Source organism: Hydrogenovibrio sp. 3SP14C1 (assembly GCF_029625905.1).
Lineage (GTDB): Bacteria > Pseudomonadota > Gammaproteobacteria > Thiomicrospirales > Thiomicrospiraceae > Hydrogenovibrio.
The window spans coordinates 1-57,671 of sequence record NZ_JARTLM010000014.1; the positions used below are offsets into that span (position 1 = coordinate 1).

General features: G+C 42.3%; 51 protein-coding genes (1 of these 51 running past the window's edge). 28 read left to right on the forward strand and 23 right to left on the reverse strand.

Annotated elements, in window-relative coordinates; translation table 11 throughout:
• Positions 1–1,211 (reverse strand): retention module-containing protein (locus tag P8629_RS10935; protein ID WP_278166171.1); only part of this gene is annotated, 1,211 nt, incomplete at its 3' end.
• Positions 1,212–1,439: 228 nt separating this feature from the next.
• On the opposite strand from P8629_RS10935, the gene P8629_RS10940 reads away from it, so the two are divergent.
• The 4 genes from P8629_RS10940 (at position 1,440) to P8629_RS10955 (ending at position 3,333) form a co-directional block, all read left to right on the forward strand.
• Complete coding sequence (locus P8629_RS10940; protein ID WP_278166172.1) at positions 1,440–1,775, forward strand: hypothetical protein; 336 nt, start codon at positions 1,440–1,442, stop codon at positions 1,773–1,775.
• 310 nt (positions 1,776–2,085) lie between these two features.
• On the forward strand, positions 2,086–2,541 hold the full coding sequence (locus tag P8629_RS10945) for a hypothetical protein (RefSeq protein ID WP_278166173.1): 456 nt from the start codon (positions 2,086–2,088) through the stop codon (positions 2,539–2,541).
• A 79-nt stretch (positions 2,542–2,620) separates the two neighbouring features.
• A complete protein-coding gene (gene trxC / locus P8629_RS10950; protein WP_278166174.1) occupies positions 2,621–3,043 on the forward strand; it encodes a thioredoxin TrxC in 423 nt (140 codons plus the stop codon).
• 44 nt (positions 3,044–3,087) lie between these two features.
• Entirely contained in the window at positions 3,088–3,333 is a 246-nt protein-coding gene (locus P8629_RS10955; RefSeq protein ID WP_278166175.1) for a hypothetical protein, read from the forward strand.
• Between the two features lie 4 nt (positions 3,334–3,337).
• Here P8629_RS10955 and P8629_RS10960 read toward each other — a convergent pair whose 3' ends face one another.
• The 7 genes from P8629_RS10960 to P8629_RS10990 form a co-directional block, all read right to left on the reverse strand.
• On the reverse strand, positions 3,338–4,825 hold the full coding sequence (locus P8629_RS10960) for a hypothetical protein (protein ID WP_278166176.1): 1,488 nt from the start codon (positions 4,823–4,825) through the stop codon (positions 3,338–3,340).
• A complete protein-coding gene (locus P8629_RS10965) occupies positions 4,819–6,768 on the reverse strand; it encodes a VWA domain-containing protein (protein WP_278166177.1) in 1,950 nt (649 codons plus the stop codon). Before P8629_RS10965 ends, P8629_RS10960 begins: the two co-directional genes overlap by 7 nt.
• Entirely contained in the window at positions 6,765–7,859 is a 1,095-nt protein-coding gene (locus P8629_RS10970; RefSeq protein ID WP_278166178.1) for a vWA domain-containing protein, read from the reverse strand. Before P8629_RS10970 ends, P8629_RS10965 begins: the two co-directional genes overlap by 4 nt.
• Positions 7,856–8,389 (reverse strand): hypothetical protein, encoded by a 534-nt coding sequence (locus tag P8629_RS10975; protein ID WP_278166179.1) that lies wholly within the window; start codon positions 8,387–8,389, stop codon positions 7,856–7,858. The genes P8629_RS10970 and P8629_RS10975 overlap by 4 nt, the downstream gene beginning before the upstream one ends.
• The gene (locus P8629_RS10980; RefSeq protein WP_278166180.1) at positions 8,373–9,353 is read right to left on the reverse strand and encodes a DUF58 domain-containing protein; all 981 of its coding nucleotides are present in this window, start codon (positions 9,351–9,353) and stop codon (positions 8,373–8,375) included. The genes P8629_RS10975 and P8629_RS10980 overlap by 17 nt, the downstream gene beginning before the upstream one ends.
• 39 nt (positions 9,354–9,392) lie before the next feature.
• Entirely contained in the window at positions 9,393–10,382 is a 990-nt protein-coding gene (locus tag P8629_RS10985) for an AAA family ATPase (RefSeq protein ID WP_278166181.1), read from the reverse strand.
• 155 nt (positions 10,383–10,537) lie between these two features.
• Entirely contained in the window at positions 10,538–11,797 is a 1,260-nt protein-coding gene (locus P8629_RS10990; protein WP_278166182.1) for an MFS transporter, read from the reverse strand.
• A 102-nt stretch (positions 11,798–11,899) separates the two neighbouring features.
• On the opposite strand from P8629_RS10990, the gene P8629_RS10995 reads away from it, so the two are divergent.
• From P8629_RS10995 to P8629_RS11005, 3 genes are read left to right on the forward strand one after another with little or no spacing between them, the layout of a single operon-like run.
• On the forward strand, positions 11,900–12,634 hold the full coding sequence (locus tag P8629_RS10995; RefSeq protein ID WP_278166183.1) for an MBL fold metallo-hydrolase: 735 nt from the start codon (positions 11,900–11,902) through the stop codon (positions 12,632–12,634).
• 58 nt (positions 12,635–12,692) lie between these two features.
• The gene (locus P8629_RS11000; RefSeq protein ID WP_278166184.1) at positions 12,693–13,358 is read left to right on the forward strand and encodes an ArsR/SmtB family transcription factor; all 666 of its coding nucleotides are present in this window, start codon (positions 12,693–12,695) and stop codon (positions 13,356–13,358) included.
• 37 nt (positions 13,359–13,395) lie between these two features.
• Positions 13,396–14,307, forward strand: a complete 912-nt coding sequence (locus tag P8629_RS11005; RefSeq protein WP_278166185.1) for an alpha/beta hydrolase — start codon at positions 13,396–13,398, stop codon at positions 14,305–14,307.
• Positions 14,308–14,354: 47 nt separating this feature from the next.
• On the opposite strand, the gene P8629_RS11010 is transcribed toward P8629_RS11005, so the two are convergent.
• Positions 14,355–15,599: a sensor domain-containing diguanylate cyclase gene (locus P8629_RS11010; protein WP_278166222.1), complete on the reverse strand. Its 1,245-nt coding sequence runs from the start codon at positions 15,597–15,599 to the stop codon at positions 14,355–14,357.
• A gap of 212 nt (positions 15,600–15,811) precedes the next feature.
• Here P8629_RS11010 and P8629_RS11015 point away from each other — a divergent pair, with 212 nt between their 5' ends.
• The 12 genes from P8629_RS11015 to P8629_RS11070 all read left to right on the forward strand — a co-directional run bounded on the left by P8629_RS11015 (position 15,812) and on the right by P8629_RS11070 (position 30,839).
• The gene (locus P8629_RS11015; RefSeq protein WP_278166186.1) at positions 15,812–16,639 is read left to right on the forward strand and encodes a methyltransferase domain-containing protein; all 828 of its coding nucleotides are present in this window, start codon (positions 15,812–15,814) and stop codon (positions 16,637–16,639) included.
• 25 nt (positions 16,640–16,664) lie between these two features.
• Positions 16,665–17,561: a DNA/RNA non-specific endonuclease gene (locus P8629_RS11020; protein WP_278166187.1), complete on the forward strand. Its 897-nt coding sequence runs from the start codon at positions 16,665–16,667 to the stop codon at positions 17,559–17,561.
• 9 nt (positions 17,562–17,570) lie between these two features.
• Positions 17,571–18,704 (forward strand): murein transglycosylase domain-containing protein, encoded by a 1,134-nt coding sequence (locus tag P8629_RS11025; protein WP_278166188.1) that lies wholly within the window; start codon positions 17,571–17,573, stop codon positions 18,702–18,704.
• Positions 18,705–18,853: 149 nt separating this feature from the next.
• The gene (gene cmoA / locus P8629_RS11030; RefSeq protein ID WP_278166189.1) at positions 18,854–19,576 is read left to right on the forward strand and encodes a carboxy-S-adenosyl-L-methionine synthase CmoA; all 723 of its coding nucleotides are present in this window, start codon (positions 18,854–18,856) and stop codon (positions 19,574–19,576) included.
• A gap of 24 nt (positions 19,577–19,600) precedes the next feature.
• Positions 19,601–20,599, forward strand: coding sequence for a tRNA 5-methoxyuridine(34)/uridine 5-oxyacetic acid(34) synthase CmoB (gene cmoB / locus P8629_RS11035; RefSeq protein ID WP_278166190.1), 999 nt, complete (start codon positions 19,601–19,603; stop codon positions 20,597–20,599).
• A gap of 85 nt (positions 20,600–20,684) precedes the next feature.
• Positions 20,685–23,510, forward strand: a complete 2,826-nt coding sequence (locus P8629_RS11040) for a methyl-accepting chemotaxis protein (protein WP_278166191.1) — start codon at positions 20,685–20,687, stop codon at positions 23,508–23,510.
• A 170-nt stretch (positions 23,511–23,680) separates the two neighbouring features.
• The gene (locus P8629_RS11045) at positions 23,681–24,652 is read left to right on the forward strand and encodes an AAA family ATPase (protein ID WP_278166192.1); all 972 of its coding nucleotides are present in this window, start codon (positions 23,681–23,683) and stop codon (positions 24,650–24,652) included.
• Positions 24,653–24,672: 20 nt separating this feature from the next.
• Positions 24,673–25,587: a DUF58 domain-containing protein gene (locus tag P8629_RS11050; protein ID WP_278166193.1), complete on the forward strand. Its 915-nt coding sequence runs from the start codon at positions 24,673–24,675 to the stop codon at positions 25,585–25,587.
• Entirely contained in the window at positions 25,587–26,066 is a 480-nt protein-coding gene (locus P8629_RS11055; RefSeq protein ID WP_278166194.1) for a DUF4381 domain-containing protein, read from the forward strand. The genes P8629_RS11050 and P8629_RS11055 overlap by 1 nt, the downstream gene beginning before the upstream one ends.
• Positions 26,063–27,112, forward strand: coding sequence for a VWA domain-containing protein (locus tag P8629_RS11060; RefSeq protein ID WP_278166195.1), 1,050 nt, complete (start codon positions 26,063–26,065; stop codon positions 27,110–27,112). Before P8629_RS11055 ends, P8629_RS11060 begins: the two co-directional genes overlap by 4 nt.
• The gene (locus P8629_RS11065) at positions 27,112–29,106 is read left to right on the forward strand and encodes a VWA domain-containing protein (RefSeq protein ID WP_278166196.1); all 1,995 of its coding nucleotides are present in this window, start codon (positions 27,112–27,114) and stop codon (positions 29,104–29,106) included. The genes P8629_RS11060 and P8629_RS11065 overlap by 1 nt, the downstream gene beginning before the upstream one ends.
• 47 nt (positions 29,107–29,153) lie before the next feature.
• Positions 29,154–30,839 (forward strand): BatD family protein, encoded by a 1,686-nt coding sequence (locus tag P8629_RS11070; protein WP_278166197.1) that lies wholly within the window; start codon positions 29,154–29,156, stop codon positions 30,837–30,839.
• Between the two features lie 32 nt (positions 30,840–30,871).
• On the opposite strand, the gene P8629_RS11075 is transcribed toward P8629_RS11070, so the two are convergent.
• The 5 genes from P8629_RS11075 to P8629_RS11095 all read right to left on the reverse strand — a co-directional run bounded on the left by P8629_RS11075 (position 30,872) and on the right by P8629_RS11095 (position 40,112).
• A complete protein-coding gene (locus tag P8629_RS11075; protein ID WP_278166198.1) occupies positions 30,872–33,025 on the reverse strand; it encodes an AMP-binding protein in 2,154 nt (717 codons plus the stop codon).
• Between the two features lie 51 nt (positions 33,026–33,076).
• Positions 33,077–34,366, reverse strand: a complete 1,290-nt coding sequence (locus tag P8629_RS11080) for an MFS transporter (protein WP_278166199.1) — start codon at positions 34,364–34,366, stop codon at positions 33,077–33,079.
• A gap of 21 nt (positions 34,367–34,387) precedes the next feature.
• A complete protein-coding gene (locus P8629_RS11085) occupies positions 34,388–35,641 on the reverse strand; it encodes an OmpP1/FadL family transporter (protein ID WP_278166200.1) in 1,254 nt (417 codons plus the stop codon).
• Between the two features lie 141 nt (positions 35,642–35,782).
• A complete protein-coding gene (locus P8629_RS11090; RefSeq protein ID WP_278166201.1) occupies positions 35,783–37,834 on the reverse strand; it encodes a M3 family metallopeptidase in 2,052 nt (683 codons plus the stop codon).
• Positions 37,835–37,949: 115 nt separating this feature from the next.
• On the reverse strand, positions 37,950–40,112 hold the full coding sequence (locus P8629_RS11095; RefSeq protein WP_278166202.1) for a response regulator: 2,163 nt from the start codon (positions 40,110–40,112) through the stop codon (positions 37,950–37,952).
• Positions 40,113–40,314: 202 nt separating this feature from the next.
• Here P8629_RS11095 and P8629_RS11100 point away from each other — a divergent pair, with 202 nt between their 5' ends.
• Together P8629_RS11100 and P8629_RS11105 are read left to right on the forward strand one after the other, a co-directional pair.
• Entirely contained in the window at positions 40,315–40,734 is a 420-nt protein-coding gene (locus tag P8629_RS11100) for a secondary thiamine-phosphate synthase enzyme YjbQ (protein ID WP_278166203.1), read from the forward strand.
• Between the two features lie 4 nt (positions 40,735–40,738).
• Positions 40,739–40,966 carry a hypothetical protein gene (locus P8629_RS11105; protein ID WP_278166204.1) on the forward strand — a complete coding sequence of 76 codons (228 nt, stop codon included), beginning with the start codon at positions 40,739–40,741 and terminating at the stop codon, positions 40,964–40,966.
• Positions 40,967–40,977: 11 nt separating this feature from the next.
• Here the strand turns inward: P8629_RS11105 and P8629_RS11110 are convergent, their stop codons facing one another.
• On the reverse strand, positions 40,978–41,229 hold the full coding sequence (locus P8629_RS11110; protein WP_278166205.1) for a hypothetical protein: 252 nt from the start codon (positions 41,227–41,229) through the stop codon (positions 40,978–40,980).
• Positions 41,230–41,231: 2 nt separating this feature from the next.
• Positions 41,232–42,989, reverse strand: coding sequence for a Na/Pi cotransporter family protein (locus P8629_RS11115; RefSeq protein ID WP_278166206.1), 1,758 nt, complete (start codon positions 42,987–42,989; stop codon positions 41,232–41,234).
• Between the two features lie 298 nt (positions 42,990–43,287).
• Between P8629_RS11115 and P8629_RS11120 the strand changes: the two genes are divergently transcribed.
• Genes P8629_RS11120 through P8629_RS11145 form a run of 6 tightly spaced genes read left to right on the forward strand, consistent with a single transcriptional unit; the run spans position 43,288 to position 49,142 of the window.
• Complete coding sequence (locus P8629_RS11120; RefSeq protein WP_278166207.1) at positions 43,288–46,131, forward strand: monovalent cation/H+ antiporter subunit A; 2,844 nt, start codon at positions 43,288–43,290, stop codon at positions 46,129–46,131.
• Positions 46,131–46,532, forward strand: a complete 402-nt coding sequence (locus tag P8629_RS11125) for a Na+/H+ antiporter subunit C (RefSeq protein WP_278166208.1) — start codon at positions 46,131–46,133, stop codon at positions 46,530–46,532. Before P8629_RS11120 ends, P8629_RS11125 begins: the two co-directional genes overlap by 1 nt.
• Positions 46,529–48,055, forward strand: a complete 1,527-nt coding sequence (locus tag P8629_RS11130) for a monovalent cation/H+ antiporter subunit D (RefSeq protein ID WP_278166209.1) — start codon at positions 46,529–46,531, stop codon at positions 48,053–48,055. Before P8629_RS11125 ends, P8629_RS11130 begins: the two co-directional genes overlap by 4 nt.
• Positions 48,052–48,549: a Na+/H+ antiporter subunit E gene (locus P8629_RS11135; RefSeq protein WP_278166210.1), complete on the forward strand. Its 498-nt coding sequence runs from the start codon at positions 48,052–48,054 to the stop codon at positions 48,547–48,549. The genes P8629_RS11130 and P8629_RS11135 overlap by 4 nt, the downstream gene beginning before the upstream one ends.
• Positions 48,543–48,812 (forward strand): K+/H+ antiporter subunit F, encoded by a 270-nt coding sequence (locus P8629_RS11140; RefSeq protein WP_278166211.1) that lies wholly within the window; start codon positions 48,543–48,545, stop codon positions 48,810–48,812. Before P8629_RS11135 ends, P8629_RS11140 begins: the two co-directional genes overlap by 7 nt.
• Before the next feature lie 12 nt (positions 48,813–48,824).
• Positions 48,825–49,142: a Na+/H+ antiporter subunit G gene (locus tag P8629_RS11145; protein WP_278166212.1), complete on the forward strand. Its 318-nt coding sequence runs from the start codon at positions 48,825–48,827 to the stop codon at positions 49,140–49,142.
• A 49-nt stretch (positions 49,143–49,191) separates the two neighbouring features.
• Here the strand turns inward: P8629_RS11145 and P8629_RS11150 are convergent, their stop codons facing one another.
• Both P8629_RS11150 and P8629_RS11155 read right to left on the reverse strand, forming a co-directional pair.
• A complete protein-coding gene (locus tag P8629_RS11150) occupies positions 49,192–49,845 on the reverse strand; it encodes an MlaA family lipoprotein (RefSeq protein ID WP_278166213.1) in 654 nt (217 codons plus the stop codon).
• A 117-nt stretch (positions 49,846–49,962) separates the two neighbouring features.
• Positions 49,963–50,877 carry a hydrogen peroxide-inducible genes activator gene (locus P8629_RS11155; protein ID WP_278166214.1) on the reverse strand — a complete coding sequence of 305 codons (915 nt, stop codon included), beginning with the start codon at positions 50,875–50,877 and terminating at the stop codon, positions 49,963–49,965.
• A 279-nt stretch (positions 50,878–51,156) separates the two neighbouring features.
• On the opposite strand from P8629_RS11155, the gene P8629_RS11160 reads away from it, so the two are divergent.
• Positions 51,157–51,723: a nitroreductase family protein gene (locus P8629_RS11160; protein WP_278166215.1), complete on the forward strand. Its 567-nt coding sequence runs from the start codon at positions 51,157–51,159 to the stop codon at positions 51,721–51,723.
• Positions 51,724–51,727: 4 nt separating this feature from the next.
• On the opposite strand, the gene P8629_RS11165 is transcribed toward P8629_RS11160, so the two are convergent.
• The 5 genes from P8629_RS11165 to P8629_RS11185 form a co-directional block, all read right to left on the reverse strand.
• A complete protein-coding gene (locus P8629_RS11165; protein ID WP_278166216.1) occupies positions 51,728–52,066 on the reverse strand; it encodes a hypothetical protein in 339 nt (112 codons plus the stop codon).
• Positions 52,067–52,119: 53 nt separating this feature from the next.
• On the reverse strand, positions 52,120–53,763 hold the full coding sequence (locus tag P8629_RS11170; protein WP_278166217.1) for an acetolactate synthase large subunit: 1,644 nt from the start codon (positions 53,761–53,763) through the stop codon (positions 52,120–52,122).
• A gap of 164 nt (positions 53,764–53,927) precedes the next feature.
• Entirely contained in the window at positions 53,928–54,551 is a 624-nt protein-coding gene (locus P8629_RS11175; protein ID WP_278166218.1) for a thiol:disulfide interchange protein DsbA/DsbL, read from the reverse strand.
• A 22-nt stretch (positions 54,552–54,573) separates the two neighbouring features.
• Positions 54,574–55,749, reverse strand: coding sequence for a c-type cytochrome biogenesis protein CcsB (gene ccsB, locus P8629_RS11180; protein WP_278166219.1), 1,176 nt, complete (start codon positions 55,747–55,749; stop codon positions 54,574–54,576).
• Positions 55,746–57,671, reverse strand: partial view of a cytochrome c biogenesis protein ResB gene (locus P8629_RS11185; protein ID WP_278166220.1) — the 3' portion only. The gene runs 69 nt beyond the window's last position; only the last 1,926 of its 1,995 coding nucleotides appear in the window; its start codon lies beyond the right edge, outside the window; the stop codon is at positions 55,746–55,748. The genes ccsB and P8629_RS11185 overlap by 4 nt, the downstream gene beginning before the upstream one ends.

Genomic DNA, 57,671 nt, shown 5'->3' on the forward strand with positions numbered 1-57,671 from the left:
ACAACATCCGCACCGGCTTCGGTGATGCTTGATGTCGCACTTAGGCTAACCGTGGTGTCATCAGTGGTGTCGGTGATCTTGGTTGTTGCAGGGGTGCTATCGATAACGATGTTTTCGAAGTTGCCGCCTGTTGCTGTCTCGATTTTCGCTGAGATTGTATCTTCATCTAGGTAGACATCTTCGTCTGCTGCGACCGTCACCGTTGCTGTTCCTGAGGTTGCCCCATCAGCGATGCTGATCGTTTCACCATTACTTAGCGTAACCGTGGTCACTCCTTCTGATGCATTTGTCAGTGTCGCTGTGTAAACAACATCCGCACCGGCTTCGGTGATGCTTGATGTCGCACTTAGGCTAACCGTGGTGTCATCAGTGGTGTCGGTGATTGTCACCGTCGCTGTGTCTGTTGTGACTAGGTTTTCGAACTCGGTTCCACCACTTTCTACTGTGGCGTTAACCGTGATGGTTTCACCATCTTTATAAACATCGTCACCTTGCACTGAGAATGGCGTTGAGGTCGCGCTTGTCGCCCCGACCGCGAAGGTCATGGTCGCGCCATTATCCAACGTGATCACCAACGGTGCATCGGTCGGTGCATTGTCCAGCGTCCCACTGATGGTCGCGGTGCCGCTGCCTTCGTTCACACTGACATTATCCAGCATCAAGCGGGTTTCACCGCTGATCGTGGTCACCGGTGGATTGTCATTTTGAGGATTAACGGGATCAATAGGTGTCGTATCAAAAACTCTCTCATTTGGTGTTTGACGAGAGGTATTAAATGTACCTGTGTCATATCCACTCGTCACTTCACCTTCAGAAAGTGGTGACGGAATAAAATTGGCTGACTGCGCAGCGGAGCTAACATCACTTTGTTCACCTGCAGCCGTTGCTTCTAAAGCATCAAAATTTCCTTCTTGCACGGCTTCAATGGCTTTTTGAATATCTTCTGATGTGGTTTGGTTTTCTTCTATGTCAGTTGAACCAATCAAATCTTCATCTAACCGTACCAGCGTATTTCGACCTAATGAAAGGACTTCACCATTGCTGAGTTCAACCAAAATGGAACCTTGTGGTCCAGTCTGAACCAACTGTCCAGCATAAACGTTCATGTCTTCAATTAAAGGAATCAATTCGCCTGTCACTTCTTTGATATAGACGTTTCCTTCGGTAAGAATAACTTTTCCGACACTCGTTGCTACGTTTTGTTCAGCCATGATGCTAAGTCCTTGCAATAATAGGAGGTTTTTATAATTAGCTTTATTTTAGAAAATGTCTTAATGGAAAACTATTGTACCTAGGGTCAGTTGGCCATTTTTTAATAAAAATAATTGATAGATTTTCTTTAAGTCTATGACATGACTATACTTTTTGATAAAGTTCCGTATAATAAACTTAAACCAAGTCATTAATTGTTAAGAGACATTCTTGCGGAGGGCGTCAAAATGAATACAGTCAGTCCATCACTTGCATCAGCAGCACAAGCTCTTTATACCCAAGCTAATGGTTTGTCAGATACCTTATCGAAAGAACCTAAGGTGACTGATAAAACGACTTCAGAAAGTTCTTCTGCTCAAAACACAACGGTTACTTTATCAGACCAGACTAAAGCTCAATCTGTTGATTATCAGGATTTGGCAAAAAGCCAGACCGTTAATGCGAAAGATTCTGTAGAAGAAGCGCCAATTGAGTCAAATGAGATGACTAACTCAGTGACAAATACCGCAAAATTACAAGCGGAATCAAACTATATGACATCTAAAGATAACGGTATTGTATAAACACTGATTACTAAAGCATCCCGTCAGGTGGTGCTTTAGTATTAACCCATCTTTAGACATTCTTCATACTTCTTCAATCTTATTAAATTGCACTATCTCTTTGAAGTCATTAGAATTTAACTTGTACTTAATGAAATGGATTGCATTAAGTTTGGTTTACTCCTTAAACCTCAAAGTTAAACTTGATTCAAACTGGCCTCCTCAGCTCTTTGAATCAGCTCCTCAGATAAAAATTAAACACGATACGACCAATATCGTGTTTTTTTTTGCTTAAAATACCCTTTCTTATGATTAAAACGGACTCACTCTTATGAAAACCGTTAATGGCAAATCTTATCGTCATGGACATGGTTCAGATGAACAGCACAAAAAAGACCAGGCTCTTTTCTCTCAATTGCTTGAACACCACAAATTGTTATCTCGGAAAACGATTATGATTGAAAATGGTATTCGTGCACGTACCACTTCTGACGACCCCCATTTAGCAACTGTCTTGCAAGAACATGTTGAGGGAATGGAAAAGCGTTTTGGTATGGGAAAGGCTATCCGCTCTTGGGATCCATTGTTTGCTGCGCTTTTTGAATATAAAGAAGCCATTCAAATGTGCTATCACATGATTGAAAATGGTGTTGAAGCGATTGTGACTTCAGAAGACCCGAAATTGGTTGAACTCATTCATTCCCACGACCTAACATTACATGGGTTTATTGAAGAAGGGTTTGAGGCTGGAAAGCGAGAAAGCCCTAAACCCGACTGGCTAGAATAATATTCAAGTTTAAAACTTGAATATCGAGCTTTCAGCACTTATATAAGATTTATATTCGATCGTTAAATGGAGTCATCAAATGATTATTATGTGCCCACACTGTGGCGGACTAAACCGCATCCCTGACGAAAAACTTAATAACCAGCCAACCTGTGGAAAATGCCGATCAGCACTGTTTACAGGTCAACCCGTGGAAATGAATTCAGAGCAATTCTTACATGCCTTACACAAAACCGACCAACCTTTGGTGGTTGATTTTTGGGCATCATGGTGTGGTCCTTGTAAGATGTTTGCACCTACCTTTTCCCAAGCAGCTGAGCAACTTGAGCCGCACGCTAAATTCATCAAAATAAACACCGAAACCGAACAACAAATCGCCGCTCAGTTTAATATTCGATCAATTCCAACATTGGCCATTTTTAAAAATGGTCAGGAAGTTTCCCGCCAGTCAGGCGCGATGGATTTAGGTAGCTTTACAAACTGGGTAAAAAGTTCGATTTAATTCGACTGTGTTAGGCTTGAGACTTAAATTTAAAGGGCATTCACATGGAAATCGGTTCACCATTACACAGACAACTCCTCATGAAAGGGATTATTAGAACAGCTTTAAAAACAGCTACCTTTGGCCTCGTCATTGGGTTAATGCTGATTTTTCCAAGCATTATTCGAGAAAACACTTTTTCCACGGGACTTTCTTACGCTGGGCAAAGCATTATTTTAATTGCTTTTATCTATAGCTTGGTGATTGCCATTAAAAAATATCGTAAAACCATCGGCTCACTGGATTCCTAATTTTTTATCGGCTTTGAAAACGAGTCCAGTCTAACTTCGGTAATGACTGAGCCCATTTCAAAGCCACTTGCAACAGAGGATCATGCTGCTGGCTATAGAACTGCTCATTTAAGACTTCAACCAACCTTCTCGCATCAGCATTTTGTCCGTACTGCGATTCAAATCGCTCCAACCATTGCCCTAAACTTTGCTGTGATAACACAGAACTAGCTGATTTATCAGCTGGTGAAAATGGCCAGGCCTGGTTATTTTTGACAGGTTTTAACTGTTGATGAGACCAGTGCAGAATCGCCAACCAAGCAGCCTCTGTCGAGTTGCTTTTCTTCAATACAATAATTAAACGATATTTTGCCAAGCTCGCTTTTGCAACAAGCCCAAGCGCGAATAACGTCACCGCCCCAATGACAACCAGTAACCCTTGAAAAACAATCATCAACCACAATGGAATGACGATAAGAGTCTGTGCCGGTGCAAATTGATCTTCTAATTTACCTGTATTGACATCGAAATACGTTAATCGCATCGCTGGAAGCTGTGTCAGCCCAAAATGATTGACGCGAAAAGGTTGGTCAATCTCGACTCTGCTCGATAAGCCAGCAGTGGTCATGATGGTATGCTTTTTAAGGTTCGGGGTTAACCACTCAATACGAGTGTCTTTTCCTAATTGGTTAGTGATATTGGGTAAATTCGAGACGGAGACATTCTCTCCATTTAAATGCAAATACCAGTTATATAAACGCCCTATGACGATTAACTGCGCTGGAAACGAATTCTGCACCGAGACTTTACCCAAAGGAATCACCGCCGGTAAATAACTGGGTAAAGAACGTACCTGAACGCTGACCGGAGGGGCAACAAAAACCCAACGCTTATTGGTTTCATTTTGAACACGAATAATAGGAGATGTTAAAGAAACAACACCGGTTTTATTCAGCGCCACCGCTGAGGTCAAAATGATTTTTTTACCATAGAAAGTGCCTTCTTGCGTCTGAGGATCAGCTTGACCAATCCATTCATATGGCAAATCTGGCATGTTTTCCGGCAACACATTTTCAACGCCGATTGAGGCACTATCGGCTTTCAAATTTGCCGACCACAGTACAATCTCATTTTGAAAAACCGTCTTTTTCGGCGCCTTCCAAGAAACAGTCACTTCCGGGTTTTCTAACACCTTAATGGTGGTTGGTTTCACGTGGAGCCTTCCTGCTTTCAGTTCAGGAATCTTTAATATTCCTGTGCTAACAGGGTATAACCGAATCCGCAAACGATCAGAATGTCCATTAATATCATAAATCACAAACTGCTTTTTCAGTTCCGATAAGTCTAACTTATCATAGTCTGATTCGATGTCTTCACCCGATAAAATCCATGTTACTGGATTGCCCAAAACTACTTCCTTCGGGTAAATTCGACTGTCCGCTTGAACTCCTTTGACAAAAAACATCCCTGCCATTAATGTCACCAACAGTGTGATTTTAATTCCTCTTACCATGGTTTAACCCCCGGTAATGGATGAGATTGATCCTGCGTCGCTTGAAAGCCTTCTTCTCGTTCAAAAATATTTTGTAGTAACCGAGCCTGATTATCTTCAACACGTTGCATTTCATGCTCAAATTTTTCCATTCTGTAAACTCTTTTCTGCTGATCCAATATGGCATTGGCGCTATCATTTAACTGCAACTCATTCGCGGTAGATAACGAAAAATCGGTCTCTTCAAGCTCGTCCGGTAGCACAAATTCTTTACCGTCTTTTTCGCCTTCTGGCGCATCGCCTGAAACGCCTTCACCCGCTTCATCCTGATTGGGTTTTTGCCCACCATAAAACGCACCATCTGCATCGCGACTGGTATTCCCCTCACCTTGACCATCCCCTTGTTCTTGGTTCTGTTGTTGACCTTTTTGCTTTTGACGCTTACGTTTGGCCAATGCCAAATTATGTTCAGCTTTGTCATAATTCGGCCAATACACCAACGCTTGCTCATAGGCTTCAATCGCTTGGCGGGTTAAATTAGCTTGATAAAAACTATTACCTAAATTAAAAAGCGCCTGTGCACGCTGTTTGTCTGTCAACCCATTCAAGGCCGCTTCTCTAAAATAAAATACCGAAGATTCATAATCCTCTGCTTTGTATGCTGCCGCGCCAGCGCCAAACCAGCCACGATAATTTTGTAGCCCATCATAAGCTTGTTGAGAGGTATCGTAGTCTTTTGCATTGAATGCTTTATAAGCTTGAATTTCCTGTCCAACCGTTTCATCGAGCGCCCAGGCTCCTGGGGTATAAAACACCAACCCGGACAATATGAAAACGCCCACTAAGCTGAATACACTTGTCTGAACTGAACGCCCGATTCGAACGGGGAAAAATGCCCAAAGTAATGCAAGGAATGCCACCCAGATAAAGGGCATTGCGTGATCTTGCCATATCGGTAACGCTGATTGAAATGAGCGCTTGTTGGCCAACACACTGACCTCTTCTACCAATCGGTCTAAAAAAGCTGCATCATTATTGGCGCGTAAATAAACCCCTTTCAACTGGGTCGCGAGTTTTTGTAAGGCAATCTGTTCTAAGCGAGACGTCACCAATAAACCACTGGCGTGCAGCGCGCCACTTGGATGTTCCATACTAGGAATTCGGCTAGGTTGCAAGTTACCAACCCCTGCAAGAATGACTTTAGTTGCTGTATTGGCAACTGCTTTTAAAGCCTCTGGTACGGCAACAATCTGATTGGGTTCAGGCGTTCCATTGGTTAGAACCAATAACACCTGTGACTTTCCTGCTGTTTGTTGTAAATGATCCGCACCGAAAATAATGGCATCTTCCAATTGAGAACCAAGCGTGGGCAAGATACCCGGCCGCATTAAATCTAAATAATGTTGAAACAAAGTGCGGTCAAACGATAAAGGGGAAACCAAATGCGGACGTCCTGCATACACCATTAAGCCTAATCGGTCATTCGGCTCTAATCGATTTGCGAGAGACTCGACCAATGATTTCGCCAATAAAAAACGATTTGGCGCAACATCTTGTACCAGCATTGAACGGGAGGTATCCAGCGCCACTAAAATATCCACCCCAGCTCGCGTCGATTCTTGAGGGGCAGGCACTAAGGTTCTTGGGCCCGCCAAAGCGATAACCAGACAAACCCATGCCACCGTCAATAGCCATTTCGGTTGAAATAAACGCCCTATTTGACGTTGGAAAAACTGCCAAAAACCGCCAGGCCTGGTCGTTTTTGTCTGTGCCATGGCTTGTTGTGAGGCTGTAAAAAGACCTTGTTTTGTCACTTTTGCCCAAGGTAATAAGTGACTTTCAGCATACTGGCTGGTGTGTCGGCGACGTAACCAGTATGCCACTGTGCCCCAAACAACCGGAGCCAGTGCAAACCACAAGGTCGTTGCATCACGCCACTCCCAATTGAGTATCGTTTCAATCATACGGCCTCCCGTTGCAATCGATTACCCAATAATTGCACCAGAGCAAAATAGAATACAAACAACATCACACTTAAGGCAATAACATAAGGATAAAGCGCAACTTGCTGAAATTTCTTTTTAGGCACTTCAATCGCAACACCTTCTGTTTGATCAATTGTTTGCAACACTTTTTGTAAGTCTTGCCCACTGCCAATCTGGTAATAACGACCATTGGTCTGTTCAGCAATTTGCTTCAATGAATCGGATTCAAGCGCTTCATATAACAATCCGCGGAATTTTCGTTGATCCGCTTCTTTCGAGCTTCCGCCCACACCAATGGTATAAATCGGAATATTGAGGCCTTGCGCATAGTTAATCGCTTCTGCAATTGGTAATCGGCTGTTTCGGGTTGACCCGTCTGAGATCAGCACCACAATTCGGTTTTCTGTTGAATCGACACTTTTTTCAGCCTGCTGTAATGCCAACCCCAACGCTTCTCCGGTTGCTTCATCGGTACGCCCAGCCAGGTAAGGCTTTAACCGCTTCAACATCAACCGTGCCGTGGTGGCATCTGATGTCAATGGCATCAACGTGTAAGCATCATCTGCATACAAAATAAACCCAAACCGATTGCCTGCAAGCCCTGAAATGAATTGATCCAATACATCTTGAATCACTTTCACCCGGCTTTGCGGCTTACCATCAATCTGATAATCCTCTAACACCATACTGACGGAGGTTTCGACTACAAAAACAATATCTCGAACGGTTTTAGTTTGCGGCTCAGGAGGCAAGGGTACTTTTTTAACCGGCATCGCTAAAGCGGTCACAATACCGGCCAACAGCATTAAGCGCAATAAGTTCAATAACCATCTAATGCCTTTAGAAGAGCTTGGTACGCTGGCATTAAATCCTAACTGGTCAATTAAAGGGTGTCGGAACAATAATGACTGGGCACTCGCTGTCTGCTCCCAATCCGATCCGCTTGGACGCAAATAATGCACTAACCATAAGCCGAGCACCGATCCAAACAAATAAAACCATTCAGGGTGAACAAACTGAACCAAGTGCCAATCCTGAAAAACCTGAGCCAACTCTTGCAATGCCATCATGATTTTTCTCTCTTCCAAGCAGCCAGTTGTTGCTTCATCGCTTCAAAGCCTTGGTTAATCATTTGTTTAAAAAACGCTTTTAGTGTCGGCTGTGTTGCTTGGAGTGCGCTTTCAAAATCCTGCAAAATATCTTCTAAGGTTTCACGTGAAACAGATGTTTTTGAAAAGCAGGCCTGGTCAATTTTGATTTGTAAACGCATCTGATCATGCTCTGTCAGCAGCGCCTGTTTTATAGCAATCCGATACCATTGATAAGTTTGCACAGCAACTTGATTAAAGTCAGCAACCCTTGTCGGCTGCTTTAATTGTTTCTGCGCTTTTTTAATGCGGATATTCAATCGAACTCGCTGCCAAAAATGCGCCATCAAAGCCGCTATGATCAAAATAACCGCTAAAGTGAGTAATAATGACCCTACAATTTGTAACCATGCCAACCAGTCGATTCCGGGGGCTGTCGGCAATTCAATATCGATGAGTTTATTTTCAGCAATTTGGCGTTCGAGTTCCGAGGTATTAGGATCCACTGGCATACACTCCTCCCACGCTTAATTGATCATTCAATACTTGCAATGAGTCCTCGGTTGATAAACTCACGACGGTCACACCGACCTGATTAAGACGTTGAATTTTATGATCAAAATACTGCGCTGACCATTGCTGATAGGCTTTTGATTGTTGAGCTGACAATTGAGACACTTCAAAGTCACCATTCAACGATTGCAGCTTTAACCCCGGTAAGGATGGCAGTTGCTTTTCAACGGGATCATAGACCAGCACCGCTTTTATCATAACTTTATCCTGTAAAGCCGCTAACAATTGCAACGTCGCATCATCAAGATCTTTAAAGTCACTTAATATAATCAACCGAGCGCCTGACTGTAACCGCTGCTGGCACACCAACAATTCATCATACAAACGGGACTCCTGTGTCACCGCTAAAGGCGGACAGGCGACCGATGCAAACTCCATAAATCGCTCGAAGGTACCACTGCCTTCGAAGGTAGCTGAATTTCGTACCTGTTCGGATAACGCAATGCCTTCAACCGGCAAGCCTGATTGCTGAGCCTGCCAAGCAAAAAACCCCGCGGCTCTTACCGCTTGTACAACCTTAAGATGGTGTCGAGTGCCGAAACGCATCGATTGCCGCTGATCAAGCACCAGCGTCCAACTTTCTTGGCGTTCTTCTTGAAACAACTTCGTATACGCTTGACCGGTTCGAGCCATTAAACGCCAGTTGATTCGGCGCACTTCATCCCCCGGTTCATATCGGCGACTTTCCTCATATTCCATGCCCGATCCAAGATAACGACTGGCCTGCTCACCTTGTTTGCGTGCTTCACTGGCTTTAGGATTGGCAACAGATTTAGTTGCCATCTGTGACACCTCGTCGCCCAGTGCATGAATTTGTTGCGCTGAAAGAATAGGCGCCTGAACTTGTGGCGTCAAGGCATCGGAAGAGGTCTTGCCAAACCAGCTTTTGAACGATTCGAACACTGAAAACAAACCCTTTGAGGCGGAACGCATCATACCGACTTAAACAGCTTTTGCATCAGTATCTAAAACAGGAACGGGGACCATTTCAATAATTTTGTCGATGACCGAATCTTCAGTCCATTGTTGTGCACGCCCTGCAAAACTGACCCGGATTCGATGACGCAGAATATCCGGCAACATCGCAATCACATCATCTGGTGTGACAAAATCACGTTCTTCCAGCCACGCTTTTGCACTGGCCGCATGCAATAACGACAATGTTGCTCGTGGGGAAGCACCAATCTCCAACACACCTGCTAGACCCTCATCCCATTGCTCCAGTCTTCTTGTTGCGCCCGTCAAGGCCACCATATAATGCTCAACCGCCTCTGAAACATATTGTTCTGAAATCTGATGACGTGCCTGCAACACTTTCTGCGGGGTCAAGAACGCGTGTAACACTTCTTTATCTTCACCAAAATGGTGTGAACGATCACGACGTAGAATCTCTAATTCTTCTGATTCACTCGGATAGTCAAGCACCACGTGCAGCATAAAACGATCGAGTTGCGCTTCTGGCAAAGGGTAAGTTCCACTTTGCTCCAACGGGTTTTGTGTCGCCATCACGATAAACAATTCCGGCAGTTCACGTGTCAACCCTCCTGCGGTCACCTGCTGCTCTGCCATCGCTTCTAATAAAGCCGACTGAACTTTTGGCGGGGCACGATTAATTTCATCCGCTAACACAATTTCATTGAAAATCGGACCTTTCACAAACGTAAGCTGACCGGTTTGGGTGTCTAAAATATCGGAACCGACAACATCGCCCGGCATCAAGTCCGGTGTGAACTGAATGCGCTGAAAAGAAGATTTGATCGCTTCAGAAAGGGTTTTAACCGCTGTGGTTTTAGCCAGGCCTGGTGGCCCTTCCAACAATAGGTGCCCTCCCGTCAGCATCGCAATAATCATGCGCTCCAACAAATCTTCCTGCCCAACAATGACTTTTTGCAAATGCTGTTTCAGTTCTTTGAAATCGGCTTGTGTTGACATGTTTTCTTCCTTTTCGGGCCATCCCGTCAATACGGCTTTAATATCAGTAAAGCCTAATTTTGCTTTTATGCAGTATAAAATAAAAATAAGGGCAAACTGTGCAATCCCTGTGAATTCTCTTTTAAATATTTTATAACGTAATAAGAGAATTTATCCTAACGTTGATTGGTGATTTTAACTTGAACCCACGCCCCTGACAGTAACATGGCAATCCCCACCAGCCAAAAAGGAGTGGTAAGGTCTTGCGACCATTGAGCTAAAAGCCCCATTGCCAAAGCGCCAAACGCATAGCCGGAGTCACGCCAGAATCGGTAAATACCGATTAAGCTGGCACGATGTTGCGCTGGCGCAAAGTCTCCTACCGCAGCCCCTAAGTTAGGATAGAGCATCGCCATTCCCAGACCAATGATAGTCGCTTCTATAGACCACAAGATCACACCCTGCGTCAATGGGATCGACAATACGCCCAAACCACACAACCACATGCCCCAAACGATCAATCCTTTGCGTCCGATTTTATCGGATAAAGGGCCTGTCACCAGTTGACTTGCTCCCCAAACCACCCCATAAATCGCAACAATAGCACCGGCCTCCACCAAAGAAATTCCTTGCGAAAGGAAATAGACAGGTAAGAAGATCCACACAATCGCATCGGTAAACTTCTCTACTAATCCTGCCTGGTTAATGGCGACTAAGGAAGGGTTTTCCCAACTCGCCATTCTAAAGAGCTGAGTTAACGACTTTTCAGAATGCGTTTCACCCTTTTGTTGCGCGATTTGGTGATGTAACTCTGCCCAAGGCAAGGTTTCTTTAATGGTCCATTTCGCTAAAACCAACCCTAATAGAATCACGCTTAAGCTGAAAATAAACAGTCCTTCTTTTGCCCCAAACCATTCCACAAAATAAGCGGTGGCCAACCCAGCTATCCCCACGGCAGCATACCCTGAAAACTCATTTGCACCGTTCACCAGGCCTTTTTGCGTCGATTTTGCTAAATCCAGTTTACTGTTCAAAGCCATTGACCATGCCAACCCTTGGTTGAATCCCAGCAATACCGTCGCGAAGATAATCCAGTTCCAACTTGGCGCATATAACAAAATAAAAGGCACTGGCAACGCAACCAGCCACCCCCAAATTAAGATGGTTTTTCGACCATACTGTTCGCTGAGCTTACCGGCAAACAAATTCATTACCGCTTTAATGACACCGAACACCACCACAAAAGAGGCCAACAGAAAAAAAGCTTTATCGGCCAAACCAAACTCTGATTCAGCGAGGCCGGGCACCACCACTCGAATCATTCCGATGGTTAACCCGACTAAAAAGATTTGTAAAAGTTGTAACAAAAACTGGTGTCTGTTTACAGAAATTCCGTGAGTAAGAATGTTTTCTGAAGGGTGTACTCGATGAGTCATAGCAGCCTCGCGACCTGGAAATTTAAAATTTCTTGCATTATAGCAGTACATGAAATAACATTCAATTGATTGATTGAATTATAACCCAATAGGGAGCATATTATGTTTTTAGTCCAACGAGAAGTCCCCAGTGATCCATCTTCCATCTCATATTTCATGGGGTGTGCAGGTCAAGGAAAGAGTATTGCAATCGATGTTCACCAAGACGATGTGGACTGGTTTATCGAGCAAGCTAAACAAAAAGGTGTGGAAATTAACTATGTGATTGATACCCATATTCATGCCGATCATGTTTCCGGTGCTAAAACATTAGCAAAACGCACCGGAGCTCTGTATTGTCTTCATGAATCAGCCGCTCCCCAATTTGATTTTCACCCCTTGAAAGATCAAGAAACCTTTACAGCAGGAAATGTGAGCGTCGAAGTCCTTCACACGCCTGGCCACACAATGGACTCAATTTGTTTATTGGTCACAGACCTTTCACGCGGACCGGCGCCTTGGTTTTTAATTTCTCAACATACTTTATTTGTTGGCAGTGTAGGAAGGCCAGATTTAAGAGGCCGTGAAAAGGAAATGGCGGCGCATTTATATGAATCCATCCACAGCAAAATCCTAACGCTACCAGATTATGTAGAAATCTTACCGGGTGCCAAAGCGGGCAGTGTTTGTGGCGTTGGCTTATCAGCCAAACCTGTTTCCACCATCGGATATGAAAAGGCCAACAACACAACCTTAAAATTGTCCAGAACGGCTTTTATCGAAAAAGTCCTGGAAGAACTTCCGCCGTTTCCAGATAAGATGGATGAAATCATTCAAGCCAACATTGAAAAAAGTTGAGCAGGAAGATTCAATCCTCTATATTATTCAATAACATGGGCTGAAAAAGGAAGACAACGTGTCCACCGTCAAAAAACAATTATTTGAACAACTTGCTTTAATCGGCCAAGTGCTTTCGTCGCCTCAACGAATCGAATTGATTGATTATCTGGCGCAAGCAGAACGCAATGTCGAAGAACTCAGCCAACTTTCTGGTTTAAGTGTTGCCAATACGTCTCGCCATTTACAACAGCTTAAACAAGCTGGACTGGTTTCAACTCGTAAGCAGGGCAAAAGCCGCTTTTATCAGTTGGCTGGAGCGGATGTGGTGAGCCTAGTGAAACACTTACGCCAAACCGCCGAATCCCACCTGGCAGAAGTTGACCGCTTGATGACGACCTTAATGCCGCAAAAAAACAAGACCGAAATCATTACCAGTAAAACCTTGGCGCATGAAATGCAAAAAAATCACCTTATCGTGCTAGACGTTCGACCAACCAAAGAATTCGACCAAGGTCACATCAAAGGCGCGCTCAATATCATTCCTGAAAAGATAGATGAAACAATTGAAACGCTGCCGAAAGACAAAACCATTGTGGCTTATTGTCGAGGGCCTTACTGCGTCTATTCCTATCAAATGGTGGAACACCTACGAGAAAACGGCAGAGACGCTTTACGACTGGATGAAGGATTTCCTGAGTGGAAAGCAGCTGGCCTACCCTATGAAACAACCCTCTCTCATTAATTAACCTGATTCTACTCAATCCTTAAAGGAGAACTTTATGAAAAAATCATCGACGATTTTAAACACTTTTTTACTCGGGCTCGGCTTACTGCTGTCTGCTCAATTGGTGCAGGCAAAAGAAGTCAAACAAACGTTTAAGGGCCTCACTTTAAATGCTAATTTAGTCATGGCAGAGGGTAAAAGCTTCAAGGATGGGATGGCGCTGCTAACACACGGTACCTTAACCCACTCAGGACGCAGCACCTATGCCAACATCCAAAAACTCTTGGCGGAGCGCGGTATCAGTTCGATTGCGCCTAACTTAAGCCTAGGAATCAATGACCGCCATGGAGAATATGACTGTAGCGTACCACACAGACACTTACACGAAGATGCCCTGGATGAAATCGGTTTCTGGGTCGATTGGCTGAAAAAACAAGGAACGGATAGCCTAACACTGATGGGACACTCTCGCGGAGGCAACCAAACGGCTTGGTTCAGCGTCGAAAGAGACGATCCGATAATTAAAGACATCATCCTCATTGCGCCACAGACTTGGCGTTACCAATCAGAAAAGGCGGACTATCAGAAAAAGTACAACCAATCCATTGATCCTGTTTTCGCCAAGGCTGAAAAACTGGTCAAGGCAGGCAAAGGGGAAACGTTAATTAAAGATATTAACTTTATCTACTGCAAGCATACCGATGCCACCGCAAATTCCATTGTCAGTTATTACAAAAACGAGCCGAAAATGGATACACCAACACTTCTGAAAAAAGCCACCAAGCCGACTTTGGTCATTATTGGCACAGAAGATAAAGTGGTGAGTGACTTAAGTGAAAAAATGGCAGCGGTTAAAAACCCACAAGTGCATGTTGCGGTGATTGATGGTGCAAACCACCATTTCAGAGATTTTTTTGCTGAAGACTTAGCAGACCAAGCAACGGACTTTATTCAAGCACACCAATAATTTATTCTAATCACTGGACGGCAGCAGCCGTTCAGGGTCTTTTTTAGTTAGTAAACTTCCACTCGATTCCGTCCATGACGTTTTGCCAGATAAAGCGCTTCATCTGCCCGTTTAAACAACTGGGCTTCCGTTTCATTTTTATGATAGACCGTCGCACCTAAACTCACCGTTACTTGCCCCACTTTTGGAAAGACAAATGCTTCAATCGCCTCTCGAATCTTTTCGGCCAATTTAGCGGTTAAAGAAGCATCCAGTTCTAAAGCAATTAATAAGAACTCTTCTCCTCCCCAACGGCCAATATAATCGGTTTCTCTAACAAGTTGCTGGACAATTTTTGCAATCTGCATAAGCGTTTCATCGCCAATATCATGCCCAAAATCATCATTAATCTGTTTAAAGTAATCAACATCAAACATAATCATGCCAAAACGACCGCCATAACGATTAATACGTTTCATTTCAGCATCCACCACTTCAGTCAAATGGCGGCGATTCCACAACCCTGTCAAGGCATCTTTCATCGCCAGATCATTCAACTCCTGTTGCATTTTGACCTGTTCCGAAACATCTTTTCCCGTTGAAACAAAATATTCAATCTGTCCATCCCGATTAAAAATCGGACTGATGGTGGTTTCTTCATAATAGGTGGAACCGTCTTTGCAACGATTCATAATGCGATTGTGGTACACCTCTCCGGATAAAATGGTATCCCATAAGGTTTTAGCCTTTTGTTGATCCTGCATCTCCGATTTCAAAACCGCAGGCGTTTTCCCAATTAATTCCTGCTCGGTATAGCCAGTTTTATCCATTAATGCTTGATTCACAAAAACCAAATGACCAGTTTTATCAGTAATTTTGACAAAATCTGCGGTTTGTTGAATCACTTTGGCGAACAGGTTGATCTGTTCTTCCGATTTCATGGTTTCAGTGATATCCATAATCTTGCCGAGCAAATGTGTGACACGATCCGAGTCATCTCGCTCAAAAGTCAACCGAATATCAATCCAGGCATAGGTTTGATCAGACTTTCTTAAACGGACACGTTTAGAAAGATAAGGAACACCAGAATCGGCCTTTTCAGCAACAGCTTGTTCCAGGCCTTCTAAATCATTCGGATGGATAAGGTCTTGATAGGAAATTTCTTGAGTATAAAACTGTTCAGGCGCATAACCGAAAGCACTGAAGTTTTCACTTAAAAAAAGAACGGGCCATCTAGGTGCGTATTCGCAATAGAAAACAATTGTTTCACTGTTATTTATCAGATTCAGTATTTTGTGATGCAAATTCCGCACTCTCATGTTGTCTGTCATATTTCTAAGTAATCATGCCATCATAAAAAAAAATACTATTTTTTGTAGGTTTTTTTAATGAAAGTTTTTAACGTGAAATAAGAAAAGTTTATTTTTAGCATCAAAACAGAATACAAAACCATCAAGTCAGCGTCTTATCGTTCCAAATCGCCTATAATTTATTTTATTAAATAACATTTTGAAAAGACCGCATCATGCCCAAAGCCTCTCATAAAACCGATCGTAATTTCGATACCTTGATTGATCAATTTGAAAAACGTGTTTATGACACCGTCAAAGGGGAGTGGCGGCTCAAATTGCTCAAAGAAGATCTAGATACAATTAGAAACACCCGCAAAAAACGCCCAGGCCTGGTTGAAAAAACCACTACTGACCTCTCTAACATTCTTTCCATTTGGGACGCCGGTTGTGGGTTTGCACAAATCAGTCAATGGTTTGCCGAAGCAGGGCATCATGTGGTCGCCTGCGATTTATCAAAGAAAATGTTACAAAAAGCACAACGAAATTTTGCGGAAAAACAATTGGAAGCGACCTTTCTTCATGGTTCGGCACAAGCACTGGCGCCTAGCTTACCGTCGTTTGATTTGGTGCTGTTCCATGCCGTTATCGAATGGCTGGGAGACCCTCAAGCAGGATTGGCGACAGTTGCGGAAAAAGTAAAACCAGGCGGTTACTTATCTTTATTGTTCTACAATCGTAATGCTTTTGTTTACACCAATGTTTTAAAAGGTCGCTGGCGCTGGCAACATATTTTATCGAACGCTTTTATCGGCAAGGGCAAGAAACTGACACCCCCCAACCCGCAATACCCAGAAGACATGATTCAACAGCTCGAAAATTTGGGGTTTTCAATCCAAAAACAAACCGGCATTCGGGTGTTTCATGACTACCTAATCCCAGAGGTAGTAAAACACAGTGACACGCAAGAACTGCTTGATTTAGAATACCAATACTGTCGGCGTCCCACTTATCGCGATATGGGGCGTTACATTCATATTCTCGCACGCAAAGCGATTTCATAAACCAACGGAACAATCAGAACTCAGTATGTCAAAAAACACCTCTCACCTGACGCAACTGTTATTCAAAGAACTGGCTAAACAACCCAAATTGCTGCAAATCAGCTTTTTCTGGCTTCCGGTAATATTTGGTTTTGTCCTGCTGGCGGGCGGTTTAAAGTATGTTTATGAAACCGAAGTCGCGCGCCCTTCCATGGCGTATATGGGTGTTCCCAAAAGTAACAATGACTGGTCAAATTTAACCCATACTTTGCGCAATAAAGGGTTTATGTTGGGCTACTCCGAAAAACTGGCCAACCCACTTTGGGTCACCTACAAAGTCACGCCAACCACAGTTAAGTATGGCAAACGCCCTTCCTTCCAGGCGGACTGGCGCTCTTTGGCTCATATTCGCCACGAAGACTATACCGGCAGCGGTTATGATCGCGGGCATATGGCGCCAAACTATGTCATCGCCAGCCGTTATGGCTATGAAGCTCAAAAAGAAACGTTTCTGATGACGAATATCACCCCACAAAAACCCAGTTTTAATCAGAAAATCTGGCAACGACTGGAAGAGGTCAGTGCCGATGTTTTTTCAAAACAAGTCGGCACTTTTTGGGTCGTCACCGGCCCCATTTTTGACGCGAAGCCTAACACCCTGAAAAAAGCACCGGTGGCCATTCCAAAAGCCTTTTATAAAATCTTTATTCGCCCAGAAATAGACGGCAAGCCCACCGTTGCGTTGGCGTTTATTCTGCCGCAGAATGCCAAACCAAAAGACAGTTTGCTAAACTACGTCACAACCATTGATCAGATTGAGCAACAAACGGGAATCGATTTTTTCTGGCAGTTAGAAGACACCTTAGAAACGGCCCTTGAAGCAAGCAAAAACCCCCAGGCCTGGTCTTTAGAAGAAGTGGCTAATTTACCCAGCCGCTATTAAAGGAGAAACATGAAACGTCGCCAATTTCTTGCCCTATTGTCCAGTAGTGGATTGGTGTCCGCCTGCACCGTGACCGAAGTTCGGCGCGGTATCAACTCGGCTCAACAACTCTCAAATGGTGATGTTCCGGGTGCTGTCAGCGCACAACTGCCTTCCAGCGGCATCGCAGAAGTGGATCAACTGGTACGTCGTCAACTCAAAAGCTTAATCAAAGAACTGGCAAAAACCTGGGGGGATAAAAAGGTCGCCAGCCCCAAAGAATACGTTAAGTACACGGATAAATATCAAAGCCGAGCCATCGTTAACTTTAAAACGGGACTGATTCGCGTGGAAACCGTTCAGCAAAAATCGTCTAAAAAAGCTTTGAAAGCCGCTATTATCAGCACACTTCTAACCCCTGAAAACCCTGCTAAAGTCGATCTTTTATCCGATGAAGCGGTGACAACCGGTCAAAAACCTTTTTTACATGATTTGGTTATCGACCAAGATAAAAAAGCCGTCGGTACCCAGTGGCGCGCCAACCGTTATGCCGAGTATTTGATGAAAACCGCCTACAAAGTGGATTCTTATAATCAGAAAACGCGCCATTACGTAACCTTTGCAATGGTCAAAGATCACAACCAGACACAACAAAAGCACTATGCCACTCAAGTGAAACGCCAGGGAAAACGCTTCAATATTGATCAAGCTTTGATTTATGCCATTATTGAAACCGAAAGCGCCTTTAATCCTTACGCCATGAGTCACATCCCGGCGTATGGACTGATGCAGATTGTGCCATCTTCGGCTGGGCGCGATGCTCATCGATTACTATACAAAAAAGACGGCATTCCAACCAAAAACTACCTCTTTCAGGCCGACAACAACATTGAAATGGGCACGGCTTATCTTCACATCTTATTTACACGCTATTTGGCTCAAGTCAAAAATCCAAAAGCGCGGGAATATTGTTGCATTGCAGCCTACAACACCGGCAGTGGTAATGTGCTTAAAGCGTTTGACACAGACCGCTCTAGAGCGTTTGATAAAATCAACACCCTGAGCGCTTCCTCGGTTTACAGCCATCTGCGTAAACACTTGAAGTATGAGGAAGCACGTCACTATCTCTACAAAGTGACGCAAAAAAAACGCGCCTATGTTTAACAGACGTTTCAAGCTCTGAGGTTTCCTCAGAAAGCATGATTATCCCGAACAGATATTTTATAATACCTAGCATATTGAACCTTTAAAGTCATGCCGGCACTTTGTGCCCAGTGATTATGTTGATCTAGCGTTACATAGGAATCCCCATTTTGAAAGACACTCTGTATGCACACCCTTATGAAGCGGTTGGCGAATTTCAATTCGATGACTCGGTCGTGGCTGTCTTTCCCGACATGATTCAACGTTCCGTACCCGGCTATCAAACGATTTTGACGGGCATCAGCGAACTGACTGCAAAATACGCACAACCCAATAGCCAATTGTACGACTTGGGCTGCTCCTTAGGCGCCGCGACCTTAACCATGCGCCGCAAAGCCCCTCAAGGAAGCCAGATCATTGCCGTCGATACTTCACAACCCATGATCGAACGCGCCAAAGAACATATTGAAGGCTTTCATTCAGATATTCCGGTGCGTTTACAGTGTGAAGACATGACCCAGATTCCCATTGAAAATGCCTCTGTTGTCGTCATTAATTTCACCCTGCAATTTATTGAACCTCCGGCGCGACAAGCGTTACTAGATAAAATTTATCAAGGCCTGAACCCAGGCGGCATTTTGATTTTATCGGAAAAAATTCATTTTGAATCCGCCGAACTTCAAGAGGCCATTGAACATTTACAGCTGCAATTCAAACGTGCCAATGGCTATTCAGAGCTTGAAATCAGCCAAAAACGCGCGTCACTTGAAAATGTGTTGATCAGTGACTCGGAAGCTACTCATCTCAAGCGCTTGCAGCAGTCCGGATTTAAAGCCGCCAGTATTTGGTTTCAAGCCTATAATTTTGCCTCCTTTCTGGCCATTAAAGCTTAAAACGACACACTCATAAGGTTCCATGTGAAACATTACCACCAACACTATTCTCTTTTTTGGCCCAAACTGGAAGAAGCCCGCCTAGGACACTGGCAAAATGCACTGGAAGCTACTTTAGAGACTGCTTTAGACCCTGACGCCAATGGCAACTTACCAAAATGGCTTCCGGCACTGGAAACGGTCATGGCATTTCCTTCTTCAGACTCGATTCAGCTAGATCAATCGGCTATTGGAGCCTACTCTCAACAGTTTTCGGATAACGATAGAGAAAAGCTGACTCAAGCGCTGAAAGCGTTTATGCCTTGGCGTAAAGGTCCCTTTGATATTGAAGGTATTTACATTGATACCGAATGGCACTCTGACTGGAAGTGGGACCGTGTCTCACCTCACTTAAGCCCATTAAAAGGACGAAAGGTACTCGATATTGGGTGTGGCAGCGGCTATCATCTCTGGCGCATGCTGGGTGACGGTGCTGAATTTGCTTTAGGTGTTGATCCGGGGTTGCTTTTTATGACCCAGTTTTTAGCCATTAAACATTTTGTCGGAGAAACCCTGCCGGCCTATTTTCTTCCGCTGACTTTAGAGCAATTGCCAAAGACCCAACCATCAGAAGTGTTTGACACAGTTTTTTCAATGGGCGTGTTGTATCACCGACGCTCTCCGATTGACCATATTATGGATTTAAAACGTTATTTGAAACCCGGCGGAGAGCTGGTATTGGAAACCCTAGTAATTCCTGAAGATCAAGGTCAGCTACTGGTACCGAAAGAACGTTATGCACAAATGAATAATGTTTGGTTTATCCCTTCGGTTAAAGAACTGGGGCACTGGTTAGAAAAGTGCGGCTTCAAAAACGTTCGCTGTGTCGATTTAGATCAAACCTCGATCCAAGAACAACGTACTACGGAATGGATGAACTGGAATTCTTTAGCTGACTTTCTTGACCCAGAAGACTCCAACAAAACCGTTGAAGGATACTCTGCGCCATTACGAGCGGTCATGATTGCCAACAAACCTCAATAAAAATAATCCCATTTTTTATTTTCGATTCAATAAGATACAATACCCTTATAAATAACTCTGATATTAAGTCAAAGGGACGCCTATTATGTTTAAACGCCTTGGCCTGCAGCCAAAAATTATTTTTCTATCGCTTTTTATTACTTTATTAGTAATTATCGCATTAGGAATTATTGGCTGGGTGACCTACCAGACACAATTTAAGCAAATTGCTCATAACACCGCACAAGAAATGGTTCAGGACGTGGAGCGCAGTCTGGACAAAAAACTTGATATTGGTGTTACCAATGCGGTGAGCTTTGCCTCTAACCGAGAACTGGTTCAGGCTATTGTCGATAATAACAAGCCGCTGGTGAATGACATTCTAGGGAATATCAGCAAAACCTATAAAGAAAACACGCAATATAAAAACGTCAAAATCCATATTCACACACCGGAAAACCGTTCCTTTTTACGTAGCTGGCGCGACAAAAATGGGGATGATTTATCTGCCTTCCGTTTTGGGGTACAAAAGGTCATCAATGAGAAAAAACCGATTCGCGTACTAGAGCTTGGTCGTGCCGGGCTGGCAGTTCGAGGCATTGCTCCTTTGTTCCACAACGGGCAGTACATTGGATCGCTTGAATTTATCCAAGGCCTGAGATCGATGGCTAAGGCTTACCAAGAACGAAACATGGACTATTTAATGCTGCTTAATCAGGAAGCATTAAAAATCAGTGTGAAAGCGAGCAAAAACACCCCTGTCGGCAATTATGTACTGGCCAACAATAAATGGTTTTCTCCTGACAGCATTGAACTGGCACAAAAAATGGACTGGCGTCTACTCAATAAACAAGGTTGGCTGATTCAGGATGGGCGACTCATCACCCAAATTCCGGTCAAAGATATGCGAGGCAAGCTGGTCGGAACCCAGGTCATTGCCGAACCGACCACAAAATTTGATGCCGAAATGGCGGGCATTCTGAACGAAACCATTAAACAGATTCTATCGATCTTAGCGATTGTCATCTTAATGGTCATCGCAATTTTAGTGAGCTTAAACAAACTGGTCATTCGCCCGGTTAAAGAACTACAAAATACAATATCAAACGTTCTTAACCAAGGTGATTTTTCGGTCAGGGTTAGCACGGATAACAATGGTAATGAAGTCAATTTGATGGCGAAAGACTTCAACGAATTGTTACAAATGCTACAAAATGTCATCGCCTCTATTACGACCAGTATGCAGTCGATTGAAAAAGGGGATTTGTCGGCGCGTGTAACCGCAGATGCCGTTGGCGAGTTGGATGGCCTTAAGAATTCCGTTAACCAAACCGCTCAAATTTTGGACAACACCATGTCAGAAATCGAACGTGTATTAGGTCAAATGCAATTGGCTAACTTCTCAGTAGAAGTGAAGGATGTACCTGCGGAAGGGGCCTTTAAGAAATCGCTCGACAGCATTCATGAAACGGTTTCCAGTTTGAAATCTGCAGTTTCTGAAATCAACCAAACCATGACAGCAATGTCTCAAGCTAATTTCACTCAACCTATCAATACACCGTTGAGTGGAGACTTGGACCACTTGAAAACCAATATCAACAATACCTTGGTTGATTTGGAAAATGGGTTTAACGGTTTCACTCACAGTTTAACTCAGTTAACCTCAGGCGACTTGACCACCCGCGTAGAAGGTGAGTTCTCCGGTCAATTGGCCAAACTGCAAGACATTATTAATAGCTCGTTAAACAATATTGGTAGTATGTTTACTGAAATTAAATTCATGTCCGACGGTTCCAGCCAGAATGTGACTCAGGTAAGTCGTGGCAATATGGACTTGAATGAAAGAACGCAAAACCAAGCGGCTTCCATTGAGGAAACAGCGGCTTCGATGGAAGAGATTACCTCGACCGTGCAGCACTCACTTTCTAACGCAAAAGAAGCCAATCATTTGTCACAGCAAGCGAAAGAGGATGCGGATAAGGGTGCTCTGATAATGGATCAAACTCGCTCAGCAATGCGCGGGATTGAAGAAGCCAGTGGTAAAATTTCTGAAATCACCACCTTGATTGACAGCATTGCTTTCCAAACCAATCTATTAGCGCTGAACGCAGCGGTAGAAGCTGCGCGTGCTGGAGATCATGGTCGAGGTTTTGCTGTCGTGGCAGGCGAAGTACGTAACCTGGCTCAAAAATCTGCCGATGCCGCGAAAGATATCGCTCGATTGGTGCAGGATACTGCTGAACAAATTGCTAATGGAACCGAACTGACTGAGCAATCATCCAGTATGCTGTCTCAAATTAACCAACGCATCACCTCTGTTTCAGAAATGGTCGATGCCATTACCAAATCTGCAGAGGAACAGTCTCTAGGTATCAGCCAAATCAACCAAGCCGTGTCTTCAATGGATCAAATTACCCAACAGAATGCGGCATTAGTAGAAACAGTCGCGGAAGATACCCAAAGCATGGATAAGAAAATTTCTCGCTTGGTTGAACTGACTCAGGTCTTTAAAATTGATATCCCACAACTGTCGTTGAATACAACGATCTCGACCGGGAACTTTGACTTTGCCCAAGCCCGTCGTGCAGTCAAAGCATGCCGTGCAAATATCAGTGGATTACTGTATACCGGTTCAAAAGACTTTGACCTCAATATGGTGACCCACTCTGAACAAAGTGAACTGGGCAAATGGTTACTGACCACTGGCCAACAATATCAGCACCATCAGGCATACCAGCAATTGGTTAACCTGAATAAGGCTTTCCATCAACAGCTGGAAGAAGCCGTTCAAATGCTCGACAAAATGGCCTTACTGCCTTCAGAAAAGGTTGCTCAAATTGAACAGACATCTGATGCGTTAGTAGAGGCCATTAACCAACTGGAAAATGCTGAAGCAAGCGTTTCTAACACGCAGGCATTACCGCATCATTAATGCCTGATTTATCAGCTTCAAAAAGAGCCAGGCCTGGCCCTTTTTGAAGCATTCTCCCTTTCATTTTTCTCCACGTTCTTTTACTGATTTCCCCATTGAGAATTGTTTCAAAGCTCTTATAATGTTTGAATTGATTCATCAAGACTACGTTTATCGAAACAGGAACGCCGATGTCATCACTTTCAGCCTTACAAAATAAAGTTCAAACCTTACTATCCTATCTAGACCAGCAAATTATCGGGCAACCTCTCCTGACCCAGCGCATGCTTATTGCGCTCTTATCTGATGGCCATATGCTGGTGGAAGGGCCTCCCGGTCTTGCCAAAACAAAAGCAATAAAGACCTTGGCCGAATTAATTGAAGGCAATTATCAGCGTATCCAGTTCACACCGGATTTACTGCCTTCTGACATTACCGGAACGGAAATTTATCAGCAGGCCACGGGTGAATTTGTATTACAGAAGGGGCCTATTTTTCACAACCTGATTCTGGCGGATGAAATTAACCGTGCACCAGCTAAAGTTCAGTCAGCCTTACTTGAAGCCATGGCGGAAGAGCAAGTCACTGTCGGAAAACATACTTTGCCACTAGACCGACTGTTTATGGTGATGGCGACACAAAACCCAATCGAACAAGAAGGCACTTACCCTCTACCAGAAGCTCAATTGGATCGGTTTATGATGCATGTCAAAATTGATTACCCGGATTCTGCTTCCGAAAAACGTATTTTAGAGTTGGTAGAACTTGAAGCAAAAGATCAAAATGATCCCATCCCAGAGCTGCTGTCACAAGAGGAACTTTTCAGCGCACGAGACGAAGTCTTAAATCTTTATTTATCAGAGGAAACCAAAACCTATATTGTCGAGCTGGTCATGGCCACACGCCAGGCAGAAAAATATGATGAGACATTAGCGCGCTATATCGATTACGGCGTCAGCCCACGTGCCACCGTCGCTTTATCTCGAGCAGCCCGCTCACTTGCTTGGCTAAAAGGACAAGACTTCGTCTCTCCGGAAGAAGTGCAGGCAGTGGTTCACGATATTTTTCGCCATCGTTTATTGGTCAGTTTTGAAGCCGAAGCAAATGGCCAAACGCCTGATACCATCATTGACCAGTTGCTTAAACTTGTTCCCGTAATTTAATACGAATCTCAGGAAATTTCATGTCTGATCAGACTGGCCTTTATTCACAACTCGATGAGCTTATCGAATTCAGGTTTCACGTGAAACAACGTCACCTCGTGCCACAACAAAAACTGATTTCGGAAAAAGGCGGTTATCATCAAGCCGTACGAAAAGGGCGAGGCATGGAGTTCAATGAAGTTCGTGAATATGCTGCGGGGGATGATGTTCGCCATATTGACTGGAAAGTAAGCGCTCGAACGCAAACCACTCATACCAAAGTATTTACCGAAGAACTGGAAAAGCCGGTCATTTGCCTGGTCGAGCAAACTCCGCCCCTCTTTTTTGGTTCACAAGTCCGCTTTAAAACGAGTCAAGCGCTTAATCTAATGGCAATCATTGGGTGGACGAGCCTACAACAGGGCGATCGCTTTGGTGGGCTGGTCTTCAACCAATTAACGCATCATTGGGTTGAGCCACGTCATACACCTAAAACAATGCTGCAATTGCTGCACCAAAGTCTTGCGCTTCAGCAACAGCTCAAAACCCCAGCGGCGTTACAACAAGACCTTTGGCTCACTCACTTAACCCAACTGCAAAAGCACTTACGCCCAGGCACCCGGATATTTTTAATCGGTGACTTCTTAAACAGCAGTACGGGGTTTATTGAAAAATTGGCACAGTTAAAAAAACACGCCGACATCAATTTAATTCACGTTTATGATCCTTTAGAAAAATCATTGCCCTCAAACGGTGTTTTAAAGATTACGGATGGTCATACCGAGATGGGATTGAATACCTTAGACACCGCGTTTAAAACGCAATACCAACACACCTATGAGCAGGCCTGGCAGAAATTACAACAACAGCTCCTGCCTTGGCATTTACCGCTCATGGATGTTAGCACCTCACAAGACCCTCTGAAAGCGCTAATGTCTCAAGGAGTCATTCGATAATGGACCCAAAAACGGCGCAGTTGCTTTCTCAACTCAAAGACATCCAGGTGCCAGACCCTGTCGGCTGGTGGCCTTTGTCACAAACATTGATCGGATTGTTTGTTGGTCTGGGAGGGATTCTAATTGGACTCTCTTGGTATTACCTGAACCAATGCAAAAACAACCGTTATCGCCAAGAGGCGCTGAGTGCATTTAACAAAGCATTAACAGCGGCCAACACGCCACAAGAAAAACTTCAAATCGCCAATAAATTGCTAAAGCAAGTGGCCATCACCAATTACGGCCGTCGCACAGTGGCCAATCTCAGTGGCCAGGCCTGGGTGGATTTTTTGCACAACACCGCGCTTTACATCAATCAGCCCGATTCCTTGCAAGAATGTTTAGAATCGATTTATCGTCCAAGCACTTCTTTGTCAGAAGCTGAAACTCAACAAACGTTAGCGTATGCAATGCAGTGGATCAAAGGTCACCACAAATGAATTTGAGTGAGCTATCAGGTCTTTGGCAACAATTTGATTTCATTTGGCCGTGGATGATTGCGTTTGCACCACTGCCTTGGCTAATCAGAATTGTTTTAAAACCAGCCGCCCAACGCCAAACCCCTTTGTTGGCACCTCACTTAATGCAACGATTGCAATACACCACCCAGCCCCAACTGGTTCAACCCTCTCGTCGAATCACAAGTATTCCAATCATCGGCATTCTATTATGGTTATTGCTCTTACTTGCCGCGATGCGCCCAGTTTGGTTTTTAAATGCCACCCCTTTTCAAGCCAGTGGAAAAGACTTAATGCTCGCAGTAGATTTGTCTGGCAGTATGGAAAAAACCGACATGCCGTTAGGGGGTACAGAAGTAGACCGTCTTACAGCCGTTAAATCAGTGGTGAAGAACTTCATTCAAAAACGACAAGGCGACCGCATGGGATTAGTGGTCTTTGGCAGTCAGGCATTTTTGCAAAGCCCGCTGACCTATGACCTCAACACTGTCGAAACCTTGCTGAAGGAAACCGAAATCGGTATGGCTGGAAATAATACCGCGATTGGTGATGCGATTGGCATAGCGCTCAAGCATTTACACCAAAACGCTGAAAAAAATGCTGTACTGATTCTGCTGACAGATGGCTCCAATACGGCTGGTGCGGTACAACCGTTAGAGGCTGCCAAGCAAGCTCAAAAAATGGGGCTCAAAATATACACCATCGGCATTGGCCGAAATCAAGCCACCGGCATTGATGCATTTATTTTTGGATCAAATCGTCAGATGGACACCGCTACATTACAAAAAATTGCTGAACTAACCCACGGGCGATTTTTTATGGCCAAAGATACGAATCAATTAAATGAAATTTACACCCTTATCGATCAACTGGAAGCAACACCACACGATATTAATAATTATCGTTTGAGAGAAGAACTGTTCATTTGGCCACTGGGTCTGGTTTTTCTTCTTAGCTTACTGCTGATGGGGTTAAAACTCTATCCAATTCCTCATGCTTTTAAACGCTCTTCTGAGGGGGAAAGGTAATGGAAACGACATTGCATTTCTTGCGCCCTTTCTGGCTGTTAGGATTTATTCCAATGCTCTGGTTTGTCTGGAAGCTCTGGCAAATGACGGGCAAAAAAGGGGCCTGGAATCACATTATTGCACCGCAGTTCAGGTCAATTTTATTAGGCAAAAAATCTGACGAAATTTTTTTCCCTTGGGCCGTACTCGGACTCGCGATTTTATGGTCGGCAATGATTGTCGCCTTGTCTGGACCCACTTGGCAAAAAGTCGAACTGCCAGCCGAAAAAAGCAATCAAGGCAGCGTTATTCTATTGGATTTGTCACTTTCGATGCTCTCGGATGACCTCAAGCCCAATCGACTCAGCCGGGTACGATATAAGATCCTCGACCTGCTAAAAACCCACCCCGAAATCAATATGGGCATGGTCGCTTATGCAGGGACAGCGCATACCATTGCCCCCATTTCAGAAGATAACCAGACCTTGCTCTCTTTAACGCCCACACTGACACCTTTGATTATGCCAAGCTTTGGAGCAAATGCCCTGGCTGGATTTATGAAAGCCAATACCTTACTTCAAGGCGCTAAAGTGCAAAAAGGTCATATTATTTGGATTACCGATGATATTGAAAAACCAGAAATTAAAACGATCGCTCAATTTGTTAAACAGCACCACCTTTCACTCAGTATCTTAGTGGTAGGAACTGCTCATGGCGGACCGATAAAAGTGCCTGACTATGGATTGATTAAAAAAGAAGATGGACAGATTGTTATGGCAAAAGTGCCTTTTAAGGATTTTTATAACCTTTCTCAGCGCACACGAGCCAATATTTCCACCTTAGATATGCAAGAAAGCGATATGACCGATCTGTTGCCAAACACCTTAATGCAAGTGGCTAACGCAGCTGAAAAAGCAAAGTCTCCAGAAAAAACGCTAACCAGTTGGTTAGATTCAGGGGTCTATTTACTCTTTGTTATTGTGCCGCTGGCAGCATTCGCCTTTCGCCGAGGCTGGGCATTTTCCTGGCTGGGAATTGGTCTTTCAACCCTGTTACTACCCGCTTTGATGCTGACCCCTTCGCCCAGTTTTGCCAAAGACACTCAAACGGACGAGGATAGTAGCGTCACTTTTTTGGATGTTTTTAAATCTCCTGACCAACAAGGTTATGAAAAGTGGCAAAACCAAGACTATCAAACGGCTGCTGACCGGTTTGAAGACCCGCTTTGGAAAGGCGCAAGTCTTTATCGTCAAGGAAAATATAAAGAAGCCGCTAAACAATTCGGTATAGAAAAAAGTGCTCAGGCACGATATAACCAAGGCAATGCCTTGGCAAAGCAAGGAGATTTCAAAGCAGCCAAGGAACAATATCAGAAAGCATTGCAACTGGCACCCGATATGACGAATGCTAAAAAGAACTTAAAGCTGATGGATACCCTTCTTGCCTCACAGAAAAAACAACCTTCCCTTTCAGATAGCAAAAAGCAAAAACAATCCAAACAAGGCAAGTCATCGGGTAATTCAAACCCTGATAACAACAACCCTAAAAACAAATCCTCTAATTCCGATCAGTCTGGTCAACAAGGAAACCAAGATTCCAAGGCAAAGGAAACTGGCACAGGGCCTCAAAACAACGATTTAAAAAAACCCTATCAACCTAACCCAAAAGAAACGGACCCAGATTCACCGTCAGGCGAAAAGTCAGAAAAAAGCAGTGACAAGTCCAAGAAAAGCCCAGCTTCTTCACCAACTGCGTTACAGGACGGAAAAACGCCAAAAGCCAGTTCAAAGCAAACCGATGAGGCGACCAAGTTATCAAAGAAATCGCTCGATTCCGATCAAAAACAGGGATCGGAAGCCCCTTTTACCCAACAGCAAACCGAGGCTCAGCAAGCTCAGAAAAACTGGCTCAACCAAATTCCAGATGAACCCGGTTTATTTTTAAAGCGTAAATTCGAGTATCAATACCAGCAACAAGGCTCCAAATCCGGAAAAGAACCCGATAAAATCTGGTAACAATGAAATGGATATTGTTTATTTAACCCTAGAATTGAGTCACCCCTATGTATCGAAACACTAAAAACCAACGTTGGCTAACCAAACTCATTTTGATTACCTTAGCACTCATTTTGGTTCTTCTGCTAAGCAGCCAAGTATTTGCCAAAAGTGTCACGGTAAAAGTTGACCATCAGCAAGTCGAAATGGGGGATATCATTTCGGTGGTCATCAAAACTGACTTTCAGACCTTTAAGACACCTGATTTTTCTGGATTAAAAGATCAATTCGATATTCTCGGCACCCAACGCAGCAGTCAGATTGAAATCATCAATGGCAACTATCAATCCTACTCTCGTTGGGATTTACGCCTCACCCCCAAGCAGGTTGGCGATTTGGTCATTCCACCCATCAAGGTTGGCGGCGTGATGAGTGAACCTCATATAATTAAGGTCAGCCAAAATACAACCTTGTCTGGAAAAACAAAAGGCAGCAGCTTTTTAGAATCGAGCATTAACCTGACGAAACCTTATGTGCAGCAGGAAGTGCTGTTCACTTTACGCTTTTACCATTTAGGGCAATTCATTAACGGCAATATTCGTCCTCCGACATTTCATCAGGCGATAACGGAAAATATCCGCAATCAATTCCACTATCAGAAAAACGTGAGTGGTCGACTGTATGATGTTTATGAATGGACTTGGGCGTTTTATCCCCAAAAAAGCGGGAAAATGGTCATTCCACCACAAAGTTTCAACGGCCGAATTCAATATCGAGGACAGTTAAAATCGGTCAAAGACCAAACTCAGCCAATTGAATTGAATATCTTACCCAAGCCGACAAGCTATCCGAAAAACACCGCTTGGTTGCCAGCAAAAGAAATCACTCTAACTGACGATTTACAAACCCAAACGTCGGTGAGAGTTGGCGACTCCATTACAAGAACGTTATCGTTAAAAGCAGAAGGCCTACTAGCGTCTCAACTACCCGATTTTCAATTTAAAGACCAAGCGGCTTTCCACATTTATCCGGACCAAGCGGACAATAATAACCAAAAAACCGAACAGGGCATGCTCAGTCAGAAACACCAAAAAATCGCTATTGTTCCTACCCAAGAAGGCAGCATGACGTTACCGGAAATCACTTTAACCTGGTGGAATACACAAACCCAGAAACAGGAAACGCAGACGTTACCCGAAAAAACCATCACCGTGCTGCCCGCTGTCAGTCAACAACAAGATCCCTTCGAAACCATGACACCTGACCAGATTTCTCAAACACCTCCATCGGTGGACTCAGCCAACCCGGTCGGACTCTGGCAAAGTGTTGCGCTAATTTTTGGGGTACTTTGGATTATTAGTAGCGGTCTGGCAATTCGGTTTTATCGAAAAAGAAAGGGGACAACAATGGCCGTTTTAAGCTCAGAATCGCAAGAAAACAGCCAGGCCTGGCAAGATAATCAACCTGAACTGGAAAAGCTATGCCAAGAGAATAAAAATGGCGTGAAAGATGCCAGAATGATTTATCCAGCTATTCTGGCATGGCAACAACATAACCCAACGAAATACAATGAAGCCCTTAAACCCCATTTGTATGCGTTAAAAGCCCATTTATACCACCAGGCAGATTTGCCAGCTGACACTTTGTCGGCATTGTGCGACGAAATCAAGCATTTAAATACGCAGAGCACACGTGCACCCAAGAAAGCCGGAAAGCACCTCGATCCACTCTATCCGAATGAGGTCAAATCGTAAAATGACATGCAGTACTAACGCATAAAATTGAATTACGTTTCGAAATGCCCGTCTGCAATTTTTTGCACTTCAGGATAATTGGTTTTACCTGTTCCCAATACCGGAATTTCTTCGACCAAAATGACCGTTCTCGGTACCATAATTTCTGAAACTTGAGCGGTTTTCGCCGCTTCTTTCACCGTATGACGGCTCAAGGATTCATCATTGGTCACTAAAATAAGTTGTTCCCCTTTGCGGGCATCTGCAACCGACACCACCACATGGTGACCTTCTGGGCTCGCTTTATTAATATAGCTTTCAACCGCGGTTAAAGAAATCATTTCACCACCAATTTTGGCAAATCGTTTCGCTCGCCCTTTAATGGAAATAAAGCCTTCCGAATCGACTTCAACCACGTCTCCCGTATCATGCCAACCGTCTTCTGGTGGCTGTAAAACACCTGGTTTATCAGGCATTAAATACCCGAGCATAATATTTGGTCCTTTCACCACCAAACTACCACCGCTGTTAATGCCTTCAATCGGGCGCAACTTATGCGTGACACCAGGTACCAATTGCCCGACCGTGCCATTTTTAAAACTCAGCGGAACGTTCACAGCTAAAACAGGAGATGTTTCGGTGACGCCATAGCCTTCCAAAATCGTGCTATGAAATTGATCGGCATACAAACGACGGGTTTCCGGGCGGAGTTTTTCGGCACCCGCGACCATATAACGCACACTGTAAAAGTCATATGGGTCCGCTTTTTTCGCATACCCAGAATAAAAGGTATCCGTTCCAAACAAGATTTTGACATTTAATTGATAAATCAACTCCGGAATCACACCATAATGTAATGGTGACGGATAAAGAAAGACTTTAGCCCCTTTTAGAATCGGCCATAACAAACCAGCCGTCAACCCAAAACTGTGGAAAGTCGGCAAGGCATTAAATAACTGTTCACCCGGTAATAACGTCAGCATGGAAGAGATTTGATTAACATTGCTGTTCAGGTTCTTATGTGACAAAACCACGCCTTTAGGAGCGCCTTCTGACCCGGACGTAAACAACACCACCGCTTCTTCATCCTCGTCTAGACCATAGCCTGGTAGCCTTTTCGGTTGAGTCACTAAAAGGGCGCGTAATTTATCGATCAAACCAATCTCACTGCGAAGATCTTCTAAAAACACAAAACGCACTTCATCGGATAACGCGTCAACCACTGGCTCCAATTGATAGACTTCCACAAATTTTCGCGACGTAATCATTGTCTGCAATTCTGCTGTTTTACAAGCGGATCGCATTGGTCCCAAACCCGCGGTAAAATTAATCATCGCGGGCACATACCCATACGCCTGTAAGGCAAAGAAGGTCGCTGGCATGCCACTGACATTGGGCAGCAACACCCCGACGCGTTGTTCATCTTGCAATAAATGATGTAGCTTACGGCCCAAAATAGACGCGCCTAACAACAATTTATGACGAGAAAGCTTGGCGTGATTAATATCTTCTACACAAGTGTCCTTAGCGTTGAATTCTTTGGAAGCATCCACCAAAGCTTTATAAACCGATTTTGATTCGTATAAGCCTTCAAAGCCGGTATCTCGAAGAATACGATAAATCGTATTTTTAAAGAACGTATGTTTTTGACGACCGGTTAAATGCCCCGGCATATCGATTTTACGAGGGGATAAGACTTTAAGGGTTATTTTAGGAAACCACTGCTGCTTTAAAAAGGCCATACGCATCCCGTTTAAATAAGACAACTTACTTTTGTGCGCGCCTTGAATATGAATCGGCAAAATAGTTGCGTTGGCCTTGTGCGCAACCATACCGGTTCCTTCATAAATTTTCATTAAACTTCCGGTCGTCGTTATCCGACCTTCCGGGAATATCATGCAATGTTTGCCTTTTTTGAGCTCTTGAATGACCCTTTTCGTTGCATAAGGGTTATGGAATTCGACTTTGAAATGATCCACAAAACTCAGTAAAAACTTTTCATACCATTTACGCGTATGGATTTCATCAATCATAAAAGCGGTTTGACCCGGCAAAAAACTACCAATCAACAAACCGTCTAACAAAGAAGTGTGATTGGCAATAATCAACATCGGCTCACCGGATTGATCAAGCTTGTGATAATGCTCTAATCCGCTGATTTCAACGCGGTAAAAAAGCTTCAATAAAATTTTAACTAACCATCTCATAATGAGCGATTTCCTTTCATAACTCTGGATGAACTTAAAATCGTAGCTGATTTAAGCCATCTTTTTAATAACTCGACTACGGCGTAAATACCAATAAGCCGCTGCCAAATTCAATAAACTGACACCATATAATATCGTAATTAATGATAAATCAAACGCATACAATGCCATCACAAAAACGGCCGAAAACACCATAAAAATGGCGTTAGTGATATTGTTGACCGCGACCATTCTTGAGCGATAATGCAGCTGAGTCTGCACTTGAAGTAACGTATACAAGGGCACAATAAACAATCCGCCAAGTGTAGCAATCGTCAGCATGCTCAACAAAATAATCACATAGTCCCAATGTTGTAGAAAAACCATTACCCCAATCAACTGATCACTTTTTTCAACCTGGCTCAACAACCCGCTCCCCAGTAATATCATCACTGAAATGCCGACCAGTAAGATCACTAACCATTGAACATTAACAATGGTTCTGACTGGCGTTTTAAGTTGACTTGCGAGCCAAGCACCCAATGCGATGCCGATTGAAAAAACAGTTAAAAACAATAAAACGACTTTGTCGTCACCAGACAGATAATTTGACACCAATACCGGCATTTGGCTTAAATAGGTCGCCCCCAGGAACCAAAACCACGAAATGGCTAAAACAGCAAAAAACGCCTGCGGAAAGTCTTTGCGAAGGCCCATTTCCTGATAGGTGTTGGTCAAAAGATTCCATTGCACGGGTAACGTCGAATCACCCGTTGCACTGGTCGGAACAAAACGGCTCGCCACATAACCAAGCAAAGCAATCATGACGACACCAATCGCCATACCTGTTGCTCCATTATCGGTCAAAACCACCCAACCGCCTACGATAGTGCCTAACAAAATCGCCACAAAGGTCGACGCGCTGAACCAGCCATTGCCATCCAGTAATTCATGATCTTTTAAGTGCTCTGGCAAAACAGCATACTTAATCGGCCCAAAAAATGCCGACTGAACCCCCATCAAAAATAAAACCGCAAATAAAAACATCATATTCTGCGCCACCAAAGCCATGGCACCAAACAGCATAATAAGAATTTCAGTTAATTTAATTTTGCGTACAAGGGTGGTTTTTTCATATTTATCCGCCAATTGCCCGGCAAAAGCAGAAAATAAGAAAAACGGTAGAATAAAGAGTCCTGCAGCCAAGGTAATTAAAAGCCCTGCTTCTTCCGCAGTGTCCGCCAATCGAAAGGTGATAAGCATGACCAAAGCGTTTTTAAAGAGGTTATCGTTAAAGGCGCCTAAAAACTGCACCCAAAATAACGGAAAAAAACGCTTTGAAAAAAAAACCGATGCTTTCATAAGCCAATACTCGGCTTCAGATTAGTATTTCCATACCAGTTGTGCACTGACAATATCGACTGAAGATTCATAACTACCCACCAAATAATGTGTATCATCTGTGGTGTAGTTTACTTTAGAACGATCAGCAAACAAATGACTGTAAGCAAAATCCAAGTTCAATTGTGGATTGAGCTGATAGCCTGCCCCAAAAGAAACCCACTTACGGGTTGAATCTGGTGTTCTTGGGCTTCGGTGGGTTTCATTCGAAATCGGAGTATAGTCGATTGCCAAACCTGTGCGTAATTTTAGAGCATCTGTTGCTTGATAGATGCCCCCTAACGAATAACGCCAGCTGTCTTTAAAGTCCTGACGTGTATTCGTCAACGTCTGACCAGCGTCATCTTTAATCACCAAAGAGTCATAATCACTCCATTTAGTCCAAGTGGCGCCTGCCAATAATTCAAACTTCTGCCCATACCGTTGTTTAACACTTAACACAGCCATTGCTGGCAGATTAACCGTTGAAGAGATGTTACCATCTGTTCTGAAATTTGGTGTGTAATCAATGGTTCCTTTCGCATTTTGTGTCACCGTAGAACGATAAGACAGCCCCACGTGTGTTGACTGAGACGGCTGCCACAAAAATCCGAAGTTGTATCCGTAACCCCAACTGTCAGCTTGAATTTTGACATTACCGTCACCAGCGGAACCGGTAGACGACCCCAAATTAGCCTTTTTTTCCATCGTTAAATCGACATACTGAGCGTTCAACCCAACCCCAAAAGACAAGGTGTCGGTTAATTTTCTGGAAATAGCAGGGTTAATGTTATAGCTTTTTAAATCTGTTTCAGTCGCATGATAACGTCCCACCCATTTCTCATCATAGGAAATATGTTGACCGAAAGGCACGTTAATCCCCAATCCTAAATGGTAGTCTTTGTATTGACCTTTCCAATAAAAATTCGGTACGAAGCCGTTTGTCGCCCCATCATCACCTGGTCCTTGAATTTTATTAGCTGGAACCGATAAATAAGATCCATCATTCGTAAACTTGGCCTTAGGCATAATAAGATGCGCACCCACGATCAATTCATGCCCTTTTACTTCCGTCAACCCAGCCGGGTTAAACCACATGACGCTGGCATCTTCCGTTGACGCCGCTGCACCAGCATAAGAAAGGCCTTGACCACTGGCAGATTGTTCAATCAAAGCAAAACCAGAAGCGTGTGTCATAGCTGAAAAAGACAACAAAGATAAGCTGCCGACTAAAGAATTAATTCGTAAATGTCTCATAGTAAAATCTTTTTTTGAAATTTTCCGAATTGTACCATTCAAGCTTTTTCAAGATTATTCAATATGATTATGAAGAGATAAGACAAAACAAAAACGCCCAGGCCTGGGCATTTTTGAGGATGAATAATTGTTAAAATAAGATCAGGCGGCTTTAATGCCTGAATGACGTAACAAAGCGTCAATTTCTGGTTCACGCCCTCGAAAAGCTTTGAACAGAGTCATCGGGTGAACAGACCCGCCCGCTGCTAAGATCGTATTTTTAAATTTTACACCGATTTCTGGATTCAAAATCCCTTCTTCTTCAAACAAACTGAAGGCATCTGATGATAATACTTCGGCCCACTTATAACTGAAATAACCGGCTGCATAACCGCCTGCGAAAATATGACTGAAACTTTGCGCAAAGCGGTTATAGTCCGGTGGCATAATGACAGCCACTTCTTGGCGAACTTGGTTCACTAATTCTAACACCGGCTGAGGTGCGATCGGGTTATAGGTCGAGTGAGACAGAAAATCAAATAACCCAAACTCCAACTGACGCACCATCATCATCGCTGACTGAAATCCTCGGCTTTGCTGCAACGCTTCAAATAAATCGTCAGGCAAGACATCACCGGTTTCAATATGCGCCGTCATCTGGTCAATGCCAGCCCGCTCCCAACAAAAGTTTTCCATAAACTGAGACGGCAATTCCACCGCATCCCATGGCACGCCATTGATCCCTGACACATCAAAATTTTCCATTTCCGTCAGCATATGATGCAACCCATGCCCAAACTCATGGAACAAAGTCGTGACTTCGTCATGTGTTAAACAGGCCGGTTGATTTCCTATTGGCGGCGTAAAATTGCACACCAGATAGGCCACAGGAGATTGCAGTTCACCACTTGGATGACGCCAACGACTAATGGCCGAATCCATCCAGGCGCCGCCGCGCTTGTTTTCACGCGCATACAAATCTAAATAAAAAGCGGCGATTTTTTGACCGTTTTGATCCAAAATTTCAAAATAACGCACGTCATCGTGCCATACCGACACGCCTTGTTTTTCTTTCACTGACACTTCAAACAAGGTCTCTGTGATATTAAACAACCCTTCTAATACTTTGGTGACTGGGAAATACGGGCGTAATTTTTCTTGTGATAACGACAGCGTGGCATTTTTAAATTTTTCAGAGGCATACGTGACATCCCAAGGATGCAAGGTATCAATTCCCAGCTCTTTTTTCGCAAAGGCCGATAATGTTGCTAACTCTTTTTCTGCCTGTGGTTTGGATTTTTGCGCCAAGTCTCTTAAAAACCCGATTACCTGTTCCGGCGTGCCTGCCATTTTGGTGGCCAACGACAATTCAGCATAATGCTCAAAGCCAAGCAATTGCGCTTTTTCATGACGCAATTTCAGAATCTTTTCAATAATATCCGAATTGTCATATTGTGGGTCTTGCGCTTTTTCAGAGGCGCGCGTGGCAAACGCTTGATACACTTCCTCTCGCAACGCACGGCTATCGGCATGGGTCATCACCGCCAGGTAAGAAGGGAAATCCAACGTCACCAGCCATCCTTTTTTGCCTTGATAAGCTTCTTTTTGTTCTGCTAATTGCGCAAGTAACCCCATCGCCCCTTCAGGCAAACCAGACAGTGCTTCTTCATTTTCAATGAATTTTGACCAGGCCTGGGTACTTTTCAACACATTGTTACCAAACTGACTGCTCAACTGAGACAGCTGTTGCGACAAAGATTTGTACTCGGCCTGCTTGTCTTTCGGCAAATCAATTCCTGACAAGCGGAAATCACGCAATGCATTTTCAATTACTTTTTTCTGCGCCAGTGAATACTTTTCAAATTCACTTGATTGTGCAATCTGTTGAAACTTTTTAAATAAACCCTGATCTTGTCCTACCTTTGTGTAAAAATCGGTAATCTTTTCCAGACAACTTGTATAGGCCTGATGCCATTCATCGGAATTCTTTACGCCATCCAAGTGGCCCACCGGCCCCCAAACACGCTCTAACCGATTGTTAAGAACTTCTAAAGGTTCGACAAAGTTTTCCCAGGTTGGCGAATCATCCACATTGACCAAAGCTTCAATTTCAGCAAGGTTCTCCGATAATAACGTCTCAACTGCCGGGACGATATGTTCCACGTGAAACGCTTCAAAATTTGGCAACTGATCTGTCTGTAATAATGGGTTCATGCATTCTTTCCAATGTATTAAGTTCAATAGGGAGTTAATTCAGCAATTATAACGAATAAGCGCGGGACTTTAAAAACGTCTTTCACCCATCCATTTGGTTTTGATGATTGTTAAATTAAGACGAGCTTTCTTGTATGACCGCGACCCATTTTTGCAATTTTTCTTTTAAAACGGTCGGGTTCACTGGCTTGGTAATATAATCATTCATGCCGGCAGCATAACATTTTTGTTCATCTCCCTGCATGGCATTAGCGGTTAAAGCAATCACCACCACATCTTTGATCGGACTAGTCCATTGCCGCAATTCTGTAGTGGCTTGATAGCCATCCTTAATCGGCATCTGACAATCCATCAAGACTAAATCATAATGATTCTCTTCAAGTTTTTGTAATGCTTCTTTACCGTTGTTGGCAACGTCCGGGATAATGCCGAGCTTCTTTAATAATGCCGTAGCTAACTTTTGGTTCACTAAATTATCTTCAGCCAACAGTAATTTTAAGTGAATTTTAGACTCTCCAAAAGTAGCACTAGACGTGTCAAAAGAGGTTTCAACGAAGTCTTCTTTTGCTTGGTAAGTAGAAAGCCAGTGCGAAAGATGACTATATTTAATCGGTTTAATGCGTGTACTGATATTCAGTTCATTAATCTGATGATGCCATTCATTGGCTTGTTGATGCGTGAGCAATAACGTCACAAAAGAATATTTTGCCTTTAACGCTTGAACCTTTTCTAAGGTCCATTCAGAGGTTTTCATCCCTTCTGTCATATCAATCCATACAGGCGTTGTAGAATCTAAATTTTGCTCTTCTAATTCAGTGAAAGTATAAGAATACACTTTGATATTGAGCTGCTCGAAAAATGCGATCATTTTCGGTTTTAAATCATCTTCTGGCATCACCCAAATCAAAGGGGTTTCTTTCTCAAATGGGGGTAAACAAACGGTTGAACTAATAACACGAGAAGGGATATCAAAACAAAAACAAGCCCCTTTTCCCAACGCACTTTTAACGGAAATATGCCCATCTAACAAGTTCAAAATTTGTTTTGAAATCGTTAATCCAAGCCCGGTTCCTCCAAAGACTCGCATACTGGAACCATCTACCTGGCTAAAAGCATTAAACAACTTGGCTTGACCTTCTTCAGAAATACCAATTCCGGAATCCGTCACTTTAAATTGAATTCTGGCGGAGCCTGAATGCAAAGCAGTCACTTTCAAGCACACATAACCGGAATCGGTAAACTTAATGCCATTACTCAACAAGTTGATTAAAACCTGACGCAAACGAACCCCATCGGTTTCAATTTCAGTCGGTAATTCGGGATCAATAAAATAGGCTAAATTAAGCCTTTTAGACTGCGCTGAAGATGCGACCATTTCCATCACACTGTCCAAAAAGGGCACCAATTGAATTGGCTCATAATTCAGCTCCATTTTTCCAGCTTCAATTTTAGAAAAATCTAAGATGTCATTAATAATGGCCAATAACGATTCTGAGCTTTCTTTAACGGTTAAGGTCAAATCCCGTTGTTCTTTTTTAAGCGAAGTATCCAACAGCAAGCCAGTCATACCAATAATGCCATTCATCGGTGTTCGAATTTCATGACTCATATTTGCCAAAAATTCACTTTTCAGTTTATTAGAAGCATCCGCTTCTTGCTTTGCTTGATTGAGTTCTTTGATCAACCCCACATTTTGATAATTTAGACTCAAACTACCCTTAATCGCTTCTTGATAATGTTTAGCAGACTTGATCATAAACATTAAAAACAATAACAAGATTAGCGAGAAGGCCATACCATAAACTTCGTAAGTGGTTGCGAACTTCAACAATAAAGGGGTAATGACGATGATAATAAAGCTATAAAAATAGGATTTAACAGGTGAAAGAGAGGAAACACTGCTGGAACTGATTCCGGCAATACTCATCACCAAAAAGCTTTGAAGGGTCGTATCATTTTCAACAAATAACGCGAGGCTGGCATAAGCCCAGCCAAAAGCTGTCAGAAGAATTAAAATAAAATATCGGTGTTGATAATATTTACGGTTATCTAAAGAAACATGCAATCGGATAAAACGGCCATAACCGATTCTCACTACACTGACTAAAATCATATAAGCTAGCCAAAAGACAGCCAATGTATTGGACAGCGAATCAATAATTAAATAGGTTAAAAAGGCGGCAACTGCAATATTGCCTAAACTACTGACAGTAGAGTTATTAATGACCAACTTGAATTGGTCAAGCTGAATGGCGTTGTTAAGCGAAACACTGGACATATAACAGACCTCTTAAACTCTAACACCTTGAAAAAACGCCATAAAACTTTTTAGAAGTTCCAACCATGATTCTACCCTAAAAGGTTATCACTTTTCTGATTCGTCACTTTAACTCGAGTGATAATTTGGATTCCTTATTGAAAATAGGTAATATTAAAAATCGATTCATTTTTAATTTTATTAATAAATTTGGACAGACTTAATGAAAACCTATCAAACCACTTTAACGTTCCACACCTCAAACCGAGGTACATTTAATATCACTGACGATATTAATGATGTGATTGCGGAATCGGATATCAGTGTTGGGTTATGTCATGTCTTTTGCCAACATACCTCCGCCTCTTTAATTGTGACCGAAAATGCTGACCCGACTGTTCGTCAAGATATCGAATATTGGATGCAACGGCATGTCATTGATGGTGATAAAAACTATCGTCATAACTATGAAGGGGATGATGATATGTCTGGCCATATTCGCACACTTTTGACAGAAACCAGCCACACGTTACCCATTTCAAACGGAGAGCTGAATATGGGCACATGGCAAGGTCTGTTTTTATATGAACATCGCACCGGACGCTTTAATCGGCAGGTCATCGTGACGATTCAAGGAGACTAAACAGGTGACCAATGAAATCTTAGACCCGATTCACTTTGTTCTAAAAGTGAAGGGGAAACATAACTTGATTTTCAAAACCAAACATAATGACCCAGAATATTTGAAAAAAGTCGGAGAAGAGCTGGTTGCTCAGGAAGATGGACATTTTACAGAATATGAAGTTCATCGCAGTGATCATGCTAACAAAGAAATGACGCAAGCAGAACACCTACTCCACCCGCATTTTGATTGAGATCAATCTCTTTAGCGTGCTTGAGGATAGCCCATTTCAAGCATACAATCTTCATACGACATAGGACCCATTTGCTGACTTCTCAAATTAACCTGAGAAACACCGTTTCGATCATTCCATTGCCCTAACGCCTCACCTTTACAATACATCACGTCATTTCGAAATTGCTTATCGGTTTGGTTGGGTTTTTTAACAAACTTCGTATTGCTACTACAACCAGTCAATATCAGCAAACTACACATCATTAAAAATATTTTTTTCATAACTATGATCCTTCTTGTTCGGTTAACTGAAAGCGCGCGATGCGTTTTGACAGAGTATGCATTCGTTTTAAGGCATCGACTATTTGCATCTCCAACCTAAAAATCATGATACGTTGATTATCGGCTTTCAAATAACGGGCTTGATGCTGTAAAGCTTCTTGAATCAAATGATCGATGGTTGATTTAACGGATACGACTAATAACGCCTTGTCTTTGTTTGATTCCACCAAAGAAATAATAGCATTATCAACCGATTTACCCACCTCTTTTGCCAAACTTCCTAATAGATTGACCATAGTTTCACTGGGTTTAAATTTATTTTCAAAGGCCAAATGCTTCGCCTGAATAATTCCCGAATCCACCGTTTCAATCATGGATTCCAAAATATTCATTACGGTCACCAATTTTAGATGTCGTTTTTGGAGTAATTCATCTAAATCGGATTGACTTATTTTCCCTAAATACAGCAAAATTTCATGCTGATAACTCTTCAAACGATCGGTATATTTATCTTCAAAAGTTAACTTATCCAATGTGATGGAATCAGCGTTCTGAACGGTATGATTAAAGAAAGTACTGAATTTCTGATGGAAGGCCTCGAGTTCCATTTCCACAGCATCTAATGCCATTGAGGGTGCGGATAACAGGCTATTATCTAAAAATTTAGGTTTGATATCCCGTTGATTATTTTCGTCTTCGACAACAGGATAAAGCTTGTAAACGGCCCAAACGAATAAAGGAATCATCGGTAAAAATAGCAAAAGTGCAGACAATTTAAAAATGGTATTGGCATTGGCGATTTCTCGGGGCGTATTTTCTGCTAAAGTCTCCATTGTCATAATGTCTGGCATAATTGATGGTGAAATGGACACTGATAAATAGGCCAAGATGGAAATAAACGGTAACCAAATCAAAACCCCTAAAATATTAAATCCTACATGAATCATCGCAGAGCGTATGGCATCTCGAGATTTACCAATTGAAGCAAGTACAGCGGTAATACAGGTTCCAATATCTGCCCCCATTGAAAGAGCAATCCCAGCAGGCAAGGTCAAAAATCCATTACTTGCCATAACAATCACAATCCCGATTGTGGCGGAAGATGACTGAACCAAAGCTGTGAAAATCAATCCTGTCAAGATGCCATAAAAGGGGTTTTGCATTTCCACCATCAAATTGAGGAAGGGTTCATAACTTTTTAGTGGAGCCATCCCTTCACTCATGACATTCATGCCAAAAAAGATTAACCCCAGCCCTAAAATTAATTCTCCATAACTGCGAGTTCGGCTGCGTTGGCCGACAAACTGCAAAACAAACCCAACGGCAATCATCAACAGCGCTAAATTGGTAATTTTAAACGCCACGATTTGCGCGGTAATGGTGGTACCGAGATTGGCTCCCATAATGACACTGGCAGCCTGTGCAACTGTCATCAAACCCGCTGAAACGAAACCGACCACCAACACTGTCGTCACTGAAGAAGATTGAATGACCGCCGTCACCAAAGCTCCGGAAATCGCACCCGTTACGCGATTCACCGTCAGCTTTTCCAACAAGACTTTCATTTTTTCGCCAGCCACCGCAAGCAAACTTTTAATCAATAAATCCAGTCCAAATAGAAATAATGCCAAGCCACCCAATAATTCCATAATCATTTTGGGCCAATCTAATTTGTCATTAAAGTCATCCCCTGCAAACACCCACCCGGTTATTAATAGGAATATCAGCGCAGATAATAAAATGGTTTTTAAATTTTTCATAAGGTCTGTAAATTCCTAGTCTTTTGGATCTGTAAAGCGCTTTTTAACAGGATTAATCACGATTTTAAGGTTTATCCTATCTGTAAACTCAAACAAAGTAAAACTACTTAAAAATTTCATTAAAATTTATTCCTTCTAGGAAGAGGTCGCCTTTTAATCCTTTTCATTATTTTTTTATCCTTTGCTGATTAAAAATTGGGATTTGAATTAGATATAGACCCCTAAAACATTGACTCTACACTGGTTTGTGGTAATCTTGTTTAGTTATAAACTACATTTATAATTAACTTGGATTGCTATGAATTTATTGGCTTTTAATCTTCCTATTGTTGTGCTTTTGCCGTTTTTTGGCGCCATCATAGTGGCCTGGTCTTCAAAATTTAATCGTTTAGCGGCTGCATGGACCAGCGGAGGAGTTGCCTTATTATCCTTGGCTTTTCTCGTCCCTTCAATAAGCCAAATTTTTGAAGGGAAAACCCTGATTCAAAGCTGGTCTTGGGTTGATTCCATTGGCTTACAGTTCGCTTTTCGTCTAGATGGCCTAGCCCTTCTTTTTGCTTTATTAATTTTAGTCATTGGGCTTTTAGTCATTTTCTATGCCCGTTACTACTTGGCTTCAAAAGATTGTATGGGGCGTTTCTTCGCCTATCTATTGATGTTCATGGGATCCATGTTAGGGATCGTGTTATCTGAAAACCTGATACAACTAGTGGTTTTCTGGGAACTGACCTCCATTACCTCTTTCTTACTAATCAGTTATTGGCAACAGCGTAAAGATGCCAGACAAGGCGCTCGTATGGCGCTAGCCATAACCGGTGCTGGAGGCTTGGCTTTATTAGGGGGGGTGTTATTACTAGGGCACGTGGTCGGTAGTTACCAGCTTAGTGACGTACTCCTGGCAGGCGATATTGTTCGTGCTCACCCTTTATATTTACCCATTTTAGTGCTTATTTTACTGGGTGTATTTACCAAATCGGCTCAATTTCCTTTCCACTTCTGGTTACCACATGCGATGGCAGCACCCACCCCTGTCTCAGCTTATTTACATTCCGCTACCATGGTTAAAGCTGGTATTTTCTTATTAGCCCGCTTTTTTCCAGTTTTATCCGGCACCGAAGAATGGTCTTGGTTAGTCGGTGGCGCTGGAATGATAACGTTATTAATTGGCGCCTATACAGCTTTCTTTAAACACGATTTAAAAGGCTTGTTGGCCTACTCCACAATCAGTCACTTGGGCTTGATTACGCTATTGTTTGGTTTTGGAACCCAGCTTGCTGCTGTCGCCGCTATCTTTCATATCATTAACCACGCTACCTTCAAAGCGTCTTTATTCATGGTGGCGGGTATTATTGATCATGAAACAGGCACGCGTGATATGCGCAAGCTAAATGGACTGATCAAATATATGCCTCATACGGCGGCATTAGCCATCATCGCCTCAGCCGCAATGGCGGGTGTGCCATTATTGAACGGTTTTTTAAGTAAAGAAATGTTTTTTGAGCAGGCTGTCCATGCTTCGCAGATTTCGAGTTTTGCTTGGATGATTCCGGTGCTGGTGACGATAGGGGGAATTCTATCCGTGGCCTATTCTTTGCGTTTTATTCATGATGTGTTTTTTAATGGAGAACCGGTTGATTTACCTAAAACCCCACATGAACCGCCTCGTTTTATGAAAATTCCAGTCGATTTACTGGTCATTGTGTGTCTCGCCGTCGGGATTTTCCCTGCTTATACCGTGGCGCCGTTACTGCACGTTGCGGTTATTGGCACCTTACAAACCGAAGCTCCTGCTTACAGTTTAGCGATTTGGCATGGATTTACTTATGCCTTAATGATGAGTGCAATTGCACTTTCTCTAGGGGTCGGCGTGTACCTTATGCGTCATCGTTTCTTTACCTTTTATGAACGCTATATTCGACATATTGATGGCCGACTGTATTTTAATTTTTGGTTACAGAAATTATTCAATGCATCAATTCGAGTTCGCGCAAAATTTGATAAAGGCTCCCTTCAAAATGCGTCAGCCTGGATTATTTTTGCCTCATTAGTTTTCGGTGTTTATGGCTTTTTATCTCAGTCTTCCCCGCTGTTAGGCACGCGCGAAATGCTTCCTGTAGATATGGTGACGCTCATTGTTGCCGTCGGATTAATGCTAGCCGCTTTATTAACGATTGTCTTCCATCGAAGACGATTATTGGTATTGGTTGTTATTGGAGTGGTTGGATTAGTCATCTCGGTCGGCTTTATTAAGTTTTCAGCACCCGATCTGGCTTTAACTCAGCTTTCGGTTGAAGTCGTTACCATCGTTTTATTATTGTTAGCGCTGTACTATTTGCCACAGAAAACCCCTCGAGAAATCGGAAAAATACGATTATGGCGAGATGGTTTATTAGCGGTTTTCTCGGGCATAGGTGTTACTTTGCTAGCGTTATCTGTCTTGACGCGTGATTATGAAACCATCGCTCAGTATTTCTTGGAAAACAGTCTGCCAGGTGGCGGTGGAACCAATGTGGTTAATGTCATTTTGGTGGATTTCCGTGGCTTTGATACCTTAGGCGAAATTGTGGTCTTGGCGTTGGCAGGCCTGGGTGTTTTTGCTATGTTACAAGGCATGAAGCTGACGGCGCCAAAACGCGATCAAAATGGTCGAATTTGGAATACCGATAAACATCCATTAATCATGCAAACCTTAACACGTCTGCTCTTACCAATGATGTTACTGGTAGCGGTCTTTATTTTCTTACGCGGTCATAACCTGCCAGGCGGTGGATTCATTGCTGGTTTAATCGCTTCCATCGCCTTGATTGTGCAATATTTAGCCAATGGAATTGAATGGACCAGTAACCGCATTAAAGTCGATATGCATTGGTCGATTGGTGTAGGCTTACTGATTGCGATTTCAACGGGGTTAGTCGCGATGGGAATTGGCTATCCGTTCTTAACCTCAGCCTTTACCCATCTTCATTGGCCGGTCGTCGGTGACTTTGAAGTCGCCAGTGCAATTGCTTTTGATTTAGGCGTCTTTCTGGTCGTCGTCGGAGCCACCGTCATGAGTCTGGTTCAGTTGGGCCGTTTGAGCTATGCCTCTCATCATCCAGAACAGGCACCACTTCAGGATGCCACAATCTCGGAGGTTAAATAATGGAATTACTCATTGCTATCGTCATTGGCGTATTAACCGCCAGTGGTGTGTTTTTAACTTTAAGAGCACGAACGTTTCCAGTGGTATTAGGCTTAACGTTATTAGCATATGCCGTTAATGTCTTTTTATTCGCTATGGGTCGATTAACCATCGGTTTACCGGCTGTCATTAATCCTGCTCAGGGCGGTTATACCGATCCGTTACCACAAGCTTTGGTGTTGACAGCCATTGTTATTGCATTTGGGATGACTGCCTTTTTAATTGTATTAGCGTTGAAATCTCGTTCCGAACTGGGCAATGACCATGTCGACGGCTTACATTTGGCCCCCGATGAAGTCCCTTATGATAAAAAAGCGACCGTGAAATCACAGCAACCCAATAAAGAGGCCTCTCACGGATGAACTCATTACCTTTTTTACCCGTTTTAATCCCCTTAATTGGTGGGGTTATTGTTTTATTGATACGTCAAGCTGGGCTGAATTTACAACGTTTACTCAGTTTTTTATTGGTTCTGGCACTGCTCGCCGTCAGTGTGGAACTCTTGCATGTTGCCAGTCAAGGCTCTCCGCAAGTCTATGCATTAGGAAACTGGGTAGCGCCATATGGCATCGTTTTAGTTTTAGATCAACTGTCTGCTCTGATGATTTTCATCACCGCCATTTTAGCCGTCGGTGCATTATGGTATGCAATTTCGACAAAAATGGATGCACAAGGGTCCCATTTCCATGTTTTGTTTCAAATACAGCTGTTCGGTTTGAATGGCGCCTTCATGACGGGCGATGTTTTTAACCTGTTCGTTTTCTTTGAAGTATTATTACTGGCTTCTTACGGGTTGATGCTTCATGGTGGTGGTCGTTTGAGAACCAAAGCGGGTCTGCAATATGTCGTGATCAATTTAATTGGTTCTACCCTTTTCTTATTTGCTGTTGGCGCACTTTATGGTGTATTAGGGACGTTGAATATTGCAGATATGGCTAATAAAGTCGCTCTTCTTTCCTCTGAAGATCAAGGCGTGGTGGCAGCCGCTGGTTTACTATTATTACTGGTGTTTGGTATCAAAGCTGCGATGTTTCCATTGTATTTATGGCTACCACAAGCTTATGCGAATGCCTCTGCTCCGGTTGCCGCCTTATTTGCGATTATGACCAAAGTTGGACTTTATGCCATTATCCGTGTTCACGGCACAGTATTTGGTGACAATGCACAAGAGCTGGCTTTTTTCTATACACCTTGGTTACTTGGACTGGGTCTGATAACCATCATTCTGGCAGCATTAGGTGTCATGGCTTCTCGCGGTTTAAGAGAACAGGTGGCTTATTTGGTGCTGGCTTCTGTCGCTACCCTATTAATCGGGATTGGGCTGAATACTCCTGCAGCTTTATCCGCCAGTTTATATTATCTAATCCATTCCACTTTAATCGCAGGCGGCTTCTTCTTGTTGGCAGACATCATTGCTCGAGGCAAAGGATCTTTAGAAGATCACTTTAAATCCGGCCCTACAATGCCTCAAGCGATTCTGATTGGATCGACTTTTATCTTTGCTGCCATCGCGATGGTGGGTATGCCGCCTTTATCGGGCTTTTTTGGAAAAGTACTCATTCTCTCATCCGCTCTAGACAATGAGTATTTTGGATGGATATTAACCATTGTCCTTATTGCCAGTTTAATTATGATTATTGCCATGGCTCGTTCAGGATCTGTTTTGTTTTATCATCTTCAACCCAATGTTGATTCAACTGATGAACCGCTAAATAAATTGGCTTATTTAGCGGTTATCTTATTGTTTTCAGCCAGTATTGTGCTAGTGGTCTTCGCCCAACCAATTACGTCCATGACGGACAGCATTGCACAACAATTATTTAACCCGAATCATTATATTGATTCCGTTTTTAATACCCCAGCGGTTGGGAAGGTGTCACCATGAGTATTAAAAAAATCTTACCGCATCCCATCTTAAGTTTATTTTTATGGGGAATCTGGCTATTACTGAACAATGATTTTAGTGCAGGACATATCGTGCTTGGGTTTATTCTGGCATGGATTATTCCCATGTTCACCTCCAGCTTCTGGCCAGAAAAAGTCTGTTTGAAACACCCTGTAACCTTACTTAAATTTCTAGGGATTGTTTTATGGGATATTTTGGTGGCAAATGTGACGGTGGCTAAATTAATTTTAGGAAAAACGGATCACCTACAACCCGGCTTTCTAACCATTGATTTAGACATTAAACATCCATTAGGCATTAGTTTTTTAGCCAATACGATCTCTTTAACGCCAGGAACCGTGTCTTGTGATTTATCATCGGATCGAAAGCAGTTGCTTGTTCACGCTTTACATATTGAAGACGCGGCCGAAACCATTCAGGAAATAAAACAACGCTATGAGCACCCATTAATGGAGGTATTTCCAACATGTTAGAGATCGCTTTAGAACTTGCATTTATTATGGTTGCACTGGCTTTGATTTTAAGCTTCTATCGTTTAGTGAAAGGGCCCTCCATTCCAGATCGAATCTTAGCGTTAGATACGCTGTACATTAATACCATCGCCCTATTGATTTTATTTGGACTTTATCTAGGCAGTGCTTTGTATTTTGAAGCCGCGCTGCTAATTGCATTAATGGGCTTTGTCGGAACCGTTGCTTTAAGCAAATACTTATTGCGCGGCGATATCATGGAATAAAGGAAAGTTAGAATGTTTGAAATATTGTTGGCATTACTCATCATCATCGGCGCAATATTTACGCTAATCGGTTCGTTTGGCTTATTCAAACTGCCCGATTTTTTTATGCGTTTACATGGGCCAACTAAAGCCACAACCCTTGGCGTTGGTGCTATCTTAATTGCATCAGCACTCTATTTTTCTTTTGAAAAAAACACCTTGAGTTTGCATGAGCTTCTCATCACTTTATTTTTGTTTATTACTGCTCCAGTCAGTGCGCATTTAATGGCAAAAGCAGCCATGCATATCAAAGTAAAACAACTCAAAAAGACTCAGAATCGGATTGAATAATCTTAAAAAATAGCCAGGCCTGGCTATTTTTATCTAAATATTAAATCAGTTACTCAAAATTAAAATCATCCAAATTCGGAGCCGGTGGGTTTCCGTTATAGATTAAATTCAAACGATGCTGTAAATAACTTTCCCGCATGAAAATATACGGATCCGGTTGCTGTTTAACGACTCTTGCCAAATACACAATTTGGGTATAATCAACGAATTTTTCCCCTAGAAACAACATAATACGACCTTCTAAATCGGTTTGAATCAAATAGGGATACGTTGGATTATAAAGCGAATCAATACTACTCCCAACCAATTCTCGTGTAGTGTAAGGCCCAATAATCGGCATCATAATGAACGAAGATTCAGACCACATTCCCCATTTATAAAGCGTTTGACCCAAATCTTCTTTTTGATAATCCAGTCCGGCAGGGGTAGCAATATCAATTAAACCAAATAACCCTAAAGTGGTATTTAAGCTTAACCGCATAATACTGGTTAACCCGCCTTCTACATTGCCTTGAAACAAAGCATTAATCGTATTAATGGGTTCTTTTAAATTATTAAAAAAATTACTGATGCCTTTTTTAACCGGAGAAGGTAAAACATCATTATAGGCATTTGCAACCGGTTCACCAATCGCATCACTGAATGCCATATTAAAGTCATATATTGCTCGATTATAGTCTTCATAAGGGTCATGACTATTCATTGCCGGTCTATCAGCGACATTTTGAGTAAACTGGCTTTCTGAAAATCCAAGTGTCGGTAAACATAAGAATATAAATGTTAAAAATCGAACATACATTTTTAAATAAAAACTCTTCTTTTAAGATGGGTTGATTGTACAAGGTAAGCGTATTAATTTTAGGGTATCTTTAAAAACTTGGAGCACTTTTTGTCGTGGAAAACTTTTACGCCAGGCCATAACAACCGTTCTTTTGGGTTTTGGATTAATTAATGGACGATAAACTAATAAGTCATCCGCATTCTGACAGGCACTACAAGGTAAAACTGTAATACCTGCCCCTGAGGCCACCATATACCGAATTGTTTCCAAGGAGCTACCTTCTAGCGTTCTCTGTAAGGGATTATCTTTAGCATGGAGATGAATTAAATTCGGATAAGCTTCTAACACCTGATCTCTAAAACAATGACCAGCCCCTAATAATAAAACTGTTTCATTTTTCACTTCATCTAAAGCAATTTCATCTAATTCAGATAATGGATTATTTTTTGGAATTGCAGCAACAAATTCTTCTTCATAAACAGGACAAGTTTCAATGTTAGGTTCGTCAAAAGGTAAAGAGACAATAATGATATCCAATTCTCCAGATTGCAGCTTTTGAGAAAGAATATGGGTGTAATTTTCTTCAATTGATAATCGAATATTTTGTGCTTTTTGATGAAATTTTGAAATCAAACTAGGCAGTAGATACGGTCCAATCGTATAAATGACGCCAATTTTTAGTTCAGTCGTTTGTGATTGTTCATCTTGCGAAATTTCTTTAATAGTATGTGTTTTTTGAAGAATATCTTTCGCAAGTTCAACAACTTGTTTGCCAATAGGTGTGATAATGACTTCATTTTTGCGTCTTTCAAATAACGTAACGTTTAATTCTTCTTCTAATTTCTTAATTGCAATACTCAAGGTTGGTTGACTAACAAAACATTTTTCAGATGCTTTTCGAAAATGTTTTTCATTGGCGAGTTCAACACAATATTTCAATTCATTTAAAGTCATAAAGCCTATTCACAGTTAAGAGATATATATGTATATATATATTCTTTTTTTGTTTCTGTTCTTATTAGTCAAAGCGATTTATAAGGATAAGTTTGTTTTAATTTTTATTATCAATGAGTTAACTTGTTTATAACTGGTGTGTTAACTCCTGTTAGTTTGTTTGTATGAACTGTGAATGAATTGTGCATAAGTATAGAGGATTTATTTATTCTATTTTTTATCCACATTTTGTTACAGTTTATCCAGAGCAATTACTAACAGTTATTCAAGAGTTATTCTATGTCTATTTTAGAAATTATTAAATCCCGTCGAACAATTTATCAATTTAAATCAAAATTAATCCCGTTGGATTTAGTTAATCATTGTCTCGAAGCATCAATTTGGGCGCCTAATCATAAAATGACAGAACCTTGGCGTTTTTGGGTAATAGGGCAGGAAACACAAGCAAAATTGGCTGATATTTATGCAGAGAACAGGGCTTTAAAACGAACTGAGCGTGGCTCTGATACTTTTGATGAAATTTATCAGAAAGCCATTGTCAAGTTTCAAGCCATTCCACAAGTTATTTTGGTAGGGCAGGTTTTAGCGCAAGAACCTGTCACGATTCAAGAAGATTATGCTGCTTGCAGTTGTGCTATTCAAAACTTTCAATTAGCGGCTTGGGACACTGAAATAGGGGTTCAATGGAGTACAGGTCCAATTATTGAAGATAAGCGAACCTATGAACTTTTATCGATTAATTCTTCTCAATTAAAATTAATCGGTGCTTTGTATATGGGCTTTCCAGAGTGTGTAGGGAAATCGGTTCGTCAACCCATTGAGAGAGTGACCACTTATTTAGCGTAATATCTTAAAAATTTAAAGTTTCTTCTTCATCGATCAGGCTTGGTTCAACGTTTAAAGATTTTCTTAAAGAGCGTTTGAACAATAATTTATTTTGCACAGGTTCCGGTAAATCGGTAAAAAGGATGAGTCCTTTTTCAACCATCAGGTTCACCATATCTTCAATGACACGCACCATCTCTAAATCTAAATTGGTCAGGACTTTTTTAATCAATTCTTCATTTTGTGTGTTTTCAAGAAACGCTTTGATTTCTGGGTCATAAAGGCTGGATTGCGTATACCCTGGTAAGTTAGAAAACTGAAGGTCTTCAATTTCATTATTGGCGTTATGTTTTATATAAATCATAGGCTCACTGTCATATTGAGTTTCTTTTTACGTATATTACCGAATTAAAGCGGTTAAGATTCAATTTCTGAAAGTACATTCCCTAATAATTCTGTTAAACGGTCATTTTCAGAATAATCGACAGGGCAATCAATAATGGTGACAGTATTGGCTTTTAAAGCAGTTTTCAAAGCTGGCAGTAATTCACTGGCGGTATTTATTCGAACCCCTGTTGCTCCGAAGGCTTCAGCATATTTTACAAAGTCGGGATTTTGGAAATCAATATACGCAGAACGTCCATAACGGCGTTTTTGTTTCCAATTAATCAAACCATATTGGTTGTCATTCCAAATAAGGATCACGATAGGCGTATTACAGCGTAAAGCGGTTTCAATTTCTTGTGAGTTCATCATAAACCCAGCATCACCCGTGACTGCGACAATGGCTTTTTCCGGAAAAGCCAATTTTGCCCCAATCGCGCCAGGAACGGCAATCCCCATGCTGGCGAAGCCATTAGAAATAATGCAGGTGTTGGGGAGTTCCGAACGGAAAAAGCGCGCCATCCACATCTTATGAGCGCCAACGTCACAAATAGCAATGTCTTCTCGATTCATTGCGGTTCTAAGGTCCCAAATAATTTTCTGGGGTTTCATTGGCCAAGCATCACTGTCTGAACAACGTTCCATTTCTTGAATCATCGCTTCTCTTAAAGGAAATGGAATGGGTTCATATTTTTTATTAGGCAATTTTTCCATTAAAGCACTTAAATTACGGCCAATATTACCGATGAGTTCTACATCCGGAATATAACTGTAATCGACTTCGGCCGGACAAGTGTCAATATGAATGATGGTATGTTCACGGTTTGGGTTCCATAAATGCGGATGATATTCCACCATGTCAAACCCGATACAAATCACCAGATCAGATTCTGCAAAGCCCCCATTTTCATAATCGCCTTTTTGCAATCCTGTAGTGCCGACTGACAAAGGGTTTTTATAATGTGGAACGGCACCTTTCGCCATGAACGTATTCACGAGGGGAATTTGATAATGTTTTGAAAAAGCTTCCAATTGACGGCTGGCATTCGCTCTAACCGCACCGTTTCCAACCAGAATAAGGGGCTTTTTAGCGCTTGTAATAATCGAAGCGGCTTTTTCTATTAGTTTATGATCCGCTAATGACAAACGAGATTGAATAACCGGTAACGGTTTTTCTGGGGTCAGCATCTCACTGATATTTTCTGGAAAATCAATAAAAGCCGCGCCTGGCTTTTCCGCTTGGGCTAATTTAAAAGCTTTTCGGATTACTTCTGGAATCGTTTCTGGCTCTAATACTTGAGTGGCATACTTTGAAATCGGTTTGAACAGATTCACCAAGTCAACCACTTGATGAGATTCTTTATGTAAGCGTGTGGTGGCAGCCTGTCCTGCAATGGCGACAACGGGAGAGTTATCCATATTGGCGTCAGCAACCCCTGTCACTAAATTAGTGGCACCGGGCCCTAAGGTGGATAAACACACACCAGCTTTTCCAGTTAAACGACCATAAACATCCGCCATAAAAGCAGCCCCTTGTTCATGGCGACAGGTAATAAATTCAATATCGGAATCTAATAAGGCATCCATCATATCCATGTTTTCTTCGCCGGGAATACCAAAAACGTATTCAACTTGTTCGTTTTCCAAACATTGTACGAAGAGATTAGATGCTTTCATTATTTCATTATTCCGTTAAGTGATTAAAAACAGCCAGGCCTGGTCAGTTTTAATGTGTTTTGCGTTGTGTCGATTATAAACTTAAAAAGCATTGAAGCGCAAAATTAGCATTGCAGAAGGGGATGAATACCATTGAGGCCAATGGTATTCTTAAAGCGGATAGGTTATTGATTAAGCAGTTGATTAACCACTTTCCATAAAGCTTTTCGAGAAGAAGCCATTGGAACGTCTGTTAGATATTTTCCATTGACTATCACAGCGGGAACACCGTCAATACCGTAATTTTGTGTCATTTGTTTTGCACGGGACACAGCACTGGTCACTTGGAAGCTGTTAAACATTTGTTTGTAAGCGTCTGGTTTGATGCCCATCGGTTCGACAAATTTTGCCAAAGCATCGACATTAAAAATAGGCTTACGATCACGCTGAATGGCATCAAAATATTTGGTATGGAAAGGTTGTTCAATGCCTAAAAATTTAGCGGTATAGAAAACCCGTGCCATAAAGACCCAATTAGGATTATTCAAAACCGCTGGCATACGTTCAAAATGCACTTCTTTGGGTTTGTTTTTAACCCATTGATGCACACTGCTTTCCAATTCATAACAGTGTGGGCAGCCATAATAAAACACTTCAACAACCTTTTTCTCGTTTGGAGCAATGGATTGAGGCGTTGGAATTTTTTTATATTCCTCACCTTCAGCTATCCCAAAAGCATCCTTTGCAAAAGCGGGTTGTGCTACAAAGCCTAAGCAGAGCAGGTTGATAATGAAAAATTTTCTCAACATCGAAATTCCTAAATTCTGAAAATTAAAGTTCACCGTAAGAATGAAGGCCCGATAGGAACATATTGACACCTAGGAAAGCAAATGTGGTCACTAATAAACCAACTAAAGCCCACATTGCCATTGGACGACCACGCCAGCCTTTTGACATGCGAATATGTAACCAAGCTGCATAGTTTAACCAAACAATTAAAGCCCAAGTTTCTTTAGGATCCCAAGACCAATAACCGCCCCAGGCTTCGGCTGCCCACATGGCGCCTAACACGGTTGCAATGGTGAAAAAGGCAAAGCCCAATGCAACGGTTTTATACATTAAGTCATCCATACTTTCTAAACTCGGCATGGATTTTACAAATTGTGAATCAGGGTTTTTGGTTTGGAATTTTTCAGTAACTAAATACGCTAGACCGACCATAGCGGCAATTGAGAAAGAACCATATCCAATAAAATTGGCAGGCACATGAATCTTCATCCAATAGCTTTTCAAAGCTGGTACCAGCGGTTGAATCACATGGGCTTCACGATCAAAGGTATACCACAGTAAGAAACCAATAGCGGCACTGACAATCAGCATAACAAAGCCGCCCATTGAGCGGGTACGCAGTTTTTGTTCGTAATACAGATAAATTAACGTTGTCAAAACAGCAAATAGAATGAAGACTTCATATAGGCTACTGACCGGAATATGACCGTAATCTGGGTTAATGAGATAAGATTCGCGCCAGCGAACCATCATGCCCACCAATCCAAAAGCAACCCCTGACCAGGCAATGGCACTGGCCACTTTGCCAACATAATTCGACTTAGAAAACAGCGCTAGAAAATAAGCAACGGTTGCCATTACAAATAAAGCGCTCATCCACATAAATGCAGATTGACTCGAAATTAAAAACTTTAAAAAGAAGGCCTGCTCATTGGCGGAGATTTGATTGCCATGGTGACTATAGCTCCACAGCGCCAATAAACTTAATGCGGCTACTGCATAAGACAATGTTCTAATGCTGGGCCAGATTTTACCAAAAGCAATCAAGCCGACAGATGCTCCTGCTAAAATGCCTATTTCGTAGACATCCATTAATTGGCCAAAACTTTTCCAAGCATAAATAGCACCCGCAATAACGGCGACTGTCCAAATAATATCGCTTATGGAAAAAGGTTTCTTTAACTGATCCATTTCCATCGAAGAATTCATTGTACTCATGACTTCACCTGCATTTTAGATTGTACTGCTTGTACAATTTGTTGAAATTCTTTTGCCACTTCAGGTAGCTCTTTATTATCTTTTCCTGCAATGGTTAACGTGCCTTCCTTTTCAGAATAGGCTAACCAAATGCGTTTCTGACGCACATAGAATAAGAAGAAGACCCCAATTATAAGTAAAGCACTTCCAAAATAAACGATATCTTTTCCAGGGGATTTCGTGATTTGCAGACCGGTGGATTCGATTTGTTTAAAAGAATCCAATTCAAAATACATTGGCGGGCCATAGTTTGGCAAGCTATTGATGACTGTAATCGCATCCTCAAACCATTGTTTATTGAAGTCAGAAATATTGTCTAATTCTTTAACTTTTTCTTGCTTTAAAACATTTAAGTAAAGTGTTTGAAGCGCTAAACTGGTTTGTCCCATATAGTAATCTTTCACTTTTGGTTGATCTTTAGCGGGGACATTTTTTTGCACAAACAAGCTAATACCGTTAAATCCTTTTTGACGGAATAACACCATTAACTGGTTTAACAATCGCATTTGAAGCTGATAAGTTCGATCATCCACACCTTTTTCTTGTGGAAAGGCTTCTTTTAATACTTCTTGAGATTTATTTTTATTGTTGATCAATGCTAAAAAATTAAAGAAACGCGTTTTTTGACGTTGCTGATCTGCTGGAATAAATAAATAACGGAACGGTTCCGCTTGAGAGGTTCTCATCCCAGTCATAAAGAACCAACGACCATCCTGTAAGCTGGGTTGCATATAGTTTTCATACTCCCAAGCTTTACCCTGATCATTTCGAACTTTAAAAATGATGGTCGGGCCATTGTTATGCATTTTCTTGCCTGTTTTAGCTTTTTCTTCTTCACTGGCTGGCACAATGTTGAACATTTTAAAGTCGTTTAACTCCAAACGATAAGTACCCATCGGTGTTTTCAATGGTTCTACCTTATCGACAGCCGTATTTAACGTAAGCGGATTATTGGTAGGGGACAGAAGCGGGTGTACTTTTAATTTCATCAAACTGCCACCGTCACCGAAAGAAGATTGATAAATGGCATAATTTTTATAAAACAGTGGGTGATTGACCGCAATGGTTTTTTCGATCGGTTTATCTAAATCAGGTGCACTTAAAACAATATCCGATTCAAAAGATTTTGGCATGCCCGTATCGTAATACTCAATACGGAAGTCTTTAACATCGATGGTAAAAGGCAGTTTTTGAACTAAGAAACCGCGTTCATAAGGTAGAAATAACACATCCGATTTCTGACCTTCTGCGATATTGACCGACCCTCGGAATGAAAAATTCTCTGGCCCTAACCAAGATTTTTGAGGAATCTTATCTAAACCCACCGTACGAGTTTCAGGCGCTAAAGTGCCTGTCAGTTCACGGTATTTCAATAATAAATTACTGTCGAAGAGGGCACCGATACAAATCACAATAATCGAGATATGAGTGAAAATATAGCCTAAGCGATTCCAGCGGCCTTTCAAACCGGCAACGGTAACACCATCTTCTCGTTGATGAATTTTTGTTTTATAGCCTTGTTGTTTTAAGATTGATTGAGCGGTTTCTGTTTCGAAAGATTCAGGAGTGTAAGTGACAGAGTGCGGTTGATGTTTATAAGCATTTAAAGACAGTTTTTCACTGTATTGTCTGATTTCTTTTAAAAAAGTCGGGCCATTTCGGCTGACACAAACACTGGTAGAGATTAATAAGAATAAGAGGACTAAAATGAACCAAGCAGCGCCATAAACATGGAATAATCCTAGTTCATTAAACACTTGAGTCCAGAAAGGCCCAAATTTTATAATATAATCTTGAAAAACTTGGTTTTGTTGTAAAACCGTTCCGATTACTGAAGCAATTGCCAGCATCACCAATAGGGTGACCGCTAAATTCATGGATCC

What these genes read in the sequence shown, in the direction of transcription:
- P8629_RS10940 (WP_278166172.1), top strand. Translation starts at nt 1,440, where the DNA reads ATGAATACAGTCAGTCCATCACTTGCATCAGCAGCACAAGCTCTTTAT.
- P8629_RS10945 (WP_278166173.1), top strand. Translation starts at nt 2,086, where the DNA reads ATGAAAACCGTTAATGGCAAATCTTATCGTCATGGACATGGTTCAGAT.
- trxC (WP_278166174.1), top strand. Translation starts at nt 2,621, where the DNA reads ATGATTATTATGTGCCCACACTGTGGCGGACTAAACCGCATCCCTGAC.
- P8629_RS10955 (WP_278166175.1), top strand. Translation starts at nt 3,088, where the DNA reads ATGGAAATCGGTTCACCATTACACAGACAACTCCTCATGAAAGGGATT.
- P8629_RS10960 (WP_278166176.1), bottom strand. Translation starts at nt 4,825, where the DNA reads ATGGTAAGAGGAATTAAAATCACACTGTTGGTGACATTAATGGCAGGG.
- P8629_RS10965 (WP_278166177.1), bottom strand. Translation starts at nt 6,768, where the DNA reads ATGATTGAAACGATACTCAATTGGGAGTGGCGTGATGCAACGACCTTG.
- P8629_RS10970 (WP_278166178.1), bottom strand. Translation starts at nt 7,859, where the DNA reads ATGATGGCATTGCAAGAGTTGGCTCAGGTTTTTCAGGATTGGCACTTG.
- P8629_RS10975 (WP_278166179.1), bottom strand. Translation starts at nt 8,389, where the DNA reads ATGCCAGTGGATCCTAATACCTCGGAACTCGAACGCCAAATTGCTGAA.
- P8629_RS10985 (WP_278166181.1), bottom strand. Translation starts at nt 10,382, where the DNA reads ATGTCAACACAAGCCGATTTCAAAGAACTGAAACAGCATTTGCAAAAA.
- P8629_RS10990 (WP_278166182.1), bottom strand. Translation starts at nt 11,797, where the DNA reads ATGACTCATCGAGTACACCCTTCAGAAAACATTCTTACTCACGGAATT.
- P8629_RS10995 (WP_278166183.1), top strand. Translation starts at nt 11,900, where the DNA reads ATGTTTTTAGTCCAACGAGAAGTCCCCAGTGATCCATCTTCCATCTCA.
- P8629_RS11005 (WP_278166185.1), top strand. Translation starts at nt 13,396, where the DNA reads ATGAAAAAATCATCGACGATTTTAAACACTTTTTTACTCGGGCTCGGC.
- P8629_RS11015 (WP_278166186.1), top strand. Translation starts at nt 15,812, where the DNA reads ATGCCCAAAGCCTCTCATAAAACCGATCGTAATTTCGATACCTTGATT.
- P8629_RS11020 (WP_278166187.1), top strand. Translation starts at nt 16,665, where the DNA reads ATGTCAAAAAACACCTCTCACCTGACGCAACTGTTATTCAAAGAACTG.
- P8629_RS11025 (WP_278166188.1), top strand. Translation starts at nt 17,571, where the DNA reads ATGAAACGTCGCCAATTTCTTGCCCTATTGTCCAGTAGTGGATTGGTG.
- P8629_RS11040 (WP_278166191.1), top strand. Translation starts at nt 20,685, where the DNA reads ATGTTTAAACGCCTTGGCCTGCAGCCAAAAATTATTTTTCTATCGCTT.
- P8629_RS11045 (WP_278166192.1), top strand. Translation starts at nt 23,681, where the DNA reads ATGTCATCACTTTCAGCCTTACAAAATAAAGTTCAAACCTTACTATCC.
- P8629_RS11050 (WP_278166193.1), top strand. Translation starts at nt 24,673, where the DNA reads ATGTCTGATCAGACTGGCCTTTATTCACAACTCGATGAGCTTATCGAA.
- P8629_RS11055 (WP_278166194.1), top strand. Translation starts at nt 25,587, where the DNA reads ATGGACCCAAAAACGGCGCAGTTGCTTTCTCAACTCAAAGACATCCAG.
- P8629_RS11060 (WP_278166195.1), top strand. Translation starts at nt 26,063, where the DNA reads ATGAATTTGAGTGAGCTATCAGGTCTTTGGCAACAATTTGATTTCATT.
- P8629_RS11065 (WP_278166196.1), top strand. Translation starts at nt 27,112, where the DNA reads ATGGAAACGACATTGCATTTCTTGCGCCCTTTCTGGCTGTTAGGATTT.
- P8629_RS11070 (WP_278166197.1), top strand. Translation starts at nt 29,154, where the DNA reads ATGTATCGAAACACTAAAAACCAACGTTGGCTAACCAAACTCATTTTG.
- P8629_RS11075 (WP_278166198.1), bottom strand. Translation starts at nt 33,025, where the DNA reads ATGAGATGGTTAGTTAAAATTTTATTGAAGCTTTTTTACCGCGTTGAA.
- P8629_RS11080 (WP_278166199.1), bottom strand. Translation starts at nt 34,366, where the DNA reads ATGAAAGCATCGGTTTTTTTTTCAAAGCGTTTTTTTCCGTTATTTTGG.
- P8629_RS11085 (WP_278166200.1), bottom strand. Translation starts at nt 35,641, where the DNA reads ATGAGACATTTACGAATTAATTCTTTAGTCGGCAGCTTATCTTTGTTG.
- P8629_RS11090 (WP_278166201.1), bottom strand. Translation starts at nt 37,834, where the DNA reads ATGAACCCATTATTACAGACAGATCAGTTGCCAAATTTTGAAGCGTTT.
- P8629_RS11095 (WP_278166202.1), bottom strand. Translation starts at nt 40,112, where the DNA reads ATGTCCAGTGTTTCGCTTAACAACGCCATTCAGCTTGACCAATTCAAG.
- P8629_RS11100 (WP_278166203.1), top strand. Translation starts at nt 40,315, where the DNA reads ATGAAAACCTATCAAACCACTTTAACGTTCCACACCTCAAACCGAGGT.
- P8629_RS11110 (WP_278166205.1), bottom strand. Translation starts at nt 41,229, where the DNA reads ATGAAAAAAATATTTTTAATGATGTGTAGTTTGCTGATATTGACTGGT.
- P8629_RS11115 (WP_278166206.1), bottom strand. Translation starts at nt 42,989, where the DNA reads ATGAAAAATTTAAAAACCATTTTATTATCTGCGCTGATATTCCTATTA.
- P8629_RS11120 (WP_278166207.1), top strand. Translation starts at nt 43,288, where the DNA reads ATGAATTTATTGGCTTTTAATCTTCCTATTGTTGTGCTTTTGCCGTTT.
- P8629_RS11125 (WP_278166208.1), top strand. Translation starts at nt 46,131, where the DNA reads ATGGAATTACTCATTGCTATCGTCATTGGCGTATTAACCGCCAGTGGT.
- P8629_RS11130 (WP_278166209.1), top strand. Translation starts at nt 46,529, where the DNA reads ATGAACTCATTACCTTTTTTACCCGTTTTAATCCCCTTAATTGGTGGG.
- P8629_RS11135 (WP_278166210.1), top strand. Translation starts at nt 48,052, where the DNA reads ATGAGTATTAAAAAAATCTTACCGCATCCCATCTTAAGTTTATTTTTA.
- P8629_RS11140 (WP_278166211.1), top strand. Translation starts at nt 48,543, where the DNA reads ATGTTAGAGATCGCTTTAGAACTTGCATTTATTATGGTTGCACTGGCT.
- P8629_RS11145 (WP_278166212.1), top strand. Translation starts at nt 48,825, where the DNA reads ATGTTTGAAATATTGTTGGCATTACTCATCATCATCGGCGCAATATTT.
- P8629_RS11150 (WP_278166213.1), bottom strand. Translation starts at nt 49,845, where the DNA reads ATGAATAGTCATGACCCTTATGAAGACTATAATCGAGCAATATATGAC.
- P8629_RS11155 (WP_278166214.1), bottom strand. Translation starts at nt 50,877, where the DNA reads ATGACTTTAAATGAATTGAAATATTGTGTTGAACTCGCCAATGAAAAA.
- P8629_RS11160 (WP_278166215.1), top strand. Translation starts at nt 51,157, where the DNA reads ATGTCTATTTTAGAAATTATTAAATCCCGTCGAACAATTTATCAATTT.
- P8629_RS11165 (WP_278166216.1), bottom strand. Translation starts at nt 52,066, where the DNA reads ATGATTTATATAAAACATAACGCCAATAATGAAATTGAAGACCTTCAG.
- P8629_RS11170 (WP_278166217.1), bottom strand. Translation starts at nt 53,763, where the DNA reads ATGAAAGCATCTAATCTCTTCGTACAATGTTTGGAAAACGAACAAGTT.
- P8629_RS11175 (WP_278166218.1), bottom strand. Translation starts at nt 54,551, where the DNA reads ATGTTGAGAAAATTTTTCATTATCAACCTGCTCTGCTTAGGCTTTGTA.
- ccsB (WP_278166219.1), bottom strand. Translation starts at nt 55,749, where the DNA reads ATGAGTACAATGAATTCTTCGATGGAAATGGATCAGTTAAAGAAACCT.